This window comes from Gemella cuniculi DSM 15828 (assembly GCF_000425665.1).
Taxonomy (GTDB): domain Bacteria; phylum Bacillota; class Bacilli; order Staphylococcales; family Gemellaceae; genus Gemella; species Gemella cuniculi.
The window spans coordinates 1-57,671 of sequence record NZ_AUDW01000017.1 but is presented as its reverse complement, the minus strand read 5'-3'; the positions used below and the strand labels follow the sequence as shown (position 1 = coordinate 57,671).

49 protein-coding genes and 1 riboswitch (1 of these 50 running past the window's edge) are annotated in these 57,671 nt (G+C 30.0%); of the genes, 10 read left to right on the top strand and 39 right to left on the bottom strand.

What is annotated here, in order from left to right; translation table 11 throughout:
• Together H612_RS0102105 and H612_RS0102100 are read left to right on the top strand one after the other, a co-directional pair.
• Positions 1–789 carry the 3' portion of a peptidoglycan bridge formation glycyltransferase FemA/FemB family protein gene (locus tag H612_RS0102105; protein WP_027129964.1) on the top strand. The gene continues 429 nt to the left of window position 1, outside the view, so the window shows 789 of its 1,218 coding nt (coding positions 430–1,218); its start codon lies beyond the left edge, outside the window; the stop codon is at positions 787–789.
• Between the two features lie 301 nt (positions 790–1,090).
• Entirely contained in the window at positions 1,091–1,429 is a 339-nt protein-coding gene (locus tag H612_RS0102100; RefSeq protein WP_027129963.1) for a zinc ribbon domain-containing protein YjdM, read from the top strand.
• Positions 1,430–1,635: 206 nt separating this feature from the next.
• Here H612_RS0102100 and H612_RS08935 read toward each other — a convergent pair whose 3' ends face one another.
• On the bottom strand, positions 1,636–1,848 hold the full coding sequence (locus H612_RS08935) for a nuclear transport factor 2 family protein (RefSeq protein WP_211223591.1): 213 nt from the start codon (positions 1,846–1,848) through the stop codon (positions 1,636–1,638).
• A gap of 224 nt (positions 1,849–2,072) precedes the next feature.
• On the opposite strand from H612_RS08935, the gene H612_RS0102090 reads away from it, so the two are divergent.
• Positions 2,073–3,269 (top strand): dicarboxylate/amino acid:cation symporter, encoded by a 1,197-nt coding sequence (locus tag H612_RS0102090; protein ID WP_027129962.1) that lies wholly within the window; start codon positions 2,073–2,075, stop codon positions 3,267–3,269.
• A gap of 245 nt (positions 3,270–3,514) precedes the next feature.
• Here the strand turns inward: H612_RS0102090 and H612_RS0102085 are convergent, their stop codons facing one another.
• The 15 genes from H612_RS0102085 to H612_RS0102015 form a co-directional block, all read right to left on the bottom strand.
• A complete protein-coding gene (locus H612_RS0102085; RefSeq protein WP_027129961.1) occupies positions 3,515–4,579 on the bottom strand; it encodes an endonuclease/exonuclease/phosphatase family protein in 1,065 nt (354 codons plus the stop codon).
• 89 nt (positions 4,580–4,668) lie between these two features.
• Positions 4,669–5,562, bottom strand: coding sequence for a DMT family transporter (locus H612_RS0102080; protein WP_027129960.1), 894 nt, complete (start codon positions 5,560–5,562; stop codon positions 4,669–4,671).
• 250 nt (positions 5,563–5,812) lie between these two features.
• Complete coding sequence (locus H612_RS0102075) at positions 5,813–7,618, bottom strand: ABC transporter substrate-binding protein (protein WP_027129959.1); 1,806 nt, start codon at positions 7,616–7,618, stop codon at positions 5,813–5,815.
• A 407-nt stretch (positions 7,619–8,025) separates the two neighbouring features.
• Entirely contained in the window at positions 8,026–9,831 is a 1,806-nt protein-coding gene (locus H612_RS0102070) for an ABC transporter substrate-binding protein (RefSeq protein ID WP_027129958.1), read from the bottom strand.
• A 104-nt stretch (positions 9,832–9,935) separates the two neighbouring features.
• Positions 9,936–10,112, bottom strand: a riboswitch (Lysine riboswitch).
• 334 nt (positions 10,113–10,446) lie between these two features.
• Positions 10,447–12,246: an ABC transporter substrate-binding protein gene (locus H612_RS0102065; protein ID WP_027129957.1), complete on the bottom strand. Its 1,800-nt coding sequence runs from the start codon at positions 12,244–12,246 to the stop codon at positions 10,447–10,449.
• Between the two features lie 430 nt (positions 12,247–12,676).
• Complete coding sequence (locus tag H612_RS0102060) at positions 12,677–13,582, bottom strand: ABC transporter permease (RefSeq protein WP_027129956.1); 906 nt, start codon at positions 13,580–13,582, stop codon at positions 12,677–12,679.
• Positions 13,583–13,596: 14 nt separating this feature from the next.
• Positions 13,597–14,562, bottom strand: coding sequence for an oligopeptide ABC transporter permease (opp4B, locus tag H612_RS0102055; RefSeq protein ID WP_027129955.1), 966 nt, complete (start codon positions 14,560–14,562; stop codon positions 13,597–13,599).
• Positions 14,562–15,494 (bottom strand): ATP-binding cassette domain-containing protein, encoded by a 933-nt coding sequence (locus H612_RS0102050; RefSeq protein WP_027129954.1) that lies wholly within the window; start codon positions 15,492–15,494, stop codon positions 14,562–14,564. Before H612_RS0102050 ends, opp4B begins: the two co-directional genes overlap by 1 nt.
• Entirely contained in the window at positions 15,487–16,491 is a 1,005-nt protein-coding gene (locus H612_RS0102045) for an ABC transporter ATP-binding protein (RefSeq protein WP_027129953.1), read from the bottom strand. Before H612_RS0102045 ends, H612_RS0102050 begins: the two co-directional genes overlap by 8 nt.
• Before the next feature lie 1,144 nt (positions 16,492–17,635).
• Positions 17,636–18,424, bottom strand: coding sequence for an MBL fold metallo-hydrolase (locus H612_RS0102040; RefSeq protein WP_027129952.1), 789 nt, complete (start codon positions 18,422–18,424; stop codon positions 17,636–17,638).
• A 173-nt stretch (positions 18,425–18,597) separates the two neighbouring features.
• Positions 18,598–19,980 (bottom strand): H2O-forming NADH oxidase, encoded by a 1,383-nt coding sequence (nox, locus tag H612_RS0102035; RefSeq protein WP_027129951.1) that lies wholly within the window; start codon positions 19,978–19,980, stop codon positions 18,598–18,600.
• 479 nt (positions 19,981–20,459) lie between these two features.
• On the bottom strand, positions 20,460–21,659 hold the full coding sequence (locus tag H612_RS0102030; protein ID WP_027129950.1) for an ABC transporter permease: 1,200 nt from the start codon (positions 21,657–21,659) through the stop codon (positions 20,460–20,462).
• A gap of 2 nt (positions 21,660–21,661) precedes the next feature.
• Positions 21,662–22,564, bottom strand: coding sequence for an ABC transporter ATP-binding protein (locus H612_RS0102025; protein ID WP_027129949.1), 903 nt, complete (start codon positions 22,562–22,564; stop codon positions 21,662–21,664).
• Positions 22,565–22,701: 137 nt separating this feature from the next.
• Complete coding sequence (locus H612_RS0102020) at positions 22,702–23,223, bottom strand: DUF2812 domain-containing protein (protein ID WP_027129948.1); 522 nt, start codon at positions 23,221–23,223, stop codon at positions 22,702–22,704.
• A complete protein-coding gene (locus tag H612_RS0102015) occupies positions 23,223–23,549 on the bottom strand; it encodes a PadR family transcriptional regulator (RefSeq protein ID WP_027129947.1) in 327 nt (108 codons plus the stop codon). Before H612_RS0102015 ends, H612_RS0102020 begins: the two co-directional genes overlap by 1 nt.
• Before the next feature lie 354 nt (positions 23,550–23,903).
• Here H612_RS0102015 and H612_RS0102010 point away from each other — a divergent pair, with 354 nt between their 5' ends.
• Complete coding sequence (locus tag H612_RS0102010) at positions 23,904–24,692, top strand: DUF6612 family protein (protein ID WP_035500162.1); 789 nt, start codon at positions 23,904–23,906, stop codon at positions 24,690–24,692.
• Between the two features lie 729 nt (positions 24,693–25,421).
• The gene (glmS, locus tag H612_RS0102005) at positions 25,422–27,224 is read left to right on the top strand and encodes a glutamine--fructose-6-phosphate transaminase (isomerizing) (RefSeq protein ID WP_027129945.1); all 1,803 of its coding nucleotides are present in this window, start codon (positions 25,422–25,424) and stop codon (positions 27,222–27,224) included.
• A gap of 173 nt (positions 27,225–27,397) precedes the next feature.
• Here the strand turns inward: glmS and yycI are convergent, their stop codons facing one another.
• The 5 genes from yycI to H612_RS0101980 form a co-directional block, all read right to left on the bottom strand.
• On the bottom strand, positions 27,398–28,189 hold the full coding sequence (gene yycI / locus H612_RS0102000) for a two-component system regulatory protein YycI (RefSeq protein ID WP_027129944.1): 792 nt from the start codon (positions 28,187–28,189) through the stop codon (positions 27,398–27,400).
• Positions 28,186–29,499 (bottom strand): two-component system activity regulator YycH, encoded by a 1,314-nt coding sequence (yycH, locus tag H612_RS0101995; RefSeq protein WP_027129943.1) that lies wholly within the window; start codon positions 29,497–29,499, stop codon positions 28,186–28,188. The genes yycI and yycH overlap by 4 nt, the downstream gene beginning before the upstream one ends.
• A gap of 10 nt (positions 29,500–29,509) precedes the next feature.
• Positions 29,510–31,480: an ATP-binding protein gene (locus H612_RS0101990; protein WP_027129942.1), complete on the bottom strand. Its 1,971-nt coding sequence runs from the start codon at positions 31,478–31,480 to the stop codon at positions 29,510–29,512.
• Complete coding sequence (gene yycF / locus H612_RS0101985; RefSeq protein WP_027129941.1) at positions 31,480–32,184, bottom strand: response regulator YycF; 705 nt, start codon at positions 32,182–32,184, stop codon at positions 31,480–31,482. The genes H612_RS0101990 and yycF overlap by 1 nt, the downstream gene beginning before the upstream one ends.
• A gap of 402 nt (positions 32,185–32,586) precedes the next feature.
• Positions 32,587–33,591, bottom strand: a complete 1,005-nt coding sequence (locus tag H612_RS0101980; protein ID WP_027129940.1) for a Tle-like phospholipase domain-containing protein — start codon at positions 33,589–33,591, stop codon at positions 32,587–32,589.
• A 204-nt stretch (positions 33,592–33,795) separates the two neighbouring features.
• Between H612_RS0101980 and H612_RS0101975 the strand changes: the two genes are divergently transcribed.
• Positions 33,796–34,344: a flavodoxin family protein gene (locus H612_RS0101975; RefSeq protein WP_027129939.1), complete on the top strand. Its 549-nt coding sequence runs from the start codon at positions 33,796–33,798 to the stop codon at positions 34,342–34,344.
• A 704-nt stretch (positions 34,345–35,048) separates the two neighbouring features.
• On the opposite strand, the gene H612_RS0101970 is transcribed toward H612_RS0101975, so the two are convergent.
• On the bottom strand, positions 35,049–36,008 hold the full coding sequence (locus H612_RS0101970; protein WP_027129938.1) for a LysM peptidoglycan-binding domain-containing protein: 960 nt from the start codon (positions 36,006–36,008) through the stop codon (positions 35,049–35,051).
• A 697-nt stretch (positions 36,009–36,705) separates the two neighbouring features.
• Here H612_RS0101970 and H612_RS0101965 point away from each other — a divergent pair.
• Positions 36,706–37,428, top strand: coding sequence for a cytochrome c biogenesis CcdA family protein (locus H612_RS0101965; RefSeq protein WP_027129937.1), 723 nt, complete (start codon positions 36,706–36,708; stop codon positions 37,426–37,428).
• Between the two features lie 141 nt (positions 37,429–37,569).
• Positions 37,570–38,151, top strand: a complete 582-nt coding sequence (locus H612_RS0101960) for a TlpA family protein disulfide reductase (RefSeq protein WP_027129936.1) — start codon at positions 37,570–37,572, stop codon at positions 38,149–38,151.
• Between the two features lie 266 nt (positions 38,152–38,417).
• Here H612_RS0101960 and H612_RS0101955 read toward each other — a convergent pair whose 3' ends face one another.
• The 11 genes from H612_RS0101955 to manA form a co-directional block, all read right to left on the bottom strand.
• Positions 38,418–39,254 (bottom strand): acetylxylan esterase, encoded by an 837-nt coding sequence (locus H612_RS0101955; protein ID WP_027129935.1) that lies wholly within the window; start codon positions 39,252–39,254, stop codon positions 38,418–38,420.
• 3 nt (positions 39,255–39,257) lie between these two features.
• Positions 39,258–40,193, bottom strand: coding sequence for an acetylxylan esterase (locus H612_RS0101950; protein ID WP_035500159.1), 936 nt, complete (start codon positions 40,191–40,193; stop codon positions 39,258–39,260).
• A 142-nt stretch (positions 40,194–40,335) separates the two neighbouring features.
• Positions 40,336–41,214 carry an N-acetylneuraminate lyase gene (locus tag H612_RS0101945; RefSeq protein WP_035500158.1) on the bottom strand — a complete coding sequence of 293 codons (879 nt, stop codon included), beginning with the start codon at positions 41,212–41,214 and terminating at the stop codon, positions 40,336–40,338.
• Positions 41,215–41,562: 348 nt separating this feature from the next.
• Complete coding sequence (locus H612_RS10470) at positions 41,563–41,649, bottom strand: hypothetical protein (protein ID WP_425402094.1); 87 nt, start codon at positions 41,647–41,649, stop codon at positions 41,563–41,565.
• A 244-nt stretch (positions 41,650–41,893) separates the two neighbouring features.
• Positions 41,894–43,693: an MFS transporter gene (locus H612_RS0101940; protein WP_084167229.1), complete on the bottom strand. Its 1,800-nt coding sequence runs from the start codon at positions 43,691–43,693 to the stop codon at positions 41,894–41,896.
• Positions 43,694–43,826: 133 nt separating this feature from the next.
• Entirely contained in the window at positions 43,827–44,693 is an 867-nt protein-coding gene (locus H612_RS0101935; protein WP_027129931.1) for an alpha/beta hydrolase, read from the bottom strand.
• Positions 44,694–44,811: 118 nt separating this feature from the next.
• Complete coding sequence (locus H612_RS08930) at positions 44,812–45,687, bottom strand: alpha/beta hydrolase (protein ID WP_169515551.1); 876 nt, start codon at positions 45,685–45,687, stop codon at positions 44,812–44,814.
• 56 nt (positions 45,688–45,743) lie between these two features.
• Entirely contained in the window at positions 45,744–45,953 is a 210-nt protein-coding gene (locus tag H612_RS10140; protein ID WP_211223590.1) for an alpha/beta hydrolase family protein, read from the bottom strand.
• Positions 45,954–45,986: 33 nt separating this feature from the next.
• Positions 45,987–46,616: an alpha/beta hydrolase gene (locus H612_RS08925; protein ID WP_211223589.1), complete on the bottom strand. Its 630-nt coding sequence runs from the start codon at positions 46,614–46,616 to the stop codon at positions 45,987–45,989.
• Between the two features lie 158 nt (positions 46,617–46,774).
• Positions 46,775–47,875 carry an alpha/beta hydrolase gene (locus H612_RS0101920; protein WP_027129930.1) on the bottom strand — a complete coding sequence of 367 codons (1,101 nt, stop codon included), beginning with the start codon at positions 47,873–47,875 and terminating at the stop codon, positions 46,775–46,777.
• Between the two features lie 263 nt (positions 47,876–48,138).
• Complete coding sequence (gene manA, locus H612_RS0101915; protein WP_035500155.1) at positions 48,139–49,086, bottom strand: mannose-6-phosphate isomerase, class I; 948 nt, start codon at positions 49,084–49,086, stop codon at positions 48,139–48,141.
• 265 nt (positions 49,087–49,351) lie between these two features.
• On the opposite strand from manA, the gene H612_RS0101910 reads away from it, so the two are divergent.
• Positions 49,352–50,215, top strand: a complete 864-nt coding sequence (locus tag H612_RS0101910) for an ROK family protein (protein WP_027129928.1) — start codon at positions 49,352–49,354, stop codon at positions 50,213–50,215.
• 394 nt (positions 50,216–50,609) lie between these two features.
• On the opposite strand, the gene H612_RS0101905 is transcribed toward H612_RS0101910, so the two are convergent.
• The 4 genes from H612_RS0101905 to H612_RS0101890 form a co-directional block, all read right to left on the bottom strand.
• A complete protein-coding gene (locus H612_RS0101905) occupies positions 50,610–51,527 on the bottom strand; it encodes an alpha/beta hydrolase (RefSeq protein ID WP_027129927.1) in 918 nt (305 codons plus the stop codon).
• Positions 51,528–51,581: 54 nt separating this feature from the next.
• The gene (locus tag H612_RS0101900; protein ID WP_027129926.1) at positions 51,582–52,871 is read right to left on the bottom strand and encodes an FAD-binding oxidoreductase; all 1,290 of its coding nucleotides are present in this window, start codon (positions 52,869–52,871) and stop codon (positions 51,582–51,584) included.
• Positions 52,871–53,566 (bottom strand): flavodoxin, encoded by a 696-nt coding sequence (locus H612_RS08920; protein ID WP_027129925.1) that lies wholly within the window; start codon positions 53,564–53,566, stop codon positions 52,871–52,873. Before H612_RS08920 ends, H612_RS0101900 begins: the two co-directional genes overlap by 1 nt.
• 73 nt (positions 53,567–53,639) lie before the next feature.
• Positions 53,640–54,407, bottom strand: coding sequence for a flavodoxin family protein (locus H612_RS0101890; RefSeq protein WP_027129924.1), 768 nt, complete (start codon positions 54,405–54,407; stop codon positions 53,640–53,642).
• 131 nt (positions 54,408–54,538) lie between these two features.
• On the opposite strand from H612_RS0101890, the gene H612_RS0101885 reads away from it, so the two are divergent.
• Positions 54,539–55,366 carry a LysR family transcriptional regulator gene (locus H612_RS0101885; RefSeq protein WP_035500153.1) on the top strand — a complete coding sequence of 276 codons (828 nt, stop codon included), beginning with the start codon at positions 54,539–54,541 and terminating at the stop codon, positions 55,364–55,366.
• Positions 55,367–55,494: 128 nt separating this feature from the next.
• On the opposite strand, the gene H612_RS0101880 is transcribed toward H612_RS0101885, so the two are convergent.
• Both H612_RS0101880 and H612_RS0101875 read right to left on the bottom strand, forming a co-directional pair.
• Positions 55,495–56,355 carry an aldo/keto reductase gene (locus tag H612_RS0101880; RefSeq protein WP_027129922.1) on the bottom strand — a complete coding sequence of 287 codons (861 nt, stop codon included), beginning with the start codon at positions 56,353–56,355 and terminating at the stop codon, positions 55,495–55,497.
• Between the two features lie 125 nt (positions 56,356–56,480).
• Entirely contained in the window at positions 56,481–57,350 is an 870-nt protein-coding gene (locus H612_RS0101875; protein WP_027129921.1) for an aldo/keto reductase, read from the bottom strand.
• Positions 57,351–57,671: the final 321 nt, after the last annotated feature.

Genomic DNA, 57,671 nt, shown 5'->3' with positions numbered 1-57,671 from the left:
GATATGAGTAGTACTATTCAACCCCGATTTAACACTGTAACAAAACTTACAGATAATAATATCCCTGATTTATTCCCTAAAGATACTCGTAGACTTATCCGTGATGCTGAGAAAAAATTTGTGGAAGTAAGACGTTGTGGAAAGGAAAACTTAGATGACTTCCTATTCGCTTTAGAATGCACTGAAAAAAGAAAACATATCTCACTTAGAGGCCGCGATTATTTTGAAACACTTCTTGATACATTTGGGGAAAATGCACTACTTTACATTTCCTATATAAATGTTGAGAATTCTTTAAAATCATGTTATGAACGTAAAGAAATTTTGGAAAAAGAAATTTTGAATCTTGGAGAAAAATCACCTAAGAAAAAACGTACCTTACTTGAACAAGTTGCAGGAATTGATAAGTTAATTGATTTATTTAACAATTTAGAAATTAAAGATAAACACACCGACCAAGTTATTAGTGCAGCAATCACGATCGCTTATGGCAATCATGCTGAAATAATTTATGCTGGCATGAACGATGCTTTTTCAAAACTTCCTGCACAATATAAAGTCTTTTCTGATACAATGAAACAAGCACAAAATATGGGAGTTAGTGAAGTTTCTATGGGCGGAATTGAAGGAAGCCTTGATGACAGCTTATTAGGATTTAAATCAAAATTCTCCCCTAACATAGTTGAATATTATGGAGAATTTGATTTGGTCTTATCTCAAACATTTAATCTTATGTACAACTACGGATTACCACTTCGTAGAAAAATACTAAAACTGTTAAAAAAATAATATTTAAACAAGTGAAATAGGAACAGGCTATTTCACTTGTTTTTGTTATTTTTTTTAATCAACTATTATTTGTTAGATTAATATTAACAATTTATTATTCCTTATCCAATTCCTAAGTACACAATCTCCCCCATCTATTTCCTTTACATTTTATACAAAGAAAGTTTTTAACCAATAACTTCTCAAAAATATTATTTTTACTAAAAATCCCTGTATCGATAATTTTTTCATATATAATTTGCTATTATCCTTTTATATGGTATAATATGCTTTGTACTAAAAGAATTTATGGAGGAAAATAATGACGTTACCAAATTGTCTTAAATGTAATAGTGAGTATACTTATGAAGATGGGAACATGCTAGTATGCCCTATGTGTGCATATGAATGGACCCCAGAAGATACTCAAGAAGAAACTGAAACTGAAAAAGTTTTCCGTGATGCTAATGGAAATATTCTTCAAGATGGAGATACCGTTACTGTCATCAAAGATTTAAAAGTAAAAGGAAGTTCTCAACCACTTAAACAAGGTACAAAAGTCAAAAATATTCGTCTTGTAGACGGAGATCATGATATTGATTGTAAAATTGACGGCTTCGGTGCAATGAAATTAAAATCTGAATTTGTTAAAAAAATATAATAAACACTAAAAAGGAGCAATTCTATAAAATCGAGTTGATAGTGCAAACTAACTAATATTTTCACGGCTATACAGCTTAAGATATTAACGACTATCGTAAAATTAAGATTTTGAGTTGCTCCTCTTTTTAGAAATTTTATTTTAACTTTTGTTAAATTTTACTCTATCAAAACTTAAACTTACATTTCTTGGGAAATATCTTAATATTAAAATTTACCATTATTATGTGCTGATTCTGTCACAATAGTTTCCATTACGTCCCAATGTTCCGCAATTTTACCATTTTCCACTCTAAATAAATCATAAAAAGATGTTTGCTCTCCTGCAAAAGTACCCTCACTTACTGCAAGTGCAAAATTACCTTGAGCTAATATTTGATAAGTTTTATTATAAATCATAGTAATACCTTGCTCTGCCATTACAGAAAGTGCAGCTCCTAACCCAGATACACCATCTGCAATTCCTGGATTGTGTTGAATATAGTTGTCACTTTCAAAATATGTAAGGAGTTTTTAAGAAAAAAATTTTTTAAAAATATTTGATAGTAGAAATTTCTACTCTTTACAAAATAGATTTTTTCATGTATAATGTACAAGTGTCTTTTTAAAAAATACATTTTTCGATTAAACAAGGAGATTTATACATGAGTTTTTATAAAAAAATACCACTACTTGCTAAATTAGTTTTAGCCATTGTACTCGGAATTATTTTAGGAAGTGCGTTACCTACTTCTATTATTAGAATATTTGTAACTTTTTCTTCTATTTTTAGTTCATTTTTAGGATTTACTATTCCACTTATTATAGTTGGATTTATAGTCCCTGGCATTAGTCAAGTTTCCAATAATGCAGGAAAACTTTTAGGACTTTCGACTGGAGTTGCATATATCTCTACTCTTATCGCAGGAACTTTCGCTTTTCTAGTAGCAAAATTAGTTTTACCTAGTATACTAGCTAATGCTACTTTACAAACTTTCCAAAATCCAGAAGATCTAATGCTAAAAGGATATATAGATTTTAAAATGACCCCTATTTTTGACGTTACAACTGCACTTATTATTTCGTTTATTTTAGGTATCGGAATTTCTGCTATAAAATCTGAAGGTCTTAAACAAGGTTTTAATGATTTTGGAGAAATTATTGAAAAATTACTTTCTACAGTAATTATTCCACTTCTTCCTTTTTATATTCTTGGTGTATTTATGAATATTACCGCTTCTGGAGAAGTGTTTAAAATTTTAAAAATCTTCATTATGGTATTCGTAGTAATTTTAATTCTTCACTTAATAATAATTATTATTCAATACACTATTGCAGGTTCTGTAAATGGAAAAAATCCAATTAAAATGCTTGTTAACATTATACCAGCGTATATGACAGCAATCGGTACCCAATCATCAGCTGCAACTATTCCAGTCACTCTTAGAAGCACTAAAAAAATGGGTGTTGATAAAAATATTGCTAACTTTACTATTCCATTATTTGCAACCATTCACCTATCAGGTAGTACAATTACACTAACTACTTGTGCAACTGCGGTTTATTGGTTACAAAATGGAGCTGCGTTCCCATCGACAGCGGTGATGATTAAATTTGTTATTCTTCTTGGAGTAACGATGGTAGCTGCTCCGGGCGTACCTGGAGGCGGTGTTATGGCAGCACTTGGACTATTACAATCTGTTCTTGGTTTTAATGAAATCATGTTATCACTTATGATTGCACTTTATATTACACAAGATAGCTTTGGAACTGCATGCAATATCTCTGGAGATGGAGCATTATCAGCAATTGTTGATAAACTAAATCAAACCTTTTTCAAAAAAGAGAAACAAGAAGTATAAAATAAATCCCAAGATTTTGAGTTTTAAACTCGTTATCTTGGGATTTTTATTAGAAATTATATAACAATGCAGCAGAATAATTCCCTTTATTTCCTTATCATATATTTATCAAAATTTATAACTTTTGGATAAATTTGATTAACGATATAATATTTCGCAAAAAAGAATTTAAATATTGCCCCGTTTTCAAAATTTATTCATCTTTACGATAGCACACTTTTTTAAGTTCTTTTCTAACTTTGATATTACTTCAATCTATATCTTAATTTTACAGGATTATGGTCACTGTGATTGTAATCTTCTTCCAATGTTTTTACTTCTAATACTTCTATGTTATCACTTGCAATATACCCATCTATTAAAAACTCATAAGTATTTTTTGAATTTTTTTCGTACGGTTTATTGTTTAGCCTTGCTGATGGACGAGAAGAGTCGTAATAAAGTTTGAAATTCTTACCAAGTAAACTTTTATCAAATAACTCTGCTCTCCAAAGATTTTCTGGAACTCGCTCTATTTCTTCTCGTGTTAAATCTCTAAGTTCCTGGTTAAAATCTGCACCTAATAAAATATAATTTCCTTTGGCATACTCACTATTCATAAACTCTACAAGCATTTTAGTTTGAGCAATTTTCCCTTTATTATCTTTATCATAAGCATCCAAGTGAGCATTTATTAGAACTAGCTTTTTATCACTATTTTCTATGTTGCTGTAACTAACTGAAAACCCACGTTTGAGGTTTGCCAATCTCTCTGGAAAAGTAAATGGAATCGGCATTTGATACCTTTTTGCTTCTTCTACATTAAATTTAGTAGAAGTATAAATTCCACTGTTCATTTTTCCTAATGTTGGATAAGGATAGGGGATATATTTTACTTTGAAATTATAAGCAAAAATACTGCTATTGTCATTAAAATAATCATCCATATACTTTACTTGATTAATATTAAACGTTCGCTTAGAATTCTCATCCACCTCTTGTAAAAATGCGACATCAACGTTTTGTTCTTTTATAATCTTCGTAATATTTTTCAAATTATTCTCAACGTGTTCTTTATCAATAGGTAGTACCATCTTTCCACCATCCATAAAGAAATCAACATCTTTATCCATTCCAAAATAACCTACATTCCAATCCAATGCACTATACTCTGTATTTAATTTCACTACTTGACCTTGTTTTTTATTAATATTCAGGCTTTCCACATCACTTGGTTTGTATTCTGTTGCCATAAGGTAACCTACTAGAACACCAAAACAAAGTACGCAAACTAAAATAACACTTCCTAATACTTTAAATATCTTTCTCATAAAACCTCCTAAAAAGAATAATTAGTACTAAAAAACACTTTCCTCTCATTCTTTATCTACAAGACTATTTTAACAATTTTTTATTTTAATTATATTTTCGATTTTTTATCTCGTAATTGCGATATAATAATTCCAACTAAAACAATTACCATACCAATAGCTTCTCTCATACCAATATGTTCGTGAAGTATAAGAACCACTCCTATTGCTGCAACGACAGATTCTAAACTCATAATCAGTGATGTTGTATGCGGCGGAATTTCCCTTTGAGAGATGATTTGGAGAGTATACCCCACTCCACTAGATAAAATACCTAGAGCAAGTAAAGAACTCGCTACACTTAATATATCACTCCAAACAATAGTTTCTCTAAACAATGCTAAACTGATACTTAATACACAAACTACAACCAGTTGGATAATAGATAAAAACATCGAATTAACTCTTATAGCTGAATAATCAATGACTATAATATGTAATCCAAAGAAAATAGCACTAATAAAAACTATAATATCACCAAGTTCTAGCGTAAATTCTTCTTTAACTGATAGCAAATAAAAACCAACTACCGAAAGTATCAACCCTATAATAAAAAATTTATTGAGTTTGTTTCCTAAAAACACTCCTATAAAAGGCACTATGCAAATATACAAAACTGTTATAAATCCAGCCTTACCTGCCGTGGTCATACCAATACCAATTTGCTGAATATACATCGCTAAAAATAAAACAATGCCGCATAAACTACCTAATAACAATTTTTGTGATAATGAATTTTTTATATTAAGTTTAGGCGCTTGGCTCTTATACAAAGTTGGAAACAATAATGCAACTAATGTAATAAAAATAACCGCAATCAAGGACCTGATACCTACTACGGTTAAAGGTCCAAGAGCTTTACTAGCAATATTTTGCCAAATAAATGCTAATCCCCAAATAATAGTAACGCCGATTAATAATAATTCCGAAATAAATTTTCTCATCAGAACACCTTTCCTAATTCTTTCCTTCTATATTAAGATACATTTTATGAATACTTATTAAAACTTCTCTACAAGAATTTTTCTAAATAATTCTGCACTCTCTCAATTTTATATTTTTAAATAAAAAAATTCAACTGTTTTAGTTAAAAATACCAAATTTAATCTAGAAATAAATTCATAAAAATAGGAGTAGCTAGATACTATCTTTCTACTCCTATTTACAATATCAAATTATTATTGATTTAATTTATTATTTAGCACCTTGGTCTTCTGTTAATTCTACATTATACAAGAAGAATTCTCCATTTTTAATTTTGTTAAGATCATATGCTTTAACACGTTTGTTTACCCATGTGATGTTAGTATCCCAGCTTAATGGAATAAATGGTAGTTCTTCAGCAACTTCAGTATCAAATTTATTGTATGCTTCTTTTAGCTTGTTATCATCAAACATTTCTGATGTTGCTTGAGTTTTGAAGTCTTCTTCAAATTTATCAGTAGTATAACGATATAGGTTAAGCGGTGCTTTTTTACCTAATAACTCTTGTCGGTTAGGATTTGTTCCATATTGCCATGCCCCTTGGAAAATTTCGATTGATGGATCATCAGCTTGAACACGTTGAGAGAAATCTTTAGTTGCCATTAATTTTCCATCATTTAATTGAACATCTAATCCAACTTCTTTCCATGATTTAATAAAGTTGTCTGCTAATGCTTGATCATAATCATTCCCTGTATTACGAATCGCAAAGTTAAATGTTAATTTCTTACCATTTTTATCTTCACGTATTCCGTCACCGTCTGTATCTTTATATCCTGCATCATCAAGAAGTTTTTTAGCTTTTTCCACATCTTTTTTAGCTGAAGTAGCATTTTCATTAACCAATTTTCCTAATGCTGGTGGATACATACCTGAACCAGTCGGAGTAAATCTAATTCCTTTAAAGATTTTTTCATTAATTTGATCTCTATCTATTGCATATAAAAATGCTTGACGTAAGTTCTTATCAGCAAATTTAGAATTCGGATCAACTACATTTTCTCCTTTTTCTTTATCAAATTTACCAAGTTTGAAACCTACATAAGACATATAACGAGAACTTTCTCCCAAGAATGTTCCATTTTTCAAATCTTTTGAGCTATCATAAACATTAGATGTTACTTGTTCAATAATGTCTACTTCTCCTGATTTTATAACTGAACTTGCTTGTGCTGGTGCAATTACTTTAAATTCAATTTTTTGTGCTTTTACTTGATCTTTCTTATAGAAATAAGGGTTAGCTTCTGCAAGAATACTTTCTCCACTTACTTCTTTAGCAAGGTAATATGGTCCATAAGATAGTGGTTTTTTATTTAATTCTGCTTCTGCAAATTTAGAAAAATCTTTTGATGCCTCTTCCACTTGTTTCGCATTTAAGAAGTCAGAAACCATACCTTCTCCCCACAAAATAGACGGACGAAGTTGTGTATACTTAATTACTACAGTTTTATCATCTTTTACTTGAATACCAGAAATCGTACTAGCTTTACCTTCATGGTATTCTTTCATACCTTCAATAAACTCATATGAATCGTTATAGTTCGTATTTGTTGTATACTTAGGATTACCCATAAGTTCATAAGTTGCTACAATATCTTTTGCTGTTAAATCTTCTCCATTACTCCATTTAACACCATCATGAATAGTTAAAGTTATTTCATTTTTTTCTTTATCCATGTGGAATTTTACAGGAGCATCTTCATTATCTTGTTTCACACGACCTTCAGTATCAGTTGGGAAAGTTCCACCCATCGTATTCAAATTAACAAGTTGATCCGATGCTTGATCAGTAAAGACTGGATTCCACATACCTGTTAATGGTTGTGGAGACAAAATACCATATTTTAATGTTTGCCCATCTTTAGTACTTCCACCATTATCCACTGATGTTTTAAATTCTACTTTAGGTTTAGTCCCTTTCGAACTAGAACTGCTAGAACTAGATGAACATCCTGCCAAAATAACAGATAATGCCATTGCTGAACTAAATACTTTTAAAAACTTACTCTTTTTCATTTTATTATCCTCCGTCATTTTTATAACTTATTTTCAATTAATTTTATAGATGTATTCTATCACTATTTTATAAATTAGTCAATACAATTGTCTGAAAATAGCGTCTAAATAACAAAAATTTAATTTTATTATTCTGTATGTTTCTTTAATAAAATAAATTTAATTTAATTTTTTATCACTTAATATTTATAACTTTTTATATAAAACTTAAATTGAAAATCCCTATTTGCTAATTTTTACAGTAAAAGTTAAAATTTTTCTTCTATCAACAATATTTAAAATATTAATATTAAATAAAAATATTTATTTACACATATGTTTTACTGTAAAATACAATTAATATTTATATTTCCTTAATTATAAACTTCATTATTCTTTAAAACTTTTTACTGGTTCTTTCTTTTCTATTAACCTTTTATACTATCATTCGATGTTAATTCTAACGTATACATTTTCTGTTCCCCAAAACTATATTTTTGGACATCAAAATTTTTAATTCGTTTATTTACCCATGTGATTTCTGTATTCCAACTAAATGGCAACCACGCTGCTTCTTCTGCAAAATCTTTATCAAATTTTTGATATGCTTCTTTACGTTTTGCATCATCTAACATATCTTTTGAGTCAATAGTTTCTAAATCTTTTTTCAAAGTATCACTAATATATCTTTGATAGTTCATACGAGCTTTATCACCTAGTAATCTTGATGGATTTGGATTTGTTCCTAATCCCCATGCTCCTTGGAATAAATCTATTGAAGGATCATCACTTGTAACTCTTTGAGTCCAATCTTTTGCTGACATTAATTTTCCATCAGTCAATCTAACATCAAGCCCCACTTCTTTCCAAGATTTAATAAATGAATCAGCTAAAGTTTGATCATAATCTTGCCCAGTATTACGGATAGCAAAGTTAAACGTAAGCTTATTTCCATTTTTATCTTCTCTTAAGCCATCCCCATCTGTATCTTTCAAACCTGCCTCATCTAAGAGCTGTTTTGCTTTTTCTACATCTTTTTTAAACTTTTGTCCATCTTTATTATAATAATCTTCTGAACGTGGTGGATAAATTCCTGAATTAGTTGGAGTAAATCTCAATCCTTTATAAATTTTTTCATTAATTTGATCCCAATCTACCGCATACCCAAATGCTTGACGAACTCGTTTATCCGCGGCTTTAGCTTCTGGATTTACTTTTACTTCACCATTTTCTTTATCCCAAGTTCCTAATTTAAAACCTACATATGAAATATAAAAATCAGGTTGTCCTAAAAGTGTTCCGTTATTTGCATCTTTTGTTGCATTCCAAACATTTGGAGTAACAGATGCCATATAATCTACATCTCCATTTTTCAATACAGAACTCGCTTGTGCAGGTGTAACTACCTTGAATTGAATTTCTTTAATTTTTACATCATCTTTTTTATAGAAGTATGGATTTTGCTTTGCCAAAACACTTTCTCCGTTTACTACTTTATCCAAATAGTAAGGTCCATATGATAGTGGCTTAGTATTAAGTTCTGCTTCAACAAATTTACTAAAATCTTTTGATGCCGCATCCACTTGATCTTTATTTAAAAATGTAGTAATAAATCCACTTCCCCAAAGAAGTGCAGCTTTTATTTCTTTATATTGGATAACTACAGTTTTGTCGTCTTTTTTAGAAATTCCAGATATTTTAGTAGCTTTACCCTCATGATAATCTTTCATACCTTCGATTACTTCAAAATCTACTTTGTAACGGATATTATCCGTATATTTTGGATTACCCATAAGTTCATAAGTTGCTATAATATCATCAGCTGTTACGTCTTTTCCATCATTCCATTTCAAATCATTTCGTATAGTAAGTACTGATTGATTTTTATCTCTATCCAAATGGAATTTCACTGGTGCATCTTCATCATCTTCTTTTAGTTTATAAGAATGATCTGATGCAAAAGTATAAGACATAGTGTCTTCCATAACTGCACTGTCAGTTGCTTGTAGATAAAATACAGGATTAAACATTCCTGTTAATGGATCTCCACTTAAAATACCAACTTTTAAAGTTGCATCTTTTACAACTTCTCCACCATTATCCACTGATGTTTTAAAATCGACAGCCGGTTTTGACGTTTCTTTAGATGTTTTTGAATTTGTTGAACATCCTGCTAATATGACTGATAACGCCATTGCTGAGCTAAATACTTTTAATATATTCTTTTTCTTCATGAATTTTCCTCCTAAAGTACAGTATACATAAATAATTTAATTGACATAAAAAAATAAAGTACCTGCGTAGCCACTCATATCGCATGATACTTTTTCTCAGTTTGACATTTTGTAGCTCAACATAGTTTTTTACTATGACAGTTCTATGCTTATTAAACATAGCCCCAGTAATATTAATATAGGTTTAATATTACTTCGGCAATAGACCCTTTTAGCAAACCTCAACGAGCCCTATACTCTAAATTTGCTTAATCTTGTCTACTGCAACCTCTACTTTTGTTATATTTCTTAAATTATTTTCTAAATTATATTACAAAAAATAATCATTGTCAATTGATTTCTTAGAGAAATAATAATATTTTTCAGAAAATTATATTCACACTTCTTCCTTTAATCACCCACTTATCTTACTCACTAAACCTTGTTAATAAAAATAAACTTATAGATCCTTAAGTTATCTTTCTTAATAAAAATCCCTTTTATCTTTAGGATTAAAAAGAGCGAGGAATAATAAAATTCCTCGCCTTTACATTAAATTGAAAATAAAATGAAATATAAGTTTTTATTAGGTGTGCCTAGTAGAAACTACCAAGCACTGCATCCTAAGCTAAATTATTATTTTACCGAATTTTCTGATGTTAATTCTAATTCGTAAACTTTTTGTTCACCCTTATCATATTTCTCTAAATCAAAGTTTTTAACACGTTTGTTAACCCAAGTCATTGCAGTATTCCAGCTGAACGGTAGCCATGCCGCTTCTTCTGCAAATTGTTTATCAAATTTTTGATACGCTTCTTTTAATTTAGAATCATCAAACATATCTGAACTTCCCATAGCATCTAATGATTTTTGCAATTCATCAGTTGTATAGCGTTGGTAGTTAAGGGGTGAAGACTTACCTACTAATGATGCCGGATTTGGATCTGTTCCTAAGCCCCATGCTCCTTGGAAAATATCAATTTCTGGATCGTCAGATTGAACACGTTGTGACCAGTCTTTTGGTGCCATAAGTTTGTTATCAACAAGCTTAACATCAAGTCCTACTTCTTTCCAAGATTTAATGAAAGTATCTGCTAGAGTTTGATCAAAGTCTTGTCCTGCATTACGAATTGCAAAGTTAAATGTAAGTTTATTTCCATTTTTATCTTCACGAATTCCGTCTCCATCTGTATCTTTAAGTCCTGCTTCATCAAGAAGTTGTTTAGCTTTTTCTACATCTTTTTTATAACCAGTTCCATTTTCATCATAGAACATTTTTACTCTTGGTGGATAGAATCCTGAGCCTGTTGGAGTAAAACGAATTCCTTTGTAGATTTTTTCATTAATTTGATTCCAATCCACTGCATAACCAAATGCTTGACGAACTCTCTTATCTGCCGCTTTTGCATTAGGATTTACTTTTACTTCACCAGTTTCTTTATCCATAGTTCCTAATTTAAATCCAACATATGAAATATAGTAGTCTGATTGTCCAAGTATTGTTCCATTTTTTGCATCTTTAGTAGCATCCCAAACATTAGTAGTTAAATCTGTCATATAGTCAATATCACCATTTTTCATCGCTGAACTTGCTTGTGCTGGTGCTACTACTTTGAATTCAATTTCTGGAATTTTTACTTCATCTTTTTTATAGTAATATGGATTTGCTTTTGCCAATACACTTTCTCCATTTACTACTCTATCTAAATAATATGGTCCATAAGATAATGGTTTTGTGTTTAATTCTGCTTCTGCAAATTTAGTAAAATCATTTGAAGCTGCTGCCACTTGATCTTTATTTAAAAATTCGGTAATAAATCCTGTTCCCCAAAGTAAAGCTGGTTTTATATCTGTATATTTAATAACAACAGTTTTATTATCTTTTTTAGTAATACCAGATATATTACTTGCTTTACCTTCGTGATACTCTTTCATACCTTGAATTACTTCATAATCATCACTATATCTTACATTTTCTGTATATTTAGGATTACCCATAAGTTCATAAGTTGCCACAATATCATCAGCTGTTACATCATTACCATTGTTCCACTTAAGCTCCTCACGAATAGTTAAAGTAACTTCTTTTTTATCACGATCTAGGTGGAACATTACAGGTGCATCTTTATCATCTTGCTTTATACGTTTTGCATCATCTGTTGTAAACGCTCCCGCCATCGTATCTCTCATTACATAATAATCTGTTGCATTTAGGTAAAATACAGGATTAAACATCCCTGTTAACGGATCCGAACTTAAAATACCATATTTTAGTTTTGCTCCTGATACTGCACTTCCTCCATTATCAACAGAAGTTTTAAATTCTACGGCTGGTTTGCTTCCTCCAGATTTATTGCCTGCACTTGAACAACCTGCAAGTAGCATTGTGAGTGCCATAGCTGAACTCACTACCTTCAACATTTTTTTCTTTTCCATTATCTTAGTCCTCCTTAACCATATGTTGCATATACAGTTTTTTTCTTTTGTTGTTCTTGGTATTATATCAGAGATATTTAATCTCGTCAAGTAATTGTCAGAAAATTTTACATGTTTTTTCTTCTTTCTTTGAATATTTTTTATTATTGACTTTTAATTCATAAAAACATTTAAAATTATCTTTCAAATTTAATATGATAAATTTTATCTACTTTCATATTTTGATTTTCTTCTTAAAAATTCTTTCTTAACATAAGCATGAATTTTTGTTCTTCCAAGTCGCTTAGTTAGATTCCCACGCTTTCTAATTTTTAAATTATACTTTCCTACATTTGTTTTATAAAATAAATCCTAACTTCAAACTCTTTTAGTAATTTTTATTGTTATAATAAAAAACTATATGGAAAGTTCCACATAGTTTTTTATATTATTATAATCTTTGTCTTGCATCTAAACTACGTCTTAATGCGCCACCAATGGAATTTATACATAAAACGATAACTAAAATTGCTAACGCTGCTGGAAGCCAAATATACATTTTATTAATAAGCACGTCTGCATCTTTTGCATAAGATAACATAGTACCTATACTTGGCGTGCCAGCCGGAAGTCCAAATCCAAGATATGTTAATCCTACCTCAATACCCATATTAGCTGCTAGAGATAAAGTAGCTTCTACGATAATAATTGAACTAATATTTGGTAAAATACCTTTTAACATAATTTTCCAATCTGGAGTTCCCATAGTTTTTGAAGCAAGAACGTAATCACGACGTGATTCTGATAATGCTTTACTACGAACAAGACGAGTAGAACTCATCCAAGCAAACATTGATAAAATAAGGATAAATAATACTATTCCATAATCACGTTTAATACTAACAAATACGATAATTACCATAAGAGTTGGGATAATTACCATAAAGTCAACAAAACGCATTACAATATTATCTACAGCTCCTCCGTAATAAGCTATAACTAAACCTACTATAGTACCAAAAGTAATAGTAATTGCTGTAACAGCTACGGCTATTAAGATAGAGTTAAGCATCCCCATCATAAGCCAACCAAAAACAGAATGTCCTCCTACATCAGTTCCAAGTAAGAAACCATCTTCTCCTGGTTTTAAAAATATATTTAATAAATCAACATCAAAGTAAGTTTGATAAACACCACTTACACGGATATAAATGTTAAATCCAATTACAAAAATTAAAATTGCACATAATACTATCAAGGCTGCAAATGCACCCTTATCTTTTTTAAATTCACGTGCTACAACTGAAAACCCAGAAGGAGTTTTAGTTATAACTTTTTCTTCTTTAGCTTTTGTCATTTTTCAACTTCCTCCTAATCCAGTTTAATACGTGGGTCAACAATTGCCATAATTATATCACTAAGCATACTTCCCATCAGTGTTAAAAATCCTGAGAATAACATAAGTGTAGTTACAACACTATAGTCTCTATCTTGAATTGATTGATAGAATAATTGTCCCATTCCAGGATAACCAAAAATTGTTTCAACGAATATACCACCACTAAATAATCCTGTAATAGAAAATCCGAAGAATGCAGCAATTGGTAAAATAGAGTTTCTAAAGATATGACCAGAATATACTTTGTTAACTGGCACACCTTTAGCACGTGCAGTCTTTACATAATCACTTTGCTTAGCTTCAATAACTTCATTACGCAAATATTGAACAGTTGATACCGTTGATAATAATGCCAAACAGATACCTGGTAATATCAAATGTTGAAGTTTGTTAATGTAGTAAGCAAAAGTTCCAGGGTCTAAGTTAACATCTACAGAACCGCTAGTTGGGAACCATCCTAATCCAAATCCAAATAATGCAATCATAAATAAATATAATACGAATGATGGAATAGCTAGGAAGAAGAAGTTGTAGAAGTTTACAAACTTATCAAATTTTGATCCGTTATGACGACCTGCATACATACCCATAGGAATAGCTATAGCATACATTAAAACTGCCGTAAATAATGATAAGTTAAATGTATTAAAAATTCTTTCTCCTAAAAGCGTTCCTACAGATTTACCAGTAGTATAACTTAAGCCAAAATCTCCATTAAAGAAATTTTTAAGCCAAGTTAAATATTGTTGATACCATGGTTCATAAAAACCACTAGCTTGACGAATTGCCTCAATTTGTTCTTGAGAAATTTTTGGATTTTCAGCAAGACCACTAAACGGATCCCCTGGCATAAGTTTCGCAAGACCAAAAACTAAGACACTAAGGATAAATAATTGTGGTATCATTACTAAAACACGTTTTAAAACTACTTTCCACATTATACTTCTCCTCCTTTCATAGCTACGTAATGAGTATCAGTTAATTTTTTTAGCGGATATACTCTACCGTCTTTATCAAAATAATCATTATAATGTTCTTGATATTCTTCTTCGACAGCTTTTCTTATATCGATTACCTCTTTTGCTTTATCAAGATTAGTACTCGGAATAGCCGCAATAAGACGTTTTGTATAAATATGTTGTGGATTGTTATAAATATCTTCACGAGTACCACGCTCAACTATACGTCCACGATACATAATATAAATATAATCACACATATGTTTAACAACACCTAGATCGTGTGAAATGAATAAATAACTTATGTTAAACTCTCGTTGAATTTTTTTCATAAAGTTAAGGACTTGAGCCTGAACAGAAAGATCAAGAGCAGACACGGGTTCATCCGCTACGATTAATTTAGGATTACATGCAATTGCACGGGCTACACCTATACGTTGTCTTTGTCCTCCTGAAAATTCAAAAGGATATTTATACATAGCCTCTTCACCCATACCAACAATATTTAACAATTCCAAAACACGTTTTCTAGTGTCTTCTTCTGATAAATTTTCAAAATTATTAATAGGTTCTGAAATAATATCAATAATACGTTTTCTAGGATTTAAACTTGACATTGCGTCTTGGAAAATCATTTGAACATCACGATTATAATTTATTTTTTTACGAGCAGCTTTCTTAGTAACATCTTCTGCTTTATACATAATCTGTCCATCAGTTGCTTTTTCAAGACCTAGTACAACCTTACCAACAGTAGTTTTTCCACTACCACTTTCTCCGATAAGACCATAAGTTTTCCCAGCTTCTATTTCAATGTCTACACCATCAACAGCATAAACATAATCTTTTATAGTATTAAAAAATCCACCACGAATGGGATAGTGAACTTTTAAATTTTCAACTTTAAGCATTGTTCTCCTCCCTTTCAAACACAAAATCTTTATAACATGTACAACGTACAAGATGTCCTTCTTCCACTTCATGCAGACCAGGATTATGCTCATGTGATTCTTCTTTAACCCACGGAATACGATCAGCAAATCGACAACCTTCTCTATCTAAATCTTTAATAGAAGGTACCATACCTTGAATTACATAAAGTTCATCATCTGCACTCTCATCATCTAATTGAGGAATACTTCTTAATAAACTACGAGTATATGGATGCTTAGCATTTTTAAAAATTTGTTCAGCTGTTCCAATTTCTACTACTTCTCCAGCGTAAAGTACTGCTACTCTATCAGCCATCTCAGCTACAACACCAAGATCATGAGTAATAAGAATGATTCCTGCATGCATTTCTTTTTGAAGTCCTTTTATAAGATCCAAAATTTGTGCTTGAATGGTAACATCAAGAGCTGTCGTTGGTTCATCAGCGATTAAAACACTAGGTTTACAGCTCATAGCCATTGCAATCATAACACGTTGGCGCATACCACCAGAAAGTTCATGTGGATATTGTTTTGCACAACGCTCTGGATTCGGAATACCAACCTGTGTTAAAAGTTCAATAACTCTTTTTTCTCTTTCGTCCGCTGTTAACTCTGTATGATAAACTAGAGCTTCTTCAATTTGCTTTCCAATTCTATGAAGAGGATTTAATGAAGATAATGGATCTTGGAAAATCATTCCAATATCCTTCGTTCTAATTTTATTCATTTCTTCTTCACTTAATTCTAACAAGTTTTTACCATCGTAAATAATTTCTCCAGTTGATCTTGTTAGATTTTCATTATGAAGTCCCATAATAGTAGTGGCAAGCGTAGATTTTCCACATCCACTCTCACCAACGATAGCCAGTACTTCATTTTTATAAAGATCTAAGCTAACCTTATCAACAGCGTTGAAATAATCATCTTTTATTCTAAATGCTGTTTCTAGATTTTTAATCTCTAATAGCTTTTCCATTAGACTAACTCCTTCCAAAATAACTTATACCTACCTTATAGCCATAAAAAAACATCCAAACTATAATTAATCAGTTTATTTTCTAAATTTTAAACTTTTAATAGATTATATTTTACAAAATATCTATCATTCATTTTTTACAACATAATAATATATTATAAAATTTTTCGAGAAATTGCAATAAAAAAATAAAAATTCCAGTTAAAAAAACTAGAATTTTCTGACTATTCATGTTGAATTATTATCTCAACATGATATTTCAGATGAAAATGGTTAAAACATATATTAATCACTAAATATTACTATAATAAACACCTTAGTCACAAATCAATAAATTATGAAAGATAAACCTCCAAACCTAAATTTCCGATAATACAAAAGGCATTCCCATGAATTTTCAAGCACTTAAACCAAAGTTTTACCATTCTATCCAGAGTATTCATCCCTATTGAAAGCATTGGCTTTTTTCGATTTTTTAGGATATAATGAAGATGAAGTGGAAGTAGGTCTTACCATGTTTTGGCATATAGCTCAAATATATACTCAGCATTCTTGCACATGGAGCCTTATTATGGAAAATAAAAAACTCTTACAAAAATTCTATTAGTATTTTAATTTCCATCAAATTTTACCTACTCATGGTGCACTAAAGCTAATGTAATTAATCAAAAAAATTTATTAAATCAACATATTTCAAATATCAAATTAGGATTATAAAAAATGATGTTCAAAAAAACAGATAACTTGTTATCCAAGCCCTATACATTGATGAAACAAATTCCTAGAGGGGGTGTTTAAATGAATTATTATAATTTAATAATTTCTTGTTTATTTTTATTCATATCTATACTATTTATAGTATCACTTATTGCGTTAATATATTATTTTTTCAAACTTTTCAAAAAAATTCGAAGTATATAATATATACTAAAAAAAGCTATTCTTTTTGCTAAACTTGTAAAAGAATAGCTTAATCTTTACCACATAAACTAAAAATTTGCCCTCTTACTTAATTTTAATAATGATATTATCCCTAATTTTTGCTGTTTTAGAGGCGGCATTAACTGAAAATTCTCTACAGAAAATAATTCTTAGATTCTACTACCTTTAAAAATTATATTATAACTTACCCGAAATTTAAGATCTACACTATATCTATCAATTTTGTAGGATTTACTGGATCGGTGTCTAAAATCATAATTTTATTATTACAATCTATATCATTTCTCTCAAGTATTGATTTCGCTGCAAGACGTGCCAATTCTTTTGTATTGTTTTCCTTACTCAAATGAGCAAGAAAAACATTCTTTGTATTATCACCGACAATTTTCGTTAAATAATTTGCCGAATCAGTATTTGACAAATGTCCCTTATCTGAAAGTATTCTTTGCTTTGTTTTCCATGGATACGGTCCACTTAAAAGAACATTTTCTTCATGATTACTCTCATAAACTAAAGTATGAGAATTTTTTATATAGTCAATCATCTTGTCCGACACATAACCAGTATCAGTAAGAATACTAACCCTTTTTCCACCACACTCAAAAGTATAGAACTGAGGATTCGCTGCATCATGACTGACACCGAAACTATTTACAACCATGTCATTAAATATTTTACACTCTTCTTTCTCAAAATGAAATTTTAAGTCAGATTTTATCTCACCAATATTTTTCATATTATCCCATGTCAGTTTATTAGCATAAATCGGAATATCATACTTTCTTGCTAGTACTCCAATACCTTTAATATGGTCTACATGTTCATGCGTTACAAATATTGCGTCAATATCTTTTATATTTTTATTTATTTGTTCTAGGTTTTCGACTATTTTTTTCCCAGTAAGCCCAGCATCTACTAAACAACGAAAATTATTATTTTCAACATAAATACTATTACCACTGCTACTACTGGCTAAAACTGATAATTTCAATTTAAACCTCCACTAAAATAATATATCTACCTATTATATCATTTTTTTTACAATATGAATATTAATTTATATTAATTATCTACATGTATTAGGAAATAACTTAGTTTAAGAAAAGAAATTCGAGTTATAATTTTTTTCACTCGAATTTCTTTTAAATTATTATCTACAGTTTTTTATTCTTTTGCAGATAACGCCGCCATTGTAATGTAATTGTACGGTTTGTTAAAATGTGGCAAAAAGAAAATATCTGTTAAAGCTAATTTCTCAATAGTAACTTTCTCTTGAATGGCCAGAGAGAATAAATGAATTGCCATTGATACGTCTTCCTTAGAAGCTAATTGCGCCCCCAAAATCACACGTGTATCTTTATCGTATACAATTTTAATCTTCACTTCATGATTATCATGTTCAATAAATTCTGGCTTTTGTAAATCTGTATACTCCGTGACTACGGCATTATAACCAAAGCGTTTTGCTTTTTCTAAAGTTAAACCTGTTGATACCATTTTTAAATCATAGATGCAAATACCATTCGAACCTTGAACTCCAATAGATTCAACTACATCTCCATTACCACCAGCATTTAAGGCAGCAACTAATCCAGTGCGGACAGCATTAGAAGCTAAAGCAATATAATTTGTATCTCCTACTGCATTATCATAGATCGTTGCACAATCTCCTATTGCATAAACATCTTTTATGCTAGTTTCCTGTTTTTTATTTACCAAAAATGCTCCATTTCTAAATAATTCAATTTTTCCATTTCCCAAAGCTGTATTAGGTCTAAAACCAACTGCTAAAATTACCATATCCACATCAAAAGTTTCTTTGTCGGTAACTAAACGTTCTACTTTCCCATTTCCCTCTACTGCCTCTACTTTTTGACCAAATGCCAAGCGAATACCATGTTCTTCCAAATTTTTCTTCATCAAATTAGAAAATTCTGGATCATAATACCCTGCCAAACAAGTATCAACTATGTCCACCAATGTGACATCTTTTCCTAAACGTTCAAATGCTTCAGCTAATTCTACTCCTATATATCCAGCACCTACTACTGCTACACGTCTAATATCTGGATTTGTATTTAATTTTTTAATTACTTCTTCTGAATTTTGATATAATTTTACAAACTGTAAATTTTCTAATGTTGCTTTAAATTCACGACTTTCTTGAACCATTTCCGCTCCTTTAATCGGAGGCAGTATTGGTATTGAGCCTGTCGCAAAAATTAATTTTTCATAAGATTCCGTATGTTTTATTTTTCCATCTAGTAATACATGTACTTCTTTTCTATCAAAATCTACCGCTTCAACTGGAGAATTCATATAAACTTTTGCACCCGCATGTTCTAAAGATTCTTTACTTGCATAAAATAATCCTTCTGGACCTGAAATCTGTTTTCCTATCCATAATGCCATACCACATCCTAAAAATGAAATATTTGAATTTTGATCAAATACTATTACTTCATTTTTGTTACCATACTCAGCCAACAACTTATTAACACAAGCCGTCCCTGCGTGATTTGCTCCAACTACTACTATTTTACTCATAATTTTGCCCTCTTTCTTTAATTATTTATGCGCGCGCTTTAATGATATTAATTATCATTACCAAAATTATAATTATAAATCTCTCTAATTTCAAACTAACTGCTCATAAAATAAAAGAAAATTTTTTATTTTATCTTAATTTCATATGATTGAATTCCATTTCTTGCTGTACTAATTATTATACCGAACAATCCTTTATAGATACTTCTGTTTTAACTCTGAATTTGTCAGACCTGTATTATTTAATGTCGAGAATTCTGTATTAATGAAATTGAAAAATTGTCTTTTTTAAAATATTATTATATCAATTTATTACTATTCATTAAGAATAATATAAAAAAGAATTTAATTCTTTTTAGAACTAAATTCTTTCTTAATGTAAATTATTTATTAATCTCACTCGTAAAAATATTTTCAAAGCTGAAAAATATCAGTATATAAACTTCTACTATATTTTTACACCAAAAATATTATTACAACTATTTTCCTAATAACAATTTGAAGAAATTTAATTTTTTTCCATATCTTAAAGTCGCCGCTCTGTAAACTTTTACACTTGCGAATGCACAAAGAATAGTTGACACAAACAGCACTCCATAAGATATAGCAACTTCTGTTAAACTTACGTTGGATATAGCAAAACGTGTAAACATAGCAAAATATGATGTGAACGGAATATAAGACAATATTTCTGCTAATTTTGTATCTCCTGAAGATCCCATTACATAATAGTTAACGAAGAAAGCTGCAATAAAGATTAACATCGGTATTGTTACCGCTCCGTTAACATCCTCTACTTTGCTTACTAGTGAAGCAAATGCTGCATACAAGAACATAAACATTATAAACCCTGTCAAAGAGAACAGTACTCCTACTGCTAACACTTTATAATCAAGATTTTCTAATATAAATTTCAAGTTATCTGTGTATTTAGATAAATTTATTTTCATTCCAACAAATAACCCACCTAAAATTAATCCAAGTTGAATTATAACTCCAACAGATAAGGCAAATACTTTTCCTAAAATTAAAGTTCTAGGATTTACAGTTACCACTAAAAGCTCCATCGCTCTGTTACTTTTCTCTTTAACAACATTTGTAGCTACTATACTTCCAAACTGCACAACTGTCATATACACAATAAATGTTAAGACATAAGCTATTGTAAGATTAACAGCTTGTCCAGCCGAATCGTCATCACCACTAACGTTAACAAGTTTAGGTTGTGGTACACTAGCTTTAACTTGTTCAACTTTATTTATATCTAAACCATTTTGTTCATACACTATTTTTTCTATATTTTTTCCAAAAGCAGTTTGAAATTCACTCCCACTTCCACTAAAGATACTTCTTTTCGATAAGTATTCATAATTATCTTTCATTAAGACAATACCTTCATCTAATTTATTTTCTTTAATATCTTTTTCTAATTGTTCTTTGCTGTCATATTTTTTCGCATCTTTTAAATTAGATGTATCAATATTAATATCCGTTATTACATAACCACTTCGTTGGAAATTATCATTACTATCCCCCTTGAATAAATTACTATTCATTATGCTAGGAACAAAAGTTATCCCAATGGCTAACACAAAATAGATTGCCATGACTACCTTTGTTGATGTTTTTCCAAAAAATTGTTTTAATTCAAAATTAAATATTGTTTTAAAATTTTTCATACTTATCTACCTACCTGACTTACGAAAATTTCTTCTAATGTTGGTTTGTAAAGTTTAAACTCTTCTACATTAAAGTTGCTCTCTGATAATTTTACAAGTAAGTTTTTCTTAGCCATATCTTCTTTAAAATCAAGTAGCACACCTTCCCCGACTAGTGAATAATCAATTCCCATAGGTACTGCTTGTAAATTTGCAAAAAGTTCCTCTTTACTAAGTCCACTCACACTTAAAATCATTTTCCCATGACCTAATTGTTTTTTTATATAATCTAAATTTCCACTAAGAACTATTTTCCCCTGTTCAAGTATATTAATATCTTCACAGAAAGTCTCAACAACCGGCATTTGATGTGAAGAAAAAATAACTAATTTATCTTTTTTGATAAAGTCTGTAATAATTTCTTTTAATTTCCCAACATTAACAGGATCAAGACCGCTAAAAGGTTCATCAAAAACTAATATATCAGGATTATTCATAACACTTTGAATAATTTGAACTTTTTGAGCATTCCCTTTTGACAAAGTTTTTAATGCTTTTTTATTATCTTCAAGTTCGAAAAACTCTAACCACTTTTTGGCTTCTGTACGTGCAGCTTTTTTGGTCATACCTTTCAACATTCCAAGATAAGCGAGTTGATCAACAAGCCCTACACCATCATACATTCCTCTTTCTTCTGGTAGATATCCTATTTTTACTTTATTATGATCTATCGGTTTACCATCTAAAAGAATTTCACCTTTATCTGGTCTAAAAATGTCTAGTAGTAGTCTAAAACTCGTCGTCTTTCCACTACCATTCCTTCCCAAATAACCATTTGCTACACCACTTTCAGCGGTAAAATTAACACCTTTAAGAACTTTTTTGTCCCCAAAACTCTTCTCCACATTTCTAAATTCTAAAATCATAATTGTCCTCCTTATATTCTGTCCATTAAGATTTCAAATAACAACTTACGAATAATTCTTACTAGACACCTTTATCGTTCAACAAAACTATATTTTTGCTACTTTATCATAACTTACATAAATCGGAATATATTTATTTACTCATATTCACTCCTCCTCTTTTTCACAATATTATATTTAATGTAGAAGTAAATATTTATTATGATAAAGCCTACTGTCGCTCCAAAAAATCCTCCACATAAAAATTCCAATATATTATTTTTAATTCTTGTGCTAAAGATTAATAAAAACAAATCAATAATTGTAAAAAATAAAAATAAAATACCTGTAAATCTTATACGATATTTCCACATCTCTTCTTCACTAAGATTATCCGTATAAAGTTCTACTGCATTAGGTTCTCCTCTTAGAATTTGCCAGAAAAAACTATTCCTAACAACTTTCCAACCTGCCGTTTCATAGAAAATCTTTCGATCTTTACTAAATTTCTTATCATAAACTAAAGAATATTTATATTTCTTCGGTTCACCACGTTTCAACAAAATAAAAAATAATAACCATTTGTTAAAGTGCCATCCCTCTTCGCTATACTTTTCTAATCTTTTTAGAAAATATTTATTTCTCAAGGTGAACGAATGCACTATTTTGTATTTAGCCATTATAACTCCTCCCTTAAAAAATCATTAGCTGCATTTAAAAGAAACTTTCTTTGTTGAAAATTCTTTCTTAAAATCTCCAAACCTTTAGGAGTGGTATGATACTCTTTTTTAGAAGAATCCACATTGCGTTCTTCTATCCAACCTACACCAACCATTTTCCCTAGAGTTGTATACATCGTAGCTGGCCCTATAATGACAAAACCGTTTGTTATTTCAGATACTTTTTGCATTATCATATACCCATGAACAGGTTTTGTCAGAACCAAAAGCGTAAAAAATATACTATCTGTAAGTTCACCTGTCTCATAAGGACTAGCTTTTGCCACATTATCATTCCTTTCTCATCTTCTTTACTTAAATAAGAGATATTCAATATCTATATCCATTATTGATATATCTATCTTTGATATAATTATATATCCATTATTGATATAAGTCAATAAAAATTTAAATTTTTTCTTCTGTTATTATTCTCAAAAAAATTTAACAATCAATTCCTGTTTCTACTAAACATTTCTACATTTTAACAAACAAAATTATATTATAATATTTGAAAAAAAACTTATTATTTTCTTAGATTTTCAAGCTATATATTTATTTTTTTAATATGTTTATTGTGGAAATTAAATTTATTTTATGTTACAATACAATCAAATAAAATTATATTAAGGAGAACTATCATGATTAAATTTATGAAAAAAAGTATTTTAATTATCACTACGTTATTGCTTACTATTGCACTTAGTGCGTGTGGTAATAAATCAATAACTGCAGAAGAAGCACTTACTAAATCAACTGAGGCTTCTAAAAACATGAAAAGCACAGAGTTTACATCTAACAGTGTTACTGAAATGATCTCTGGAGAACAAACTCGTAAAATCGAAACTAAACTTTCTGGTTCTTTAATAATAGAACCTCTAGCTATGCATACAACTACAGAATTAAAAAATCAAAATCAAACACAAAATGTAGAAATGTATCTTAAAGATGGTGCAGCTTATATTAAAGCTACTGGACAAAATCAATGGATAAAAAATACCAGTGCCACTATTACTGCACAATTCGAGAATATGAAGAAACTTGCAAGTTCTGATGAAATTTTAAACTTCTACAAAAAAGTTGCAAAAGATTTCAAAATAACTGAAGAAAATGGTAATTATGTTCTTACATATTCTGGAAGTGGTGAGCAATTTAAAGATCTTATATCAGCTGTCCTTAAATCATCTGGTTCAGGTGCACAAGCTAATTCTATACTTAATAATGTAGAATTCAAAAACGTTTCTATTAAATACGTTGTAAAGAAAAATGACTTCACACCTATAAGCAACGAAACAACAATGGAACTAACTGCTAAAAACTCATCAAACAACACCATGAAAATGACACAAAATATTACTTACTCTAACGTTAATAAAGTAAGTGAAATCACACTTCCTGATGAAGCGAAAAATGCTAAAGAAGTAAAATAGATAATACTATTTGTAATAGTTTATTTAAGAAACCCAAGAATTTTTAAGTATTCTTGGGTCTCTTTTTCCAATAAAAACAGTTAATAAAAACTATTTTAAGTTTATCCCTTAGCCTTTATTTCACAATTTAAAATAACATTTTTTATTCTTATTTTTAAAAAATTTAATGCTTTTTTATACTAAGTAAACATCAAATTAATTTACATAAGTCTTTTCATTTAGTATAATGTTATAGAATATGTTTAGGAGGTATGTTCTTTATAATTATAGCGCCCGAACTAAGTTCTAAAGATTAAAGTGAATTTAGTTGACGAGGAAAAAAGTTATCGAAAATTCGGCGGATGCTTTTTCGGAATTTAAAGAGTTTCGTTAAATAATGTACAAAAGAAAATTAGAATTTTTAGTTGAAATATATAATTGAAAACTAAACTTAGGAGTTTTCCATATTAAAATTTCTAAAAAAATTTAACACTAAAATTCTAATTAATTATTCTACAAAATCATTATTATCTCTTTAGTGGTGAATTGATTTATACAAAAAATTAAATCTGAATTGTGTGATCAGTCTTGTGTTATGCATATTATTACCCTGTTCATAGCAGCTAATATTAAGACTAAAGATGAGGCACTATTCTTATAAATGAAAATATAATTAACACTTATATTTATAGTAATTTTTATATTTCACCTTAAATAAAATAAAGTAAGAAAAAGCGAGGAATTTAAAATATGTGTGGAATTGTAGGATTTGTTGGAGAAGCTAATGGGGTTAGATTTTTAATTGATGGACTTAGCAGTCTTGAATATCGTGGTTATGACTCTGCGGGAATTGCCGGAATTGTTGATGACGAGGCAAAAGTTATTAAAGCTGTTGGACGTATTAAAAATCTTGAAGACCTTACTCCAGGTGATCTTCATTTGGAAATTGGGATTGGTCATACACGTTGGGCTACTCACGGTGGGGTAAATGTCACTAACTCTCATCCTCATCAAAGTTTCAACAAACGTTTTATCTTAGTTCATAATGGTGTTATTGAAAATTTCCAAGAATTAAAAGATAGATTTTTTAAAGATGTAGAACTTATATCAGAAACAGATACTGAGGTTATTGTTCAATTAGTTCAAATTTATAGCGAACGTGGTCTTTCTACTAAAGACGCATTCAAAAAAGCTATTTCTAAACTTCAAGGTTCTTATGCACTTTGTTTAATTGATGTAGAAGACAAAGATACTTTGTACGTAGCAAAAAATAAAAGTCCATTATTAATTGGGCTTGGAGAAAATAATAAAAATTATGTCGGTAGTGATGCTCTTGCTATGATTAAATACACTAACAATTTCTTAGAGATTAACGATGGCGAAATTGTTATCGTAAAAAAAGATAGTGTAACTATTGAGGATAAAGAAGGAAATAGCGTAGAGCGTGAAGCTTTTTCTACTAATTTAAATGCAGGAGAAATCGATAAAGGTATACATAAACATTATATGATTAAGGAAATTAACGAACAAGTTGGTGCAATGCGTAACATTATTTCGCATTACTTCAATGGTCATGATATTAATATTGACAACGAAATTATTAATCATGTTAAAGATGCAGATAGATTATACATAATCGGCTGTGGAACTAGTTATAACGCTGGATTAGTTGGTAGAAATTATTTTGAAAAATGGGCTGGTATTCCTACAGAAGTTCATTTAGCATCTGAATTTGCGTACAATGTGCCACTTCTATCTAAAAAACCTATGTTTATCTTCTTATCACAATCAGGAGAAACTGCGGATCTTCGTGCAGTTTTAACAAAACTTAGAAGCGTAAATACTGATTATAAATTTTTAGTACTTACCAATGTTGATGCTTCAACTTTATCACGTGAATGCGATTATACATTATTACTTCATGCAGGAGTTGAAATTGCCGTAGCTTCTACGAAAGCATATACATCACAAATTGCTATACTTAGCATATTGGCCTATGAAGTCGCTAAACAGCTTTCTAAAAAACCTAAGTTCGATATTGAGCAAGAATTATCAGTAATTACTTCGGCTATCGAATCTATTCTTGATGATACTAAAACTATCGAAGATTTAGCTAAAGATTTATTCACTGAACGAAATGCCTTTTATATTGGTAGAGGAATTGATTACTACAGTGCTTGTGAAGCTGCTTTAAAATTAAAAGAAGTTTCTTATATCCAAACCGAAGGATTTGCTGGTGGAGAATTAAAACACGGAACTATTGCACTTATTGAAGAAAAAACTCCAGTAGTAGCACTAATAACAAATACTAAATTAGACTTAAACACTCGTAGCAATGTCAGTGAAGTTGCAAGTCGTGGTGCAAATACTCTAATTATTACATTAGAAAAACTTGCTAGAAGTGGTGACTATGCTATACCTAATGTCAATGAAGATTTAGCTCCAATTGTAAGTATTGTAGTTACTCAACTATTTGCTTATTATGCAGCAACATCACGTGGTCTTGATGTAGATAAACCACGTAACTTAGCTAAGTCAGTTACAGTAGAATAAAATATAATAAAAAGAGATAGAAACAAACTAATTGGACTTTTTCCTTAAACAAAAATGGAGAATTCATTATAATTTGTTCTGTCTCTTTTATTTTTTCTTTATACCTTTAACCAAAGGTTTAAAAACTAAGCTTCTTAGTTTTACTTTTCCTATTAAATACTTTTTCTAATTTCTTATCTTCTATTTAATATATTTAAATTTATTGCATCAACATAATAATTTTTTATGCTGTCACCATCATTAGTATTTATCTCAATATTCCAAGTGGGAATTAATACTTGGTTTTCTGTTTGAGAAATATAAGTATAATAACCTAATGTTGCTTTCACTTTACTGTTTTTAGGAATTAAATCTTCATGATAAAGTCTATTTATTGCTTGCGACTGCGCTGTCAAAACTTCATTTTTATCTTTTCTTATATTAGCTACAGCTGTTTGTTCAAAATATTTTATATCACCATTATTATCAACACTAAAAACTATTCTTGCGTTTTTATTATCAAATACTCTTATCCCGTCAATAGTTTGCTCATATATTATTTCTTTTTTCTCTACATCATAACTAGAAAAAACGTAACCTATCCCTGATTTGAATTTTTCTAACAGAAAAGTATCTAAATCTACTCTGTAATTATTTTTATTTACATTAGTTATTGCATAATCAGATGTTACTTTCAAAACAGAGGCTTTATCAACAGTTTCTATTTCATATTTCAAACTCGGAATATCTCTTTTTAGATCATTAAAATTAGAAATCGTCACATTCACATATCCAAGATTTTCTTTTTTAGATGCCCCCTCTTCCACAGTTATATTGTCACTTTTCATAGATTTTTCTATAATTTCTTTTTCTTGAACTATCTCCGTTTTATTTTTGTAAACTGTATGCATATAGAAGATAAGAAGTATGATATTTAACACTACAAACAAATATATAAACAATGTTTTTATTTTTCCCCAGTTCATAGTTGCACTCCTTTATCTATAGATTCTTTTAATTTTTTAAAACTAATATATCTATCGTTGTATTTTATATACCATGTTGGAGTATAACTACAGCTATTTCTATCTTTATTGTAAGTTTTCTCATATCCTAAAACTATATCATTAACCTTTGTTAAATTAATATATTTATATAAATAGTTAATCACATACTCCGTTCTTTCAACATCATAAGTTCCTACTTCTCTTGATGAAAGATAAGTTTTTGTTATTTTTTTAGGAGAGGTTAAACGGTATATCCCATTACTATTATCTTCAGCAATAATATCAGCATGTCCTTCCTTGTTGAAAACAATAGATTCTTTATATGTTTCTTGGAAAATAGTAATTCCATCAACAGAATTTGTAATTTGGTAATTTATATCATTAGCATAACCTAATTCCAAAAAATCTACTGCATTAGTTATCGCTGTAGTTGCACCTACTTCTTTTCCCCCTTCGTTGGATGGATTAGTGTAAATAATTCTACTTCCCTGTGCTTTAAGTATTGCATAGCCATCTGTAACTTCATTATCACTACTTACTTTCAAATTATCTTTTTTCTCAAAAATATCCTTAGCAAGTTTCGTAAGATTCACTTCTTCTGCACTATATTCATCAATATTTTTATCATCTATCTTTTCTTTAAGATAAATAAACTTATTATTCAAACTGTATTTTGCATATTCTTGCTTATTTTGATTAAATTTATCTGCAATTTTATCATAAATATTTTCTTTTAAATTTATCTGTAAATAATTCTTATCATCTTTTTTGTATAGATATATAGTATTAGGTTTATCTTTTAGAAAAACTATTGTATCAAATTCTAAACTAACATTAGAGGTTTCTTCTGAGAAGAATAGTGGTTTTACCAACGCAGAATCCAATGCAACCGAATAATTTATAGTTAATTTTTCTGCATTATTAGAAGTTAGTTCCTCTACATTTCTATTACGTATCCTCGATTCTGTACTTTCAGTTTTAGAAATTTCCAATAAAATATCTTTCAATACTTTTTTATTTTTTATCGCTTCTACTGTCGCTACTTTTGTAATTGAATTTGGAACGATAGCTTCTTCTCTAACTCCTGCTTCAGTTTTCACCATAGAGTCTGGAGTCATAAAATTTAACAATCCAGCGTCGCCTGAAACTGTTATTTTCTGCCCTAATCTTCTTGTAAATATTTCATAATCAGGTTGATAAGTAGTAATAATATAGGATAACACTAAACTAGATATTACAAGCAGTACTAGGATAATGGATTTTATAGTTTCTTTTTTATTTTTTTTCATAAAAAACCTCCTATAGCCATTCATCTTCTATTTTTTCACACGGTAGTGTTACAAATATAATACTTCCATATCCTTCTCTACTTTGAGCCCAAATACGCCCTTTATGCGCATCGACAATAGTTTTCGCAAGTGCAAGACCAAGTCCAGTACCTCCCATGCTTCTTTGTCTACTTTTATCCACTCGATAAAATCTATTGAAAATTTTATCAATATGAACAAGCGGGATTCCCACACCTTCATCTTTTATAGAAATACTCACCCTATTGTGATTATAATTTTGCCTTACTCTTATTGTAATATTTTTTCCGTTTGGAGAATATTTTACCGCATTATTCATAATATTATCAAATACCTGAGTTAACTTATCTTGATCCCCCTCAACAAAAATCGGAGTTTTAGGAATATGTTTTATAAAGTTTTTTTCAGGGTGAGTTAACTCGAACCTATTTGCAATTCTCTCAATAAGTTTATTAATATCAATAAATTCTTTTTCATAATGCTCTTCTTTTATATCCATTTTTCCAAGCTGCATAAGTTCATTTACCATTCTTATCATACGATTAGTTTCTTTATGAATAGTATCAATAAACTCAGGTGCTAATTTTTTATCATTTATGACACCTTCTTCTAATGCTTCAATATAACTATTCATAGTTGTAAGAGGAGTACGAAGTTCATGAGAAACTGTAGATACAAATTCTCTTCTTTCTTTTTCTTGACGTTCTTGATCTGTTACATCATATAAAACTATAATATAACCTTCTAACTCAGTTGACATCTGCATCAAGTCTTCTTTTTCCTCTTTAACTACTTTAGAAAACTCCGCACGAAGCAGTAGACTCTCATCATCTTTAGAAATATTAACTAATAAGCTGTCCTCTGCTTCTATTATCTCTCCAATATGATTGTACTCTGTAATATTTAAAATTTTTAATGCATCTTTTCCTATAAAAATTTCATCATCACGTGCTCCAATCATATCCTCTGCACTTGTATTTATTAGAATAATTTTCCCATTATTATCTGTCGTAATTATTCCATCCATCATACTTTCAATAATAGTCGCCAATTTTCTTCGCTCTGTTTCTGTTACATCTTGCTCTTCTTTTATTCTTTTCGATATTTTATTAAACACCTTGGCAAGATCGCCTATTTCATCGTTAGTATCTATCCCTACCACAGTTCCATAATTTCCCGAAGCCATTGTTTTAACTTGGGTATTCATTTTTTCAATAGAACTTGTTACTGTTTTTGAGGCAATAAAACCGATAATGGTTGTTATTAGTATAGAAAGAATCGTTCCTACAATAAATATTTTTGTAATACTATTTACTTCCTGATAAACGCTCTCTATATCTGCCATTAAAGAAATAACACCTATTACTTCATTATCTTTCTTTATAGGACTAACATAAATCCAAACACGTTTGTTAGAGTCTGCGTTATTTTGAATTTTTTTAGCACTTTCTCCTGTTTTCAAAACTTGACTTACCAACGGATCAAAAGATCTTTTTGCCAAGTAATCATCACTTCCATTTTTAGAAGAAGCCGCTAGAACTTTTGAATTGTTGTCAATTACACTTACTAACAACAGTTTTTGAATATTAAATTCACTTACAAGTTTAGCAATCCTACCTTTAGAATCCGTTACCTTTGAGGTCGAATTTTCGGATGTTACTTCTCTAGTCCCATTAGTCCCACTGTTTCCTGACTCCAAAGAATCCACTGTTGTATTTTGTGTATTTTCTTGTAAGCCATTAGTATCTTTATCTAATTCTTCTCTAATATGATAATTTAGTACCTTCTCTTGCTCTATTATATTTTGTTCAAAGGTATTGATATTAGTATTTCTTAATTGCGTTGTAAAAAATAACCCTATTAACTGTAGGGCTATTATATTTACAAGAACATATACTATCACAAACTTTACCCTTATTGACGTAAAAACTCTTCTTTTGATTTTTTTATTAAAGAAGCCCATTACTCATCTCCTATAAAATATCCCACACCTCTACGTGTCATAATATACTCTGGTTGCGAAGAATCCTCTTCTACCTTTTCTCGAAGACGTCTTACAGTTACATCAACTGTTCTTACATCACCAAAATAGTCATATCCCCAAACTGTCTGTAGAAGATTTTCACGTGTCAACACTTGCCCACGATGCCTCGCAAGATAGTAGAATAAATCAAATTCTCGCCTCGTTAAATCTACTTCTTCACCATTTTTCTTAATTATATATGCTTCAGGATAAATCACTATGTCTTTTATTACTAGTTCATTACTTGTTTTCTGTTCTTCCTTTTCTTCAAGCTGCTTAGTAACACGTCGTAAATTTACTTTAACACGTGCCATTAGTTCTCTTGTAGAAAAAGGTTTGGTTACATAGTCATCTGCACCAAATTCCAATCCTAATACTTTATCTATTTCACTATTTTTTGCCGTTAACATAATTATAGGAATATTTTTTTTCGCACGAACTTCACGACAAACTTCCATTCCATCTTTTTTCGGCAACATAAGATCCAAAAGAATTAAATCAGGATTCTCACTAAATGCAAGCTCTACCGCTTTTTCTCCATCATTAGCAACTATAACTTCATATCCTTCTTTTTTTAAATTGAAGTCCAAAATTTTTGCTATTGGTTCTTCATCATCAACAACTAATATTTTATAGTCTGCCATTTCTAATTCCTCCTTACCCCTGTACACAAAACTTCACAATATTTAAAAAGTTAGTACATATCTTATAAATTCTTATTGTTAAATATTAATCTAAATACTAGCTCTTTTACAAATCTACAACATTTAATTTCTTTATACTTTTCTATAAAATTATATCCCTTAAAAATTTTTATTATGATTTTGTTGTACATAGAACTGATAATATTATATCATCTTTTTATTTTTTTTTCAGTAATGAACTATGTTAATAAATTTTTAAATTATATTTTAATAAAAACTATAATTTTTAATCTCTAAAATTCTTTTCAAATTCCAAAATTTACCATTCTAGTTTTTACAATACAATAAAAAATTTAAGAAATATTCCTAGCATAGCCCTAACAAATAAAAAAGTTGGCTTAACTACTCCAACTTTTCTTGTTTTTGTTCTTCGATTTTCTCTAATAGTTGTGTTAAAAACTTTTCAAAATTCACCTTGTATGGGTTTTTATTAAGATTATTTAGCATTGTTTGGCTTTTCAAAGTTGTTTTTAATTGCCCTTCTAACGAATTAATTATCCCTTTTGAAAAAATTCTAAGTAAACTTATTTCTTCTAAAGAAAATTCTTTGTACTCGGATGACAAATACTCACTCATTTCAGCTTCTCCCCCAAACAAAGAACTAAGTGTTGTTTGATGAACTCCTAAGAAACTTTTTATGCCATGCATCCCAGCCTCTTTTATAATATATTCATCCCCTATGTAATACCCTATCCCTAGCAACTCCGCAATTCGGGTAAAAACATCATTTTCAGAAACTATTCTCTTAACACAACCTGTAAACTTCTGCTGTTTTTTATAAATTTTGTTAATATTTCTTCTATATTTGGTCATTCGTTCTTTGTACAGAAGATTATCATCTTCTTTATTCATGAAAATATCAATACCATCAACTAAATAAAGAGGTGCTGCATTATAAACAACTGTTTCTTGCACATTATATTCCAAAGCTACCCTTTGGGCAATATTTCCACCTAATGAATGACCTGTTAAAATAACATTATCCCCATACTTTTTAACCATTCTTTTATAAAATCTATAACAAGGGGTATAATGTTCACCTTGCCCTAGACAAATACCAACTACATCTGCATACATATCTTTTTCTCTGTCAAAATAAAAATTTGTTCCAGTGTACGCTAGAATATAATTATCTAACTTTGTATTTCGAAAAAAACTCCCACTGCTCCCTGTTTTATTATCATAAAAGCTACTCAAAAACTCCAATTCATTAGGAAACTTCCCTACTTTCTTTTGAAGTTCAATATATTCATAAATAAATCTTCTAGGTGCTTTAATTTTATTTAACATCTCTATTCTATATACAATAAACGAAGCATTACTAGTTACATCAAAATCTTTTTCCACAAAAAAACAACTCCTTAATCTTACTCAACTCTATAATACTACAATTTAAGACAATATACAACTTTCAAAATACCTTTTAAATCAGCACTTATCTTAAAAAAGTTGTTATACCTACAAAGATGAAAAAAATATATATTAATACTAATACTATATAATTTTTTAATTTTTTGATATAATTTTACTAGAAATATACGGAGGTAATTTATGAAAATATTATTAGCCTACTCTAGCAAAACAAAAAATACAAAAAAAGTAGCCGAAGCTATCTACGAAGAAATCAAAAATCTTGCCGATGTTAATTTTATTAATATAAAAAAACAAAAAGTTAAACTACAAGAAAATTATGACTTATATATTTTAGGAGCATGGACTGATAAAACTAATGCAAATAAAAATATGCAAAACTTCATTGATACTCAAGAGATAAAAAATAAAAATGTTGCATTATTTTTAACATGCGGCGTTCCTCGTGAGCATTATCATGCAGATGACTCTATAAATAACTACATAAAATTTATGAAAGAGAGAAATAATAAAATCTTAAAAACCTTTGTCTGTCAAGGAAAAATAGATCCAAAAATTCTAATAGTGTTTAAAGTTTTATCTTGGAAAGATCCTAATTTTATCCATAAGGTAACGCCCGATCTAGTAGAAATGGTAAAAGAGTCTAAATCTCATCCCGATGCAAAAGATTTAGCTGATGCAAAAAAATGTTTTAGAGAATTTTTAAATCTACAAATTAAAAAGAGTTAACAAAAAAGTTCCGAATCTTACATAGTTTAATTTTAATTTCCAAAAAAAGTAAGATATGTATTCCCATCAAACTTGAACTTTTAACCAAAACCTCAATAAAACAATCTAATCTGTTTTATTGAAGGTTACATAGATTAGAATTTCCTTAAAATTTATACTTATCTTTGTTCTTTTATTCTAATACTATAAATTCATAAAGAAGTGAAATAACAAAATCGCACTTTTCTGAAATAAGTTTTATTAATTTTCCCCTTTTTTTCTAAAAAACATACCCTTATACTAAATATACTACAAAAAATTAACATTCATTAAGAAATAAAACTTAGATAATAATTCTTAAATCAAGAAAGGTATTTAAATAATAAAAACTCTAGTTTTTTGAAGTATGATGCACACATATCCCGTTAATGCAATAAACACAACGATTTGAACAATATTCTTAAAGTTAATCCTTAGAATAATAAGACTTTTTTCTTTTTCAAGTTTCTTTCAGAATGTATATACTTAAATTTATTAATTATATACCTAGCTGTTATTCTAAAAAATTTACATATCTCTCAAACCAAGTTAAATTTGTAAGTTCAGATCACACAGTTTTGTAGAAACCAAAATTATACTTTTCTCCTATATGTTAATTAATATCATTCAATAAAAAACACCCTAAACTCTACGTTTAAGGTGTTTTCAATTTTTTATACTTTTTATTATCTTACTCTGATAAATACAGGACCGCTTCCTAGGTATGCAGTGTTAACTACTGTTTGGTTACCATTCCATCCACCATGGATAGCTTGTCCGTTACCAGCATAAACTGCAATATGAGCTAATCCCATTCCACCGTTTGCATAGTAAATCAAGTCTCCAGGTTGTGCTTGAGAAGCCGGAATCACTGTTCCTAAACTCATGTATCCTGCTGGCCAATCGTGGAAGTTAATTCCTACAGCTTTAAGAGCGTTCGTTACAAGCATTGTACAATCTTGGTATCTTCCTAATTGTGCTAAAGCCGCTTGATAAATCGCTGCACCCTTGTTAGATGATGCTACTTGTGTAGTAGCTGCTGGTGCTGGTGCTACAGTTTTTGTTACTGCTGGAGCAGTTGGTGCTTGAGCAACTGTTTGAGTTGTTGTAGCTGGTTTAGTTTCTGCTTTTGGAGTTTCTACCTTCTTAGTTTCTGCTTTTGGTGCTTCAGTTTTCGCTGGAGCTTTCGCTTCTTCTTTTTTAGTTTCTGCTTTTGGAGTTTCCTTAGCTACTTCTGCAGTTTTAGGTGCAGTTTCATTAATTTTCAATACTTCTCCTACAAAAATTAAGTTAGGGTTTTGTACATTGTTTAATTTTACAAGTTGGTCTACAGAAACACCAAACTTAGATGCTACTTTCCCTAAAGTATCGCCTAATACAACTGTGTAATAACCTTCTGTTTTCGCTTGTGCTACTTGTTCTACAGTTGCATTATAAGTTAATTTATCTCCTGGGAAGATTAAAGAACTTGTTAAATTATTATCACGCATAAGCTGATCAACTGTTGTTCCATTGTTTATTGCGATATCCCAAAGAGTATCACCTTTTTTAATTGTATAAGTGTCAGCATCAGCCACTTGTGCTAATCCAAATGCCACTGTTGATACGATTGCTGTTGTTGCTACTAACTTGTGTAATTTACTCATTTATAATATAGTCTCCTTCAAATTCAATTTTGAGCTTCTCAACTCTTCAAAAAAATACTAAATTGTATTCTTTGTTTTCCAAAACTTCTATTTCTATAAATACTATTAATTATCAATTTACTACGTCGATATACTTTTCTCATTTTGACGTAATACCATTATATGATGTAAAAATAACTTTTTCAATAGCTGTAACCTTTTTGTAATAATAGTGATAAACGTCTGTTACATTGATTTACTTTCGTAATTTTTATAAAGATAACCTTTATGGATAGAATAAACACCAACCTATCAGTTTCTTCTCGTCTTTAAAACTTTTACAATTTTTTTAATAATGTTGTTTGTTATTTTCAAATATGCGATTCTAATTAACTCATTTTCACCAAACACTTACGAAAAAATTTTATATTTTATGTTAAATATTATTCTTCCTGATTATGAATCACTCACCAAAAACTTTCTTAAGAAATTATAAATTTTTCTCACTTCTATTTTTTATCCGCAACTTGTTTTATTATACTAAGTCTTTTTTATTGCATTACGAATTGAAACGTTTTATTATATAGTTAATCTGTAAATTTTTCTTTATTATTTATCTGTAATTATTATTGAATCTAGTTTTTCCACTATTTTCATTCAATATTTTTCAATACTTATAAAAGTAAAAATTACAAAAAATTGTTTCAAAGGAGTACTTATGGCAGATTTAGCTACTTCTAACGTTAAGGTGTTTCTTCTTTTTTTAGAAGGAATATTATCATTTCTTTCTCCATGTGTTATACCTATTTTACCTATTTACATTGGTATTCTTGCTGGTAAGAAAGAACAAAATGAACGTGGAGAATTAACTTTTAATAAACGAAATACCATTACGAATACTTTGTTTTTTGTTTTAGGTATTTGTTCTACATTTTTTATTCTAGCTTTTGCTACGAATTTTATTAGCATTTTTCTTAACGAAAATATAAAAACTTTACAAATTATTAGTGGCGTACTTATTATTTTTATGGGGTTTTTACAACTAGGTATTTTCAAAATTAATTTCCTAAAGCAAGAATTTTCTATAAAAAATAGGGTAAAAAGAAAAAATGGAAAAACTACACCTATTTTAGCATTTCTGATGGGCTTTACCTTTAGTTTTTCTTGGACACCTTGTATAGGCCCTATTTTAGCAAGTGTATTTCTATATGCTTCAAGCCATGTAGGAATAATGAGCATTGTTTTAGTTTTAGTTTATTGCTTAGGTTTTATTTTGCCATTTATCCTAGTGGCATTTTTCGCATCAAAACTACTCACTATTTTTAAAAACAATACTAATATTTTAAAATATACCCAAATTATCTCAGGTGTCATTTTAATTGTTATTGGTATTTTAATTTTAAGTGGTTCATTTGTTAGTATTATGAGATACTTTAGTTAAACTTATTAAAGTAGCAATTAGCAATTTCAACATAAAAGCTTAATGCTGTTTTCCTTACTTTAATTTATAATAAACAATTTACTGTTATTTACGAAGTATTTTAATTAAATGTATTTTAACATGTATTCGGAGGTCTAAAATATGAAAAAATTAGCATTACTTTCTATTTTTCTTTGTGGAGTGTTGGCTTTAACGGCTTGTTCTACAAAAAATTCATCTAACTCGGATAGTTCTAATAATTCAAACAGCTCTAACTCTCAAAGTGGAGAGAATAAAACTGTTACAGCTTATAATTTCAGTGCAATGGATAGCGAAGGCAAAACTATCACACTCAACGATTATAAAGGAAAAAAAGTTTATATCAACATGTGGGCTAGTTGGTGTAAACCATGTCTTAATGAAATTCCTGAACTTGAAAAAACTTATCAAAAATTAAAAGATAGAAAAGATTTTATTTTTCTTTCTATGACATCACCCAAGGATGAGATTTTTAAAAATCAAAATCCAGCGGATAAGGATAAGGTTACTATTTTGGAAAAAGCTAACGAACTTGGAATAACTTACCCTATTTTATTTGATGTAAATGATAGGTTTATTACCAACTATAACATTCGTTCGTTCCCAACACATATTTTTATCAATAGCGATGGAACTATTGCGAAAAAAATTGTTGGTATGATTAGCACAGAAAACTTAGAAAAAGAAATTGATAATCTAAAATAAAAATATTAATACTATTTTGTCTATTAAAAGTATAACCGTAAATATACTGTGTTAAAAAAGTTAGCTTTTCTCTGCATAATTTTTTTAGCATTTAACAAAATCAATATTAAAAAGACAAAAAGGAAAAAAGTCTTATTCAAAAGCCTCAAAAAATTCCGAGAAAATCGAGTGAAAATTCGAAAATCTCGGATTTTTTTATTTCAATTTTTCCCCTTACTCAATTTGAATAGTCTGCTAAACTTCCTGGTCTTTCATAATATTCTTAATTAGTTATTTTCCATTCCTAATTTTTTTAAAACAAATTCATCAAAGAAGTGTTCTTGCAATACTTCATGTTCAAATTTTCTGTAGTTAACTACTTCTTTATCTTTTAACAACTCAAGTAATTTATCTTGGCATTTCTTCGGTGTTCTTACATTTAAATGAGAATATCCATAATAAACTTCTGCATTTACTTCTGGAGCATATTTAAGTATATCTATCTTAGCTAATTTCTCTAACATAATTTGTTCTTTTTCTGGATAATTTCGATTATAATCTCTAATTGATTCATAAACTCCAGTATCCCCATTGTCGTTGAAAATTATATCAAAACCACAGTTACTAGCATTAGAAATAAATAATTTATCGATTTCACGAGTTATTGCACTTGCAACAATACCTAATGCTGCTCCTTGCCCAACACCTAATATGTTAATAGGTAGTTTAGGAAATTCTTCTCTTAAAATTTTTACTAAATCTATTACATCTTGATAAACAAAATTGTAATATAACTCGTTATCTTGATTGTTTAAGTATGGAAAATAAATAGATGCTGGTTGTCTATTTTCACTTTTCCCAGCTTGTCCTCTTATATGGAGCGAGGCTACCGCATAATTTAGAATGCAATATCTTCCTAGATTTAAATAATCTTTAGGAAAACTTTTGTAATCTGGAAGTTCTAAAAATACACCAACTACCTTATCTTTAGGTATTAACAATTCTACATAAATTTCTGAATCATCTTGTGCTTTATATCTTACCTTATAATAATCGGCCTTAGGATGATTGTCTTCTACTTTAATTTTTGTATATTCAAACTTTCTATTTTTATCTAATTTCATTTTCTAATCCTCCAGTAAAAACTTTGCCGTTTTAGTATTAAAATCTGGTATATTCTCATGACCGTATTTTTTATAAAGTATCAATTCTTTTTCACAATCCATATTATTATATACAGAAAATTGCGTTTCTATTGGACAAATCATATCAATATTACTAGCACCAAACAACACTTTCGCTTTAATTCTATGTGCAAAATTTTTTGCATCAAAATAGGCTAGTCTATTAAATAATCTTTCATCGTTTGCTCCAGTAGCACTAAACCAACGTGAATAATATCTTATACTTTCGTAAGCAATTAAATCCAAATCAAGATCATAAACTTTTTTCATGTCAGATAAAAATGGATATAAAATTATACATTTCTTTATATCTGGATTAAGACCTGCACACATTACAGAAAAACCGCCACCTTGCGATCCTCCTGCACAAGAAATATTATCTTCATCAATATCATCTAATTCTTTTGCGATGCGAACAAGAAGACACATATCAAGAATATTTTTTATATAAATCATATTATCTAGTACATCATCTATCCCAACTACTACATGCCCTGCTACTGTGGTACCTTTCACTCCACCAATATCTTCACTACGACCACCTTGTCCACGAAAATCCATAGCAAACACTGCGTACCCTAAAGAAGCATAAGCTGTTTTTTCAAACCAGTTCCTATTACATCCAGGACAACCATGAAAATAAAATAGTGCTGGACATTTTTTGCTAGTTTTTGGCTTTATATATTTCGCATAAATTCTTGCTCCATCGAAACTTTTAAAATATAAATTATAATATTCCACATTTTCAAAATTAGAAAACTCCGTCTTCTCTATCTCATATTCAAGGATAACTTTGTTTATAAATTCCAATTTTTCATCCCAAAAAGTATCAAAATCCTGAGGAATAGAGCAAGCTCCTTTATAGTTTTTTATATCCATATTCAGCTTCTTCCTTTTCAAATTTATTTTAATTGTTATTTCAAAATAACCCTACACAACGTGCAGGATTACTTGTAAGTTTTTAGTTAATTTTTTATTTTATTATCTAGTGTTAAACACCCTGTAATATCATTTTTTGATATTATAAATTATAATCTTTCACTAATTTTTCTACTTCTTTTATTTTTTCTGGATCAAATACTTTCATTGGTTGCTTGCAATAACCAGCATCTATTCCTTTTACTTTTAAAATTACTTTTAGAGTTTGATATAATCCTAATTCCAATACCTTTTCGATAACATCATTTGCTTCATGTTGAAGTTCATATGCCTCAGCTACTTTTCCTTCTTTAGCAAGTTCAAAGATTTTTTTACTTGTTTTTCCATTTACATTATAAGTAGAACCAATAGCTCCATCTACTCCAGTAATAGCTGCTTGTACTAACATCTCATCAAATCCTGACCAAATTAATTTATCCGGGAATCTTCTTCTAAATCTTTCTAGTTGATAAAAATCTGCCGCTGTGTATTTTACACCAATAACTTTTTCATCTTCAAACAATTCTGCAAATTGATCTAAGCTAATTTTCACTCCTGTTAATGTTGGGATATAATAAAGAATCATGCTATTGTCAGTTGCATCAATTATTGTTTTATAGTAATGTTTAATTTCATTAAATGATAGTGGATAGTAGAATGGCGTAACTGCTGATAAAGAATCGTAGCCTAATTTTGTTGCATATTTTGCAAGTTCTACTGCTTCGTTTAAGTCTAATGACCCCACTTGAGCAATAAGTTTAACTCTATCTCCCACTACTTCTTTTACAATTTTAAAAATTTGCTTTTTCTGATCTGTATTTAGTAAAAAATTCTCCCCACTACTTCCATTAACATATAACCCATCTACCTTACTAACATTAATGTTATGTTCGATTACTTGTTTTAATCCATCTTCTTTGACGTTGCCATTCTCGTCAAACGGAATAAGTAATGCTGAATAAATCCCTTTTAAATCTTTCATTATTATAGAGAACCTCCATCTTTATATTTAACACATTAAATTTATACATTTATATTATAAAACGCTTACTTTTTTTTGTCAAGGAAGAAACTTAACTTTGTCTTTAAAATAAAAACCTCAATATAATAATCTTTATGATAATCTTTTTTTTAAGAAAAAATTTTCTAATACATACTTTTTAGTTTAACTTTTTATTATTAATTAGGTATACTTAATATTTAATACGTTAATAAATAAATTACTTAATTAAAACAAAAACTAAGAAAAATTAAATTAATTTTTCTTAGTTTTTGTTTTAATTTCAAAGGCTGTCCAAAGTAAAAAAAACTCACAAAGATTTTATAAAAGTTACTTAGCGATAACTGTTAAACTTTCCTTCTTCATTTCATCCATTATAAAGCATGTTGGACAGTAGTTGTCAACAAATGAATTCACTCTCTTCGTTCGTATTCATTTGGTCAACCTTGCAAAGCTCCCTCGTACAGATTATTTCGCATGTCCCATACTCATAATCCTACGATGTACCCTCAGTAGTTGTCAACAAATGAATTCATTCTCTTCGTTCGTGTTCATTTGGTCAACCTTGCAAAGCTCCCTCTTCTGATCTTAGAATTTATTTCATCCCATAAAGACCTAGTTAAGAATTTTAGCACAAATCTGTAACTAATTTTACTTATATCTAATTTCTTTTATAAATAAAACTAAATGTAAGTATTATTGCTAAAGCTGTGAATATAACCATCATTAACAAACCTTTATTAAAATCATTGGTCAAACTCATTATAATAGCAAGTCCTATCGGTCCACCTATTTGATGCATTGCATTAGTTAAACCACTCGCCACTCCAGCTAAATAATCTGGTGCTTGATAAATTCCAGCAGAAGTTACAGGGGCAACAATCATTGCTTGCCCTATTCCTAGTACAAACATCGGTAAAGCTACCGCTAAAAAATAACCTTGATTTAGTGAAGTATAGCTTGCCCATAATAAACCAGTAAAAAGTGCAATCTCACCAATTAGCAAAATCGTTCCATTTTTAAAATATCTCGCAATTTTTGGCAGATTTATTGCTGTTAAAAATGTTGTAATCGTTAAAGGTAAAAAAGCAAAACCAGATTGCAAAGCTGAATAACCATACTCCCTCTGCAAAACTTGTGGTAATAAAAACCAATATGGTAGCATTGCCATCATAAATAAACAACGAACTAAATAAGCAGCTGTTCTTACTTTATTTTGGAATAAGGTAAGTGGCATAATTGGATAGAAATTTTTCTTTTCCCATATGTAAAATAACAAAAGTAAACTTATACCAACAATGATGAAAATTTTACTACTATCTCCTGTAAGACCGTAGATAAAACTTACTAAACCCAAAACTGACAGAATACTACCGAAATAATCTATTTTTTCTATTCTACCTTGTTTTGTTGCAATATTAGTTTTCATCAAAAACATAAGTATCATTACCAAAGGAACGTTAATTAAAAAACCTGCCCTCCAAGAAATAAAACTAGTTAAACCTCCCCCAAGAAGCAAACCAACACTTGAACCAATTCCCGCCATCGCACCATAGTAGGAAATCGCTCTTACTCTCATCTCACCTTCATAAGCATCCATCATTAAAGCTAGGGTGGTCGGTGCAATAACAGAGCTACCAACTCCTTGTATCATGCGCGCTATAATTATAACCTCCGCACTCTGTGCCAAACCTATAACAAGTGAACTAAGTCCAAAAATCATCATCCCTAACTGAAAAATTCTTTTTCTTCCTAACAAATCTGATAATCTGCCAGCTAAAAGAAGAAAACCTCCAAAACTAAGGGTATATGCATTCGAAACCCAAGCTAAACTTTCACTTCCGGGTTCTACTATCCCTACACTAACTCCTAAATCACGATTTTTATCTCCTAATAAATCCATCACATATTGAACAACTGCTTGACGTGTTACTTGAGCTCCTCTGTATTCCTCTCCTTTTGGAATAAGTTTATACGAAGTATTTCCTGTTTGATTATAAAGCCAAGTCATTCGAAGATATGTGTAATCAAGTCCTGATTCATCTACTAGTTTAGCCCCTATTACTCTGTTATTATTTGGACTCCAGCTTCCTATCATACTAGCATTCCAACGACCAAATTCTCCTACAACTTCATCATATACTCCAAGTACCCCAGCAACAATGAGACGCTTTATCCCCAATTTTCTCATAACAGAAATAGTTGGTCTAAGTAATGCTGGCGAAGCCTCATTTACATAAACTACATCAACACCATCCAAAGCTAATAATACATTTTTAATTTCGGACATATCCCCATTTATATAACTAACCCTATCATTAACTAAACCAATACGAGAACTAACATTTCGCCCCGCCAAAACTATATCTAATTTTGTTTCTTTTAACAATCGGGGAATTAATAATCTAGGAATTTGTCCTGCTGCTCCTATAATTGCTATTTTTCTAAATTCTGTTTCCATTTTCTTCTCTCTTTCTTTTTTAATACTTATTGCTAATAAACAAAAAATACTATAAATCTTTCATAAATTTTATTAAGATACGTACAGCTATTATTGAAAAATTTTATACAATAGCTGTACACAAAATATTTAATTATAAATTTTCCCCAAAAAATTCAACAATTACTTCTACTGCTTCGTCTACATAAGGATATAAATCATATAAATCAAAATGAGATGCTTCTGCTATTACATGAAGTTTTTTATTCTCAGTTGGTATTGCATCGAAAACTTCTTGCGTTGCTGGTCTACTCCAAGCATTTTCTCCAGTAATCGCTAAGTATGGTTTTGTCATATTTTTCATAATATTTGGAACGTTATAGGTTTGTAAGTCTAATTGACTCCAAGCGACAACTTTATTAGTCCAACCACGTCTATTTCCTCGTGCAGTATAGTAATAAGCCGCTCCTTCTTCAAAAGCTCTCGGCATAAAATCTAAGTGGACTAATTTTCCTGTTCCACTTTCGTATGCCTCTTTTGCTTTTTTCACTTCGTCTTCTAGCATAAAAAAGTTTGTCATTGGTGATGCTGAAATATCTGAAATTGCTGGTACGATAGCTGCTACTGTTTTTAATCTCTCTTCTTTTACACCAGCTACTGACATATATGATCCTGATCCACACATCCCTAATCCTGCTATACGATTGCTATCTACATAAGGCAAACTCTCTAAAAAATCTACTGCTGCTTCTATATCCATTTGTTTTACTTCTGGTAATTCTTGACTGCGAGGAAAACCTTCACTCTCCCCATAGTATGCCCCATCAAATACTAAAGCAATATATCCTTTTTCTGCTAAACGAGCGGCATAAATACTTTGAGCTTGCTCTTTTACAGAAAGCATAGGTCCAGTAACTACTACCGCTGGATATTTTTTTGTTTCATCTAAATTTTCTGGTAAATATAAATTTCCTACTAAGTTCAAATCTAATTTTGTATTTTTAAAAGTTACTTTTTTCATTTTTTATTATCCTCTTTTTCTTTATTGTTTACAATAACTATTATATTACCTTAATAAAATTAAATAAAATACCGTTTTTTTATTGTAGTATGCTCTGTAGTTATAATGAACTCTTATTTTAATCTTGATTTTTCCAAAGAAATCTTAAAGCATTATAAATATAAGTTTCAGCAGCTACTCTATCATGTTTGTATCCTGACATCTGTCTATATGCTATATTTCCTTCACTCTCATTATCTCCAAATTTAAAAACTTCACCTGCCAAACTTAATACTTGCCATTTAAACCCCTGATAGGCAAAATCCCTATCACCTGTCATAGCAAATATAAAAAATCGTTTTTTAGAATTTAATACTATTTCTTCAAACTGATTTTTAGTTATATCCACATTACCGCTCATCGGTACAAAATAATAAAAATAATCTAGTGCATTTTCAAATGTTCTCCATGTATTCACACTACCCATAGAAAATCCTACAAATCCACGATGTTCTCTCGTATTCTTTAAATTTTCTTTAGTTGATGATTTTGCATAAGTTGAGTATGTTTTTTCGACTATTGGTAATATATCATTTACCAACTCTCTGTGAAAGTTGTACGTAAGTCTTATCGCTAAATTGTAATCCCAACTATCTTTTTTACCACAGTTATTATATGTAACAAAAACTATTATTAAGGGATTAATATTTCCATTTTCTATTGCATTATCTATTATATTTTTAAAAGGATTCGGACTATTTACATCACCCATTGTTGTACTTTCATCGCTCCATCCTCCATGACTCAAATAAATGATATTATACTTTTTTTGCGTATTATAGTTATATGGCAAATACACAAGTACCCTTTTTTCTAATGTTTTTTCCCCTCTTCCATAATTAAATGAATCATACGTCTTGTAACGTAACTCCTCTAATTTCCCTTGTTGAAAGCTAGGTATTAAATATTTTTGTGGTATTTTTTCTAATTTTTCTGGTATTTTGTAATTAATCATCTCTACAACCCCTTTTGTATATAATTTATAATTAAAATCTCTTCCCATCTATATTTTTATCTATATTCATTTTCCCAAAACTTTATAGCTTGCTCTATCCATTCTTGAGCAGCTGTTCCTTCTCCTAATCCAAAACCATGAGGTAAATTTTTATAAACTAAGCAAACCGCATTTCTCCCTTGCCGTTTTATTTTTTCTATTCTCTCTTCCATCACTTTGTATGAAGCTATCCAATCTGCTGTCCCAACTATTGCAAAAGTAGCCACTTCTTCTCCTGTTACCTCTCTAAGACCAGTATATTACATAATCACAACACTTGGTTTTGGATAATATTTTTCACCAAATTTTTTTGTTCCATGCGTCCCTATCCATGTCGCTAGCCTCGCTCCTGCTGAACCTCCCCACAATGAGTAATCTCGCATATCTATTTCTAAATTTTTTTTATTTTCATGCAAAAATGCTATCGCTCTTGCTAAATCTTCGCATGCAGTTTGTACCCCTGGACGATATATTAAAGCAAAAGCATTATACCCTTTTTGTGCTAACTTTTGACAATGCGGAAAACTATCATGAATTGCTCCTACATATTGAAATCCTCCTCCCGCATTTACTATAGCTACCTTATTATTTTTATTCCCTCGAAAATAAAATAATCCTGTATATTTTTTCCTAGAATCTTTTTTTATTTCTTCTTCACTATATATGCTATAAAATATTTTTTCTCCATCATCCACCCGCTTTTCAAATTCATTAATTATACTAAGACTACGTTTTGTATTCACATAACTATACCATGGTAGACTACTGCTGAGTTCTTTTAACGTTATATTAGTGTTTAAGTTTAAATCTACTGGAAAAATTAATTCTCCAAAATCCTTAAATTTTGGGTAAGTTATTACGTCACTTAATGTACTTTTTTCGTTAAACATCTCTCTACCTCCTATATCTTTTGTCTTTATGTTGCAAATTGAAATATATATTTTCTAACTCCAAAACTAGTGACAAAAATATTCTATCTTTCACACTAATTTTTATTGTATAAAATACAACTACCACCCTTAGGTAGTAGTTGTATCTATTTTTGTATTTATTTTACATTCTCTTTAATCCATTTTTCTACATGTTCTGCGATTTGATCACTATTTTTATCTTGGAACATAAAATGAGTATTCCCCGTAATTCCTTCTTTAGGTAAATCTACAAGTTTGGCATTTCCACCTTCTTTATTAAGTGCATCAACAAAATTAGCTGATGCTCCTCGCATAGCTTGCCACATTGCCGTTGCTGGAATGTTAGAATCTCCATTATCTATATAATCTCCAAAATAAAACGCCACTGGAATTTTTTTATCCGAAACCGCCTTAAACTCTTCACTATCTGTTGATGGTGCCCCACCTGGCTCAATAGCTACTATAGCAGCAATATTATCTGTATATCTAGCCGCAGTCCATCCAGGTCCTCCACCTTGTGAGTGAGTTACAAGAACAGATTTCTTACCTGTTTTTTCATAAACTTTGTCTACTGTTTGAGCCAATGCACGTGCAACTACTTCATTATCAAAATCTGCCCCCATATCTGATCTCATACCAGTATCTGGTGTATATTGACGGAAAAACTGATTTATTGACTCATCATCATTTGGAAACTGCGAACCTTCATTAACAACTGATTTTCCATTTTCCCAACGTCCTATACGAAATTGTGTGTACCAACGTTGATCCAATGTTTTAGTTGAAATTTCTCCTGAAACTGATGTTTGCCCCGCTTCCCCACGCCTTGGCTCATCAATTAAATACGTACTATGTCCTTGTTTTAAGAAATAATCATTCCATCCATCACGATCGTCTGGCGTTGTCATCCATCCCATACGTGATTGTCCATAGCCATGTAAAAACACCATTGGTAATTCGGTGTTGTTCTCTGGAGTTTGGAAAAATACATTAGCATGATCAACATGTGATGTTTGCCCTGCACCTGTTTCTTCCCATTGATTTTCTGCACTAAAAACTCCTTCTGAAGTCTTAACAGTTCCACCAACGGATATGATTCCTTGATCCGCTATTTTTAATACTTGATTGTTATTTGAGCTATTATTTAAATTATTTCCATTTGTATTAACCGAACATCCTGCAAGTAATAATGTCGCAACAGCTAAATTCGTCGCTAGTTTCGCTCTTGAAAATTTCATTTATTCATCCTCTTTTCTTTCTCTGTTATTTACATTTACTATTATATATGCTTAGTAAAATTAAATAAAATACCATTTTTTTATTGTAGTATGCATTTTTCACATAGTAAAAAAACCTAAGTAGCCCTAGGCTATTAGGTTTTTTGTTACATTTAGTTAATATAAATTTTATGATTTAAAAAAACTCAAAATTTTAATTTTTCAAAATCAAATTTCATCAAATCACCATAAAATTATTTTCTTGTATTTTTAAAAACTTTTTTCTACCTATCGTAACTTCCTATTAAGAACAATTCACCTTCCAACTTATAACTATTACATTCTGTTGTTAATATAAAACTATCTCCTTTTTGAAGTTTATATTTTTCATTTCCTACTGTAACTTCTCCTGTTCCTTCTAAAACTGTAAATAAATTTCCTGTTTTATTTTTTTCAAGAGTTGCCTCTTCCTTTACTTCTATTTTAAATACAGAAAAATATCTTTCAGCTACCAAAGTCGTAATCCTCGCCTCTTCCTTTACTTCTATTTCTCTTTCATGTATTATTCTTTTAAAAGGAACACTCGTCACATCCTTTGTTTTCTCTACGTGAAGTTCTCTTTTTTTACCAGTTTTATCTATTCTATCAAAATCATAAACTCTATAAGTTGTATCTGAATTTTGTTGAACTTCATAAATTAAGTTACCGCCACCTATTGCATGAAGCGTCCCAGCTGGGATATAGAAGAAATCTCCACTTTTTACTTTTTCTTTTCTAAAAAGTTTTTCCCACTCTTTATTATCAATTTTTTTATTGAACTCTTCTTTTATTTTGGCTGTATGTCCATAAATCAGCTTTGCATTTTCTTTTGCATCTATTACATACCAACATTCCGTCTTCCCTAATTCACCATTTTCATTTACTTTAGCATATTCATCATTTGGGTGTACTTGAACGGAAAGATCATCACTTGCATCTAATATTTTTACAAGTAGTGGATATTTATTATATTTTTTTTCAGTAAACAACTCTGGACATTCTTCATACGCTTCTTTTAAGGTTTTCCCTTTTAAGCTACCATTTACTATTTTTGAACTACCATTATCATGTGCTGCAACCACCCAGGCTTCTCCTATTTTTCCATTAGGGATTTCAAAATCAAATTTTTCTAAATTTCTTCCTCCCCAAATTCTTTCGAAAAATATTGGCTCCAAAAATATTATTTTATCCATTTCAATCTCCTCTTAATTGTGATTATCACCTTTAATAATACCATAAACAGTTTTTAATTTCTATACATGCCTATTTTAAATGCATCACTACATTTTAAAAAATTTTAGTTTCCAAAAAATTTTTTTTATGCTAATATAAGCGTGTAGAATATTTTTATTTAAATAAAATACAAAGTTAAAAATAGCTCAATAATTAAAATTTTTATTAAACTCTCTATTTAGCTATGACCTTTGTAAAAATAATATTAAGAAAGTAGGTATGTTTATGTATTTAGGAGTTGATATTGGAGGAACAAGTATAAAATTCGCCGTTTTTGATAGTAACTATAAAATTGTTCATTATGAAACTTGTAAAACACCTGACAATGTTACTACAAAAATTACGGATGAAATGTACAGAGTTGCCAATAAAATTAGAGAAAATTATAATTTTAACACTGTTGGTATTTCTGCCGCAGGTGTTATTGATAATATTAATATGGAAGTCATTAGAGCGGCACCTACAATAAAAAATTATGTTGGAACAAACTTTAAACGTGATTTTGGAGATAGGCTTGGTGTTGATATCTATGTAGACAATGATGTTAACTGTGCACTTTTAGGAGAACAATGGCTTGGTGGTGCAAAAGGACTTGAGGAAGTTTTTTGTCTAGCTCTTGGCACAGGGATCGGTGGAGCTTACTATTTAAAGAACTTGCCATTTGGTTCAAATTTTGGTGTTGGAGAAATAGGTCAATCTGTCTACGATGCTGATACGGATACTACATATGAACAACGAGCTTCTACTATTATTCTAGCAAAAAAAATAAAAGATGAAATGTACGATGGACTTAGCGTTATTGAATTTTTTGATTTATGCAGACGAGAAGATAGTACTGCATTAAAAATTTTAGACGAGTGGTTATACGAAGTGGCTAGAGGAATTGTTAACCTCCTTTGCATATTAGATCCAAAATATATTATTATTGGCGGTGCTATCTCTGCTCAAGGAGATTATCTACTAAATAAATTAGAAGAAAAAGTCCGCAAACTTCACCCCATAAAAAATAACAAAACAAAATTCTTAACCGCTTCTTTAGGAAATGATGCCGCTCTCTACGGAGCAATTAGCCCATTTATAAAAAAATAAAATTGATTTTAGCTTAAAAAACTGATTTCAAGTTATACTGAAACTATAAAAAATTTAAATAAACATATAAAAAGGGAGCACTACAAAATCGATTTTTATAGAATCACGATTTTTAAGTAGCCCCCTTTTTTTCAAAATCAATTTTATTTATTGTGCCTAACTATTTATAGATATAATGACTGATCAACTCATATAAAATAAAAAATTTAAATACTCCTATGCTTCATTCACACATTCAAATTAGAAATTAGCTAAACTACAGTAAAAATAATTATCTTCACATTAAAGCAATAATTTCTTCATATTTTTGCACTATTTCCGAGAAAATAATACTATATAAAATTAAAAAGTAGTAAAATTCCTACTATAATAGATCTCACTACTTTTCTTTTATTTATTCCTTAAACAACATTTGGCTTCCATACTCTACTTCAACTAATAAAGAATTTAAGTCATGCCCACCGTTATCATTTTCCCAATAAATTAGGTTAGAGCTGTTTATTAAATCGTTGTGTTTATTTCTAAGAGCGTTTATTTGAGGAATCATGCTGCTTTTCGTTCCATCTCTTTCTCCGACCATTGCGATTATTTTAAAATCCTCTGCATTGTAATTATTCGCTCGCAGTCCACTCGTTAACTTATCGCTTACCTCATCACTTGACATGTTTGTACTTCGACCTATCCAACTATCTCCTGCCATCGGCATGTAATAGTAGAAATAGTCCGACTTATTAACTAAAATATCCCAAGTTGTTACGCTTCCCATAGAATATCCTCCAAAGGTACGGTGTTTTCTACTTTCACGTAAAGCATTCACACTACTATTTTCTGCAAAAGTCGTGTAATTAGTCTCTACTCGCTCGATTACCTTGTCTATTTCCTCTGTTGCGAAGAAGTTATTTAAAGGATAATCCCTACTGTAATTGCTCGTTACAAAACTTCTATCTGGATAATATGTCGGAAAAGCGACTAACATCGGTTTTATTTTCCCTTCTCTAATCCACGTGTCCAATAATGGTTTAAGTGCATTCGCCAATTCTTCTCCAGAGCCAGTTGATCCATGCATTAAATAAAGAACATCTATCTTCTCCCCTTGTTTATATTGTTCTGGTACATAGACTAATACATTTTTATCATAATTTTTCCCCTCATAATTTATAGAATAATTTAGTGTTTCTACTTTACTTAAGCTATTCGACATCATTTCTTGGTTTTGCGATACTTGAGAATTTTGTGTAGTTGTTACACTGCTACAGGCTCCAAGAATTATACTAAGCCCAAGTGCACTCGCTATTAAAACCTGTTTTTTCATTTCTTTTCCTCCTAATTTTGTATATTAAAAGGAGCTAAAAAGCTCCCTTTGTTGCTACATCGTTAATCGTTCATCATGTATTCTTGTATTTTTCACACCAATCTTTCTTAAATTTTTCTCAACTTTTAATACCGTTGTTGCTGCTCCTACTATAAAGAATAAACCTGTAATTATTTCTTTTTTATCCAGTATATTTTTTAATGCATCACTTGTAAATCTGTGCGCTTGCCCATGATAAGTTATATTTTCATTCACTGCAAGTTCACGAAACTCATCATCAAAATACATCTCATCTTCGTTTTTTGCACTCCATATTATATGAACTTCACGTTCGCTTTTATATTCTTGTGCCATACTCATAAGAGGTGCTATTCCTGAACCTGTCCCATATAAAATTAAGGGTAATTTTGGATTTTCCTTTGCTATAGCATCAAAACGTCCAAAAGGTCCTTCTAAAATAACTTTAGAACCTACTTTTACTTTTGGGATATTCTTTGTAAAATCTCCTACCGCTTGAATAGTGAATACTACTTCATTCGGATTTTTAGACGGTGCTGATGCTACCGAAAATGGATGTTTTTCTTTTGAGATATTTTTATCTCTAAAACTTAAAAAGTAAAAATCTCCCGCTTTGTAACTGTGTCCTTTTGGCAAACGTAATGTAAGTTGCTGTACTGTTTTTGATAATTTTTCATTAGCTACTATAGTTGTAAAAGTTGTATCTTCATGACTTGCAATATATTTATACCATATGTAAGTCGCTAAGAAATACACTGTATACAAATCAAATAAAATCATAAACGGTGTTAATATTGCTATACGTGGAATTACATGGACATGCAACCAAATTAAAAATATCGCTACAAAATGTAATCTATGTACCCAAACAGAAAGTTCATGTTTCAAAAATTTGTTCAGTCTGTTTTTAATTTTTGCAAAAGGTACAAAACGATCCACAAACCAACCTGACATAAACAAACTAGAATAAACAATCAAAAATGCTGCAAGATACAATGCCCAGTTACCTGTTACCTTTATCTCTTCGTGCATAGAAAATGAAAAATACCAGTGAATAAATGCCGCAAATAGTGCAAACACTCCTACCATTCCATGAACGAAATACATTGCAGGAAGTCCTATTAATCTATCTAACCAACTTGGTCTTGTCGAAAGATAAACTATCACAAGCCACCAAACATATGCGTAAATCCCCGCATCATAAATAAAAAGATTGTTCGAGCTTTCTAGTAGACTCATATTTAACATTAACGCAAGCGGAGCGGGCAAAAGACCTAAAATCGCTACCCACGTTAAATACAGTGCTTTCGGATATTTTTTTAACATTATTTTTGCCCTATTCTTTCTAACCAAGCATTAACTGCTGGTTGTGAATTTATCGCATCATTACCTCTTACTGCCAAACCTTCTAGTACAGTTGCATTGGTGAATTGTGATCTTAATAATCTTTCTGTATTTCCTAGACCAGATCCTTCGTGAGTTGTAAATGGAATTATTTTTTTGCCTGCTAATGCACTTGCCTCTGCATCTATAAACGTTCTAACTACCATTGGATATTCACTCCACCATACTGGTGCTCCAATATATACTACTTCATATTCAGAAAGATCGGGTAGTGGATTGGCAATCGCCGGTCTTGCATTTTCTCTTTGTTCTGCTCTTGCTACTTCTGTTGTTTCTTGATAATCTGTTGGATAATCTTTTGCCGCTACAATTTCGTATGTGTCTGCATTAGTTGCTTCTGCGATAAACTCAGCTACACGTTTTGTATTTCCCACTTGTAATGGCCCATTATAAACACCTTGTGTTCTTGAGAAATATACCACAATAGCATCATTGTCCCCTGATAGATCTTTTGTACTTTGTTTTGTTATTGTTGCATTTACATTTGCTGCTGTTGAAGCTGTCTGATTTGTTGAATTTGTTCCACTGTTGCTACTTGTTCTTGTAAAATTCCATATGAACAATCCCGCTAATACAGCAAATACTCCTACTCCAAAAATAATTTTTCTTGTTTTCATCTCTATTATCTCCTTGCATAATACTTTTAACTACAAATTATTATATTAAAATTTATATATACTAATTTCTATTTTATTTACTTTTACTTACTATTATTTTATTAAACCAAGTTATTAAACTTTCATCTGCTTTATCTACCTTATTCCCCTCTATTGTATAAGGTTCAGCAATTTTGAAATCTGTCGCCTTATCTTTTAATATAGCTTCTATTTTATTAACACTTGATCCAATTCCATAACTTCCATTTGTTGAAAATGGAACAATTATTTTTCCTGACAACTCTTCTCCATATTGTTCAAGAAAACTAGTCATTGGTTCTGCCAATGTCATTGCCCAAATAGGATATCCTAAATAAATCGTGTCGTACTGTTTTAAATCTGGAACAGATGTATTTAGTAATGGAACTCCACTTTGCTCTCTTTCTCCATTAGCACGTTGTACCGTTTGATAATAATCTGAGCTATACGTATCCGACACTACTATCTCTAGCACATCAGCGTTAGATAATGACTGAACTTTACTTGCCAACAATTCCGTTGAACCCGAACGAGAAAAATAGACGATAAGTGACTTCGCATCTTTTGTCAAAATTCTTGTTGGTTCATTAGTACTATTCGTATCTTTCCCATCCGAGTCAGTACCTCTACTTTGATTCCATTTTTCATCACTTAATCCAACTTGAGAAGCCTTTATATCATTTACATTCATTTTTCCTTGAGGAATTTTTTCACTACTATTTTTACTCGTATCACTATTTTTTTCATTATTCGTTGACACACACCCAGTTAATAATAAAGGAAGGCTTGATACCAAAACTATCTTTTTTATATAATCAAACATTTACCGTCTTCTCCTTTCTGTTATTGCTTAAATATATTTTATAGCAATAACAAGAAATTTAACAATATTTATTTAGCATTGTGGTATAATTAAAACACATAGTAAAAATATTTTAAAGAGAGGTACTTTTTATGATTGACTTAAACCAACTGCAACAATTAATTACTTTCTTTGAAGAAGGAACAATTACACGTGCTGCTGAAAAGTTAATGATTTCACAACCAGCTTTAACACGTAGTTTACAACGTCTTGAAGAAGAACTTGATGTAAAATTATTTATTCGCCAAAAAAATAAAACTACCTTTACTGATACTGGCTTGTTTGTTGTAGAAGAAGCTATGAAGCTACTTACTCATGCCGAACATTTTACCCATATCGCCAAACGTCACGAATTAAAACATAGCACTCTTTTTATAGGGATTTGTGCCCCAGGTCCTATGTTTGAAATAGAAAGTAACTTTGAAGAAAAGAAAACTGGTCACAAAATAAAATTCAGCATGAATTCTACTAATGAGCTTATAACCAGCCTTTTAGAAGAAACAAACCAAATTGTTTTTACCGATTATCTAGTTGAAGATGAGCGTATTACATCTAAGCCTATGTTTAAAGAACAATTAAATATCGCTGTACTGCCGACACATCCTTTAGCAAGTAAGGAAGAAATTACATTCAAAGACCTATCACATCTATCCATTCTTCTTTTAACCGATCTAGGTGTTTGGGATAACCTTTCTTCCATCTTGACCGATGTCCATTTTATCAGGCAGCAAGATAGCGATGCTTTTAATGACTTAATCACCGCTTCAGCATTACCATATTTCACAACAAATATTACCCAACAATATTACGGATATGCTGATGGGAAAATTGAAATCCCAATCTCAGATAAGGAAGCCACAAAAACTTTCTATATCAATGTTCTTAATAAAAATAAACACTTAATAAACTTATTGCTATAGATTTTACTTTAAATACCTTTATTACAAAAACTAGAAAAGACGAACTACATTTCTTACCTAATTTCGTTCGTCTTTTTCGATGTTTTTATTACTTTATTTCTAAACTAGTAAAGTTCTTATTTATCAAATTACTCGTTTGCATGAATATCATATGCTGTTAGTAGGTATTCTCCTACTCCTGGTGCATCTGGGTCGTGATTTCCTTTTCCTTTATCTAAAGTACGAATAGAATTCATTTCTTCTTCTGTTAATTCAAAGTCAAAAATGTCTTTATTTGTAATCATACGTGCTTGTTTTGTAGATTTTGGTAATGAAATAATTCCTTCTTGATTTTCAAAGCGTAAGATGATTTGTCCAGCATCTTTATTGTATTTTTCAGCTAAAGTTGTAATAATTTCTTCTTGGAATAATTCTGGACTACCTTGACCTAATGGTGCCCATGCTTCTAACCTTACATTATCTTTTGATAAAACTTCACGTAGTTCTTTTTGTTGGAAATAAGGATTAAATTCTACTTGATTTATTGCTGGCATTGTTTTAAAATTTGGTATAAATTTATTCCAGAAATTTGGTGTGAAATTTGAAACGCCAATTGATTTAATCTTCCCTTCCGCTTTCGCTTCTTCTAAAGCACACCATGCTTCTTCTACTTCTCCATAAGGTTGGTGCAGTAAATAAAGATCTAAATAATCTAATCCCATTTTTTCTAAAGTTTTATCAATAGTTGCTTTTGCTATTTCATAAGGGAAATCTTGAATCCAAAGTTTACTTGTTACGAATATCTCTTCACGGGGTATTCCAGAATCTTTAATCGCATCTCCTACTTCTTTTTCATTAAAATACGCCTGTGCTGTGTCTATATGACGATACCCTACTTCTAGTGCTTCTTTTACTGCTTTATATGTTGAACCGTCTGCTGGAATTTGGAATACTCCAAAACCTATTGCTGGAATCGTGTTACCATCATTTAATTTTACTAATTTTGTCATCTTGTTTACCTCTTTTTATTTAATATTTATCTTTGATTATATATTACACTTTATTTTGTCAAAAGTACCATTCTTATTTTCTATTCTAGTATACCTTTATAACCTACTATATTATTTCCGCTTTATTAATTATTTCTAACACGCTCTCGTCTTTGCTGTACTAAATCTACAAAGAAATCTACTGTATTAGGATCTTGATGATTAAAGAACAAACTATTTTTAGTATCCAACTGTTCAACTGCCTTCATATCCTCATCACTTAACTCAAAGTCAAATACATTAATATTTTCTTTCATACGTTCTAATTTTGATGATTTTGTTAGACAAACAATCCCACGTTGCACTTGCCAACGTACCATCACCTGTGCAGATGATTTCCCGTACTTTTTACCAATTTCAACTAATGTTGGATTATTAAATATATCATTTTTTCCTTCAGCAAATGTTGCCCATGATTCTATTTGAACTCCATTTTTTATCATATTTTGCTGTGCAGCTACTTGTTGATTAAATGGATGTGTTTCTACTTGATTTACTTGTGGTACTATTTCATTAAATGCCGCAATATCTGACAATCTATCTGGGTAAAAATTACTTACACCTATTGCTCTTAATTTCCCTTCTTTATATAAGTCTTCTAGTGCTCTATACGCTCCGTAGTAATCTCCAAATGGTTGATGTAATAACATCAAGTCTAAATAATCTAATCCCATTTTTTCCAACGAAGCCAATACAGAAGCACGTGCTTTTTCATAACCATAATTGTCTATCCAAATCTTGCTAGTCACAAAAAATTCCTTACGTTCAATTCCAGATTCAAGAATAGCTTCTCCTACTTCTTTTTCATTAAAATAAGCTTGTGCCGTATCAAAATGACGATATCCAGCTTCAATTGCATCTAGTACTGCTTGTTTAGTGTGTTCAGCAGGTATTTGAAAAACTCCAAAACCTAAAATCGGCATTTCTACTCCATTATTTAATTTTACATTTTGCATAAGTCTATCTCCTTTAAGTTAAATTTTTACTTTCTTTATCGGTTACACTTATTAGTCTACTATACCTATTTGTAAAAATAAAATATCAATTTGTAATACCACTATGCGTTATAGTTATACAAAAATTTTCTATAAAAATACGATAGAGTTATTTTTTTAAGTTTTTAAAAAGTTTTTCTAATATATATTTGATTATTATATTTATTTTATAAGATAAGTTGTAAAATAAAATGCAACAGTAAGACATAAAAAAAGACTCATAAAGAACAATCGTGTAAAATGTTAATAACGACAAAAACATCACGGAGGTTCATATATGAG

Bases quoted from the DNA above. Each gene is read 5' to 3' on its own strand.
- glmS (WP_027129945.1), top strand. From the start codon at position 25,422: ATGTGTGGAATTGTAGGATTTGTTGGAGAAGCTAATGGGGTTAGATTT.
- opp4B (WP_027129955.1), bottom strand. From the start codon at position 14,562: ATGTGGAAAGTAGTTTTAAAACGTGTTTTAGTAATGATACCACAATTA.
- yycF (WP_027129941.1), bottom strand. From the start codon at position 32,184: ATGGCAGACTATAAAATATTAGTTGTTGATGATGAAGAACCAATAGCA.
- H612_RS0102080 (WP_027129960.1), bottom strand. From the start codon at position 5,562: ATGAGAAAATTTATTTCGGAATTATTATTAATCGGCGTTACTATTATT.
- H612_RS0101965 (WP_027129937.1), top strand. From the start codon at position 36,706: ATGGCAGATTTAGCTACTTCTAACGTTAAGGTGTTTCTTCTTTTTTTA.
- H612_RS0101970 (WP_027129938.1), bottom strand. From the start codon at position 36,008: ATGAGTAAATTACACAAGTTAGTAGCAACAACAGCAATCGTATCAACA.
- H612_RS0101905 (WP_027129927.1), bottom strand. From the start codon at position 51,527: ATGAAAAAACAGGTTTTAATAGCGAGTGCACTTGGGCTTAGTATAATT.
- H612_RS0102065 (WP_027129957.1), bottom strand. From the start codon at position 12,246: ATGGAAAAGAAAAAAATGTTGAAGGTAGTGAGTTCAGCTATGGCACTC.
- H612_RS0101975 (WP_027129939.1), top strand. From the start codon at position 33,796: ATGAAAATATTATTAGCCTACTCTAGCAAAACAAAAAATACAAAAAAA.
- H612_RS0101960 (WP_027129936.1), top strand. From the start codon at position 37,570: ATGAAAAAATTAGCATTACTTTCTATTTTTCTTTGTGGAGTGTTGGCT.
- H612_RS0102060 (WP_027129956.1), bottom strand. From the start codon at position 13,582: ATGACAAAAGCTAAAGAAGAAAAAGTTATAACTAAAACTCCTTCTGGG.
- H612_RS0102100 (WP_027129963.1), top strand. From the start codon at position 1,091: ATGACGTTACCAAATTGTCTTAAATGTAATAGTGAGTATACTTATGAA.
- H612_RS08930 (WP_169515551.1), bottom strand. From the start codon at position 45,687: ATGATTAATTACAAAATACCAGAAAAATTAGAAAAAATACCACAAAAA.
- H612_RS0101920 (WP_027129930.1), bottom strand. From the start codon at position 47,875: ATGAAATTTTCAAGAGCGAAACTAGCGACGAATTTAGCTGTTGCGACA.
- H612_RS0101890 (WP_027129924.1), bottom strand. From the start codon at position 54,407: ATGTTTGATTATATAAAAAAGATAGTTTTGGTATCAAGCCTTCCTTTA.
- H612_RS0102030 (WP_027129950.1), bottom strand. From the start codon at position 21,659: ATGAAAAATTTTAAAACAATATTTAATTTTGAATTAAAACAATTTTTT.
- H612_RS0102050 (WP_027129954.1), bottom strand. From the start codon at position 15,494: ATGCTTAAAGTTGAAAATTTAAAAGTTCACTATCCCATTCGTGGTGGA.
- H612_RS0102070 (WP_027129958.1), bottom strand. From the start codon at position 9,831: ATGAAGAAAAAGAATATATTAAAAGTATTTAGCTCAGCAATGGCGTTA.
- H612_RS0102010 (WP_035500162.1), top strand. From the start codon at position 23,904: ATGATTAAATTTATGAAAAAAAGTATTTTAATTATCACTACGTTATTG.
- H612_RS0101900 (WP_027129926.1), bottom strand. From the start codon at position 52,871: ATGTTAAAAAAATATCCGAAAGCACTGTATTTAACGTGGGTAGCGATT.
- H612_RS0101940 (WP_084167229.1), bottom strand. From the start codon at position 43,693: ATGGAAACAGAATTTAGAAAAATAGCAATTATAGGAGCAGCAGGACAA.
- H612_RS0102075 (WP_027129959.1), bottom strand. From the start codon at position 7,618: ATGAAAAAGAGTAAGTTTTTAAAAGTATTTAGTTCAGCAATGGCATTA.
- H612_RS0102045 (WP_027129953.1), bottom strand. From the start codon at position 16,491: ATGGAAAAGCTATTAGAGATTAAAAATCTAGAAACAGCATTTAGAATA.
- H612_RS08935 (WP_211223591.1), bottom strand. From the start codon at position 1,848: ATGGCAGAGCAAGGTATTACTATGATTTATAATAAAACTTATCAAATA.
- nox (WP_027129951.1), bottom strand. From the start codon at position 19,980: ATGAGTAAAATAGTAGTAGTTGGAGCAAATCACGCAGGGACGGCTTGT.
- yycI (WP_027129944.1), bottom strand. From the start codon at position 28,189: ATGAACTGGGGAAAAATAAAAACATTGTTTATATATTTGTTTGTAGTG.
- manA (WP_035500155.1), bottom strand. From the start codon at position 49,086: ATGGATAAAATAATATTTTTGGAGCCAATATTTTTCGAAAGAATTTGG.
- H612_RS08925 (WP_211223589.1), bottom strand. From the start codon at position 46,616: ATGTTTAACGAAAAAAGTACATTAAGTGACGTAATAACTTACCCAAAA.
- H612_RS08920 (WP_027129925.1), bottom strand. From the start codon at position 53,566: ATGAAAACAAGAAAAATTATTTTTGGAGTAGGAGTATTTGCTGTATTA.
- yycH (WP_027129943.1), bottom strand. From the start codon at position 29,499: ATGAAAAAAAATAAAAAAGAAACTATAAAATCCATTATCCTAGTACTG.
- H612_RS0101910 (WP_027129928.1), top strand. From the start codon at position 49,352: ATGTATTTAGGAGTTGATATTGGAGGAACAAGTATAAAATTCGCCGTT.
- H612_RS0101875 (WP_027129921.1), bottom strand. From the start codon at position 57,350: ATGCAAAATGTAAAATTAAATAATGGAGTAGAAATGCCGATTTTAGGT.
- H612_RS0101955 (WP_027129935.1), bottom strand. From the start codon at position 39,254: ATGAAATTAGATAAAAATAGAAAGTTTGAATATACAAAAATTAAAGTA.
- H612_RS0101885 (WP_035500153.1), top strand. From the start codon at position 54,539: ATGATTGACTTAAACCAACTGCAACAATTAATTACTTTCTTTGAAGAA.
- H612_RS0101945 (WP_035500158.1), bottom strand. From the start codon at position 41,214: ATGAAAGATTTAAAAGGGATTTATTCAGCATTACTTATTCCGTTTGAC.
- H612_RS0101880 (WP_027129922.1), bottom strand. From the start codon at position 56,355: ATGACAAAATTAGTAAAATTAAATGATGGTAACACGATTCCAGCAATA.
- H612_RS0102085 (WP_027129961.1), bottom strand. From the start codon at position 4,579: ATGAGAAAGATATTTAAAGTATTAGGAAGTGTTATTTTAGTTTGCGTA.
- H612_RS0101935 (WP_027129931.1), bottom strand. From the start codon at position 44,693: ATGAAAAAAGTAACTTTTAAAAATACAAAATTAGATTTGAACTTAGTA.
- H612_RS0101950 (WP_035500159.1), bottom strand. From the start codon at position 40,193: ATGGATATAAAAAACTATAAAGGAGCTTGCTCTATTCCTCAGGATTTT.
- H612_RS0102020 (WP_027129948.1), bottom strand. From the start codon at position 23,223: ATGGCTAAATACAAAATAGTGCATTCGTTCACCTTGAGAAATAAATAT.
- H612_RS0101990 (WP_027129942.1), bottom strand. From the start codon at position 31,480: ATGGGCTTCTTTAATAAAAAAATCAAAAGAAGAGTTTTTACGTCAATA.
- H612_RS0102090 (WP_027129962.1), top strand. From the start codon at position 2,073: ATGAGTTTTTATAAAAAAATACCACTACTTGCTAAATTAGTTTTAGCC.
- H612_RS0102025 (WP_027129949.1), bottom strand. From the start codon at position 22,564: ATGATTTTAGAATTTAGAAATGTGGAGAAGAGTTTTGGGGACAAAAAA.